General features: G+C 52.9%; 37 protein-coding genes and 3 pseudogenes (1 of these 40 only partly in view). 5 read left to right on the forward strand and 35 right to left on the reverse strand.

Annotated elements, in window-relative coordinates; translation table 11 throughout:
* From KP806_RS08620 to KP806_RS08670, 11 genes and pseudogenes are all read right to left on the reverse strand, one after another.
* Window positions 1-1,125: the beginning of an Ig-like domain-containing protein gene (locus tag KP806_RS08620; protein ID WP_224723181.1), read on the reverse strand. It extends 2,586 nt beyond the left edge of the window; the window shows 1,125 of its 3,711 coding nt (coding positions 1-1,125); it begins with the start codon at window positions 1,123-1,125; its stop codon lies beyond the left edge, outside the window.
* 347 nt (window positions 1,126-1,472) lie between these two features.
* Window positions 1,473-2,285: a carbohydrate ABC transporter permease gene (locus KP806_RS08625; RefSeq protein ID WP_224723182.1), complete on the reverse strand. Its 813-nt coding sequence runs from the start codon at window positions 2,283-2,285 to the stop codon at window positions 1,473-1,475.
* Between the two features lie 26 nt (window positions 2,286-2,311).
* Window positions 2,312-3,196: a carbohydrate ABC transporter permease gene (locus tag KP806_RS08630; protein WP_224723183.1), complete on the reverse strand. Its 885-nt coding sequence runs from the start codon at window positions 3,194-3,196 to the stop codon at window positions 2,312-2,314.
* A 74-nt stretch (window positions 3,197-3,270) separates the two neighbouring features.
* Window positions 3,271-4,638 (reverse strand): ABC transporter substrate-binding protein, encoded by a 1,368-nt coding sequence (locus KP806_RS08635; RefSeq protein ID WP_224723184.1) that lies wholly within the window; start codon window positions 4,636-4,638, stop codon window positions 3,271-3,273.
* A gap of 204 nt (window positions 4,639-4,842) precedes the next feature.
* Window positions 4,843-6,450 (reverse strand): response regulator, encoded by a 1,608-nt coding sequence (locus tag KP806_RS08640; protein WP_224723185.1) that lies wholly within the window; start codon window positions 6,448-6,450, stop codon window positions 4,843-4,845.
* A gap of 72 nt (window positions 6,451-6,522) precedes the next feature.
* Window positions 6,523-8,319 (reverse strand): cache domain-containing sensor histidine kinase, encoded by a 1,797-nt coding sequence (locus KP806_RS08645; protein ID WP_224723186.1) that lies wholly within the window; start codon window positions 8,317-8,319, stop codon window positions 6,523-6,525.
* A 158-nt stretch (window positions 8,320-8,477) separates the two neighbouring features.
* On the reverse strand, window positions 8,478-9,548 hold the full coding sequence (locus KP806_RS08650) for an alpha/beta hydrolase (protein WP_224723187.1): 1,071 nt from the start codon (window positions 9,546-9,548) through the stop codon (window positions 8,478-8,480).
* A 499-nt stretch (window positions 9,549-10,047) separates the two neighbouring features.
* Window positions 10,048-10,542: pseudogene (locus KP806_RS08655) on the reverse strand (excinuclease ABC subunit UvrA); the annotation flags it as partial.
* Window positions 10,543-10,642: 100 nt separating this feature from the next.
* Entirely contained in the window at window positions 10,643-11,200 is a 558-nt protein-coding gene (locus KP806_RS08660) for a dihydrofolate reductase family protein (protein ID WP_224723188.1), read from the reverse strand.
* A 565-nt stretch (window positions 11,201-11,765) separates the two neighbouring features.
* Window positions 11,766-12,313 (reverse strand): annotated as a pseudogene (gene sigK / locus KP806_RS08665) (RNA polymerase sporulation sigma factor SigK).
* Window positions 12,303-14,279 carry an alpha-amylase family glycosyl hydrolase gene (locus KP806_RS08670; protein ID WP_224723189.1) on the reverse strand — a complete coding sequence of 659 codons (1,977 nt, stop codon included), beginning with the start codon at window positions 14,277-14,279 and terminating at the stop codon, window positions 12,303-12,305. The pseudogene sigK (KP806_RS08665) and the gene KP806_RS08670 overlap by 11 nt, the downstream one beginning before the upstream one ends.
* Before the next feature lie 232 nt (window positions 14,280-14,511).
* Between KP806_RS08670 and KP806_RS08675 the strand changes: the two genes are divergently transcribed.
* Both KP806_RS08675 and KP806_RS08680 read left to right on the forward strand, forming a co-directional pair.
* Window positions 14,512-15,699 (forward strand): ATP-grasp domain-containing protein, encoded by a 1,188-nt coding sequence (locus KP806_RS08675; protein WP_224723190.1) that lies wholly within the window; start codon window positions 14,512-14,514, stop codon window positions 15,697-15,699.
* A gap of 134 nt (window positions 15,700-15,833) precedes the next feature.
* Complete coding sequence (locus KP806_RS08680) at window positions 15,834-16,448, forward strand: alpha/beta hydrolase-fold protein (protein ID WP_224723191.1); 615 nt, start codon at window positions 15,834-15,836, stop codon at window positions 16,446-16,448.
* A gap of 104 nt (window positions 16,449-16,552) precedes the next feature.
* Here the strand turns inward: KP806_RS08680 and sigK (KP806_RS08685) are convergent, their stop codons facing one another.
* Window positions 16,553-17,254: an RNA polymerase sporulation sigma factor SigK gene (gene sigK / locus KP806_RS08685; protein WP_224723192.1), complete on the reverse strand. Its 702-nt coding sequence runs from the start codon at window positions 17,252-17,254 to the stop codon at window positions 16,553-16,555.
* Between the two features lie 205 nt (window positions 17,255-17,459).
* Here sigK (KP806_RS08685) and KP806_RS08690 point away from each other — a divergent pair, with 205 nt between their 5' ends.
* Complete coding sequence (locus KP806_RS08690; protein WP_224723193.1) at window positions 17,460-17,975, forward strand: RNase H family protein; 516 nt, start codon at window positions 17,460-17,462, stop codon at window positions 17,973-17,975.
* Here the strand turns inward: KP806_RS08690 and KP806_RS08695 are convergent.
* The 21 genes and pseudogenes from KP806_RS08695 to KP806_RS08800 form a co-directional block, all read right to left on the reverse strand.
* The gene (locus KP806_RS08695) at window positions 17,972-19,783 is read right to left on the reverse strand and encodes a vWA domain-containing protein (RefSeq protein ID WP_224723194.1); all 1,812 of its coding nucleotides are present in this window, start codon (window positions 19,781-19,783) and stop codon (window positions 17,972-17,974) included. The two genes, KP806_RS08690 and KP806_RS08695, sit on opposite strands and share 4 nt — an antisense overlap.
* Entirely contained in the window at window positions 19,783-20,841 is a 1,059-nt protein-coding gene (locus KP806_RS08700) for an AAA family ATPase (protein WP_224723195.1), read from the reverse strand. Before KP806_RS08700 ends, KP806_RS08695 begins: the two co-directional genes overlap by 1 nt.
* Before the next feature lie 31 nt (window positions 20,842-20,872).
* Window positions 20,873-21,517 (reverse strand): vWA domain-containing protein, encoded by a 645-nt coding sequence (locus KP806_RS08705; RefSeq protein ID WP_397376379.1) that lies wholly within the window; start codon window positions 21,515-21,517, stop codon window positions 20,873-20,875.
* Window positions 21,518-21,613: 96 nt separating this feature from the next.
* Window positions 21,614-22,126: pseudogene (locus KP806_RS08710) on the reverse strand (TerD family protein); the annotation flags it as partial.
* 381 nt (window positions 22,127-22,507) lie between these two features.
* Window positions 22,508-22,858, reverse strand: coding sequence for a hypothetical protein (locus tag KP806_RS08715; protein WP_224723196.1), 351 nt, complete (start codon window positions 22,856-22,858; stop codon window positions 22,508-22,510).
* 436 nt (window positions 22,859-23,294) lie between these two features.
* Window positions 23,295-24,266: an ABC transporter permease gene (locus tag KP806_RS08720; protein ID WP_224723197.1), complete on the reverse strand. Its 972-nt coding sequence runs from the start codon at window positions 24,264-24,266 to the stop codon at window positions 23,295-23,297.
* Entirely contained in the window at window positions 24,259-25,170 is a 912-nt protein-coding gene (locus tag KP806_RS08725; RefSeq protein ID WP_224723198.1) for an ABC transporter ATP-binding protein, read from the reverse strand. Before KP806_RS08725 ends, KP806_RS08720 begins: the two co-directional genes overlap by 8 nt.
* On the reverse strand, window positions 25,167-25,964 hold the full coding sequence (locus tag KP806_RS08730; protein ID WP_224723199.1) for a GDSL-type esterase/lipase family protein: 798 nt from the start codon (window positions 25,962-25,964) through the stop codon (window positions 25,167-25,169). The genes KP806_RS08725 and KP806_RS08730 overlap by 4 nt, the downstream gene beginning before the upstream one ends.
* A 34-nt stretch (window positions 25,965-25,998) precedes the next feature.
* On the reverse strand, window positions 25,999-27,789 hold the full coding sequence (locus KP806_RS08735; RefSeq protein WP_224723200.1) for a glycerophosphoryl diester phosphodiesterase membrane domain-containing protein: 1,791 nt from the start codon (window positions 27,787-27,789) through the stop codon (window positions 25,999-26,001).
* 175 nt (window positions 27,790-27,964) lie between these two features.
* Window positions 27,965-31,345, reverse strand: coding sequence for a rhamnogalacturonan lyase family protein (locus KP806_RS27770; protein WP_318153528.1), 3,381 nt, complete (start codon window positions 31,343-31,345; stop codon window positions 27,965-27,967).
* 525 nt (window positions 31,346-31,870) lie between these two features.
* Window positions 31,871-34,027, reverse strand: coding sequence for a right-handed parallel beta-helix repeat-containing protein (locus KP806_RS08750; protein ID WP_224723522.1), 2,157 nt, complete (start codon window positions 34,025-34,027; stop codon window positions 31,871-31,873).
* Window positions 34,028-34,288: 261 nt separating this feature from the next.
* Window positions 34,289-35,626: a DUF445 domain-containing protein gene (locus tag KP806_RS08755; RefSeq protein ID WP_224723201.1), complete on the reverse strand. Its 1,338-nt coding sequence runs from the start codon at window positions 35,624-35,626 to the stop codon at window positions 34,289-34,291.
* Between the two features lie 6 nt (window positions 35,627-35,632).
* The gene (locus KP806_RS08760; RefSeq protein ID WP_224723202.1) at window positions 35,633-36,907 is read right to left on the reverse strand and encodes a DUF445 domain-containing protein; all 1,275 of its coding nucleotides are present in this window, start codon (window positions 36,905-36,907) and stop codon (window positions 35,633-35,635) included.
* 150 nt (window positions 36,908-37,057) lie between these two features.
* A complete protein-coding gene (locus KP806_RS08765) occupies window positions 37,058-39,115 on the reverse strand; it encodes a glycoside hydrolase family 31 protein (RefSeq protein WP_224723203.1) in 2,058 nt (685 codons plus the stop codon).
* A 657-nt stretch (window positions 39,116-39,772) separates the two neighbouring features.
* On the reverse strand, window positions 39,773-42,937 hold the full coding sequence (locus KP806_RS08770; RefSeq protein WP_224723204.1) for an alpha-mannosidase: 3,165 nt from the start codon (window positions 42,935-42,937) through the stop codon (window positions 39,773-39,775).
* A gap of 1 nt (window position 42,938) precedes the next feature.
* Complete coding sequence (locus KP806_RS08775) at window positions 42,939-45,239, reverse strand: glycoside hydrolase family 3 N-terminal domain-containing protein (RefSeq protein WP_224723205.1); 2,301 nt, start codon at window positions 45,237-45,239, stop codon at window positions 42,939-42,941.
* 30 nt (window positions 45,240-45,269) lie between these two features.
* Complete coding sequence (locus tag KP806_RS08780) at window positions 45,270-46,187, reverse strand: carbohydrate ABC transporter permease (protein WP_224723206.1); 918 nt, start codon at window positions 46,185-46,187, stop codon at window positions 45,270-45,272.
* 27 nt (window positions 46,188-46,214) lie between these two features.
* Window positions 46,215-47,123: an ABC transporter permease gene (locus tag KP806_RS08785; protein WP_397376380.1), complete on the reverse strand. Its 909-nt coding sequence runs from the start codon at window positions 47,121-47,123 to the stop codon at window positions 46,215-46,217.
* Window positions 47,124-47,226: 103 nt separating this feature from the next.
* On the reverse strand, window positions 47,227-48,726 hold the full coding sequence (locus KP806_RS08790; RefSeq protein WP_224723207.1) for an ABC transporter substrate-binding protein: 1,500 nt from the start codon (window positions 48,724-48,726) through the stop codon (window positions 47,227-47,229).
* Between the two features lie 225 nt (window positions 48,727-48,951).
* Complete coding sequence (locus tag KP806_RS08795; RefSeq protein WP_224723208.1) at window positions 48,952-51,318, reverse strand: glycoside hydrolase family 95 protein; 2,367 nt, start codon at window positions 51,316-51,318, stop codon at window positions 48,952-48,954.
* A 1-nt stretch (window position 51,319) separates the two neighbouring features.
* On the reverse strand, window positions 51,320-53,659 hold the full coding sequence (locus tag KP806_RS08800; RefSeq protein ID WP_224723209.1) for a glycoside hydrolase family 95 protein: 2,340 nt from the start codon (window positions 53,657-53,659) through the stop codon (window positions 51,320-51,322).
* 100 nt (window positions 53,660-53,759) lie between these two features.
* Between KP806_RS08800 and KP806_RS08805 the strand changes: the two genes are divergently transcribed.
* Together KP806_RS08805 and KP806_RS08810 are read left to right on the forward strand one after the other, a co-directional pair.
* Complete coding sequence (locus KP806_RS08805) at window positions 53,760-54,587, forward strand: AraC family transcriptional regulator (RefSeq protein ID WP_224723210.1); 828 nt, start codon at window positions 53,760-53,762, stop codon at window positions 54,585-54,587.
* Between the two features lie 269 nt (window positions 54,588-54,856).
* On the forward strand, window positions 54,857-56,290 hold the full coding sequence (locus KP806_RS08810) for a glycosyl hydrolase family 28 protein (protein ID WP_224723211.1): 1,434 nt from the start codon (window positions 54,857-54,859) through the stop codon (window positions 56,288-56,290).
* A 51-nt stretch (window positions 56,291-56,341) separates the two neighbouring features.
* On the opposite strand, the gene KP806_RS08815 is transcribed toward KP806_RS08810, so the two are convergent.
* Together KP806_RS08815 and KP806_RS27550 are read right to left on the reverse strand one after the other, a co-directional pair.
* Window positions 56,342-57,499, reverse strand: coding sequence for a benzoate/H(+) symporter BenE family transporter (locus tag KP806_RS08815; protein WP_224723212.1), 1,158 nt, complete (start codon window positions 57,497-57,499; stop codon window positions 56,342-56,344).
* Window positions 57,500-57,515: 16 nt separating this feature from the next.
* The gene (locus tag KP806_RS27550) at window positions 57,516-57,644 is read right to left on the reverse strand and encodes a hypothetical protein (RefSeq protein ID WP_263575638.1); all 129 of its coding nucleotides are present in this window, start codon (window positions 57,642-57,644) and stop codon (window positions 57,516-57,518) included.
* Window positions 57,645-57,671: the final 27 nt, after the last annotated feature.

The raw sequence follows: 57,671 nt of genomic DNA on the forward strand, positions 1-57,671 counted from the left end.
CTCGCCGTTCAGCACTTTGATGTTCCTCGCTGCGTTGATCATTACCGCTGCCGGCGGTATGTCATACCCTCGGTAGAACGTCTCATGCCAGTTTATGCTGCTGGGGAAATAAACGGTGTTCACGATAGAGCCCTGAACGGACGCGAAGCCGCGGGAACTGGTCGTTACCGGACCGGATCCGTCGCTAAGGGTATAGGTGCCCGTCAGTTCATACAGTTTGTAGTCGGTATGGGCAAACTTCAGCCCGTTGAAGGTGATGTTTTTGACACGTCCGTCATCCGAGCCCTGGGCGGGGTTCAACCGATCTCCTACAGGGATTCCTCTTATGTCGAGGACCGTCTCAAGCCTTGGAATGACCACATCGGCGGTATTGATATCCTCGCCTTCAAGCGGGATGTAATAAAGCGTGCTTTCCGCCTGGTCGAAATAAAAATCTCCGCGTTTATTGAAGAACTCGAAAGCGTTGCGGATGACTTGATTGTTACCTGGATTGTATTGCGTGTTATTACTCAAAGATTGTGAAATCGCCCCATACGGCATCTGGAAACGGAGCATGACACCGCCGGGCTTGTTGCTGGCTGCCGGCGCTTGTTCGATCGACGCGAAGGTGACGAAAGGCCTCGCCCATCTGGCGGTGGAGCCGCCCATGCTTTCGGCTTCGATGTTTTGGGGGTTTTTCGTTTCCGCCGTCAGACCCACGCTGGCATCGAATACGATACCCGCCCGGATATTGCTGCCGTTCTGCCACGCCCAAGGGTTACCGTCAGCGGTAAAGCTGACTGTGGGGGTACCGGTGACGGTTCTGCCCGCCGAAACGATTTGCGGGCTCAGCGTCATGTTGGCGCGCTTATCGTTTACATAGATCGCGCGCAGCTTTTCACTCCGGTTAAGGGTCGTTTTATACGCCGTTAAGCCGCCAGTCTGGGAAAGGCCAACAGCTTCTGTCCATACGCCCTTTTCCAGCATTTCACCGGCGCTGATTACCGGCTTCGCCCCCGGCGCCGCCTCATAGCGAATCGTGCTGCTTGCACTTCCGGAATCATCCTTGTTAAAAACTAGAGTTTCATTAAGCGAATAAAATCCATCCGCAACTTGAACGACGATATCACCGCCGGTCTTAGGCAAAGTCCTTACTACTGCTTTTGCCTTGGCAAGCGTTTTGTACGGCTTTTCTTGTGTTCCGTCACCTGTGTTATCATTGCCAGTTGTAGCAACATAGATAGTTGCACTTGGTGCGCTGTCAGCAGCGATTACCAACCCTGAAAATGGTAGCATGGAAAATACCATTACCAAAGTCATAATCCAAATTAATGCTCTTTTTCTCACTTCCATAAAACCTCCTTGGATATAAGTGAAATTTTATACACATTACCGCCTAAGCGGTATTAGTGCCGGTTTCTCTGCTGTATTTGTCAATCATAAATACAGCCCGTTTTATAAACTAAACCGTGTCCCCTCCACTTTCTCCGAATTCACTTCAAAATGGCCCCGGCTGTCAACGCGTTTTCTATCTTTTCATTGCCTATTAAATAAACGATGATCATAGGCAGGCTGGACAACAGCATGCTTGCGCCGATCAGCCCCCAATCCGTAACGCCCACATTAATAAAGAAACCAAGCAACCCGACGGTAAGCGGACGGAATTGATCCTTGGAAGCAATAATAAAGGCGAGAGGGAATTCGTTCCAGATTCGAATGAAGATAAGAACGCATTGCGTCACGAGCGCCGGCATCACGATCGGAAATATGATTTTAATATACGTCTGATAAACATTCGCTCCGTCTATGCATGCTGCTTCTTCCAGCTCCTTGGGCAAAGAACGGAGAAAGGCATAAAGCATCAGCACACAGGAAGCGATGGCGAAGCCGGAATAGGGCAAGATGAGTCCCAAATAACTATTTTTGATTTGCATCGCTTTAATCAGCTGGAATAGAGGAATAACGACGACCTCGATCGGCACAATTAAACCCATAGATACATAAAACAGCATCGCCGAATTGAATTTCCATTGCATGCGGCTGAGGCAATAGGCAAGCATGCTGCCAGTTGTCAACGTAATGGCTATGGTACCCAAGGTATAAATCAAGCTGTTCTCGAAATACGTATAAAAATGATACTTGGACAGCGCCTCTCCGAAGTTCTGCCAATCCCAGGAGGACGGTATGCCAAAGGGATTGTCGTAGGCTTCGCTTTTGGACTTCAACGACATCGTGACCATCCAGTACAAGGGGAACAGAAACGTGCACCCGACGGCTACCCAAAACAATCGGCTTAATACTTTCATAAAGTTCACTCCCACGGACCCCCAGCCTAAAACTCCAGTTTTTCCCTGGCAACGTATCTTTGAATGATAAAGGAGATAATAAGGCATTCCAGAATGAAGATAACGGCGATCGCGGTGCCTTTACCGAATTCGGAAGTATCGAATGCCGTATAGTACATCTGGTAGATGACCGTTCTGGATAAATCCCCCGGTCCTCCTGCCGTCATCACTCGTACATGCGAATAAAAAGCCATCGAACCTAAAGTAGACAGAATGAGAACGTACTTGATGACATTCTGCAGTAAGGGGATCGTAATTCGCAAGCAAACTTGAACAAAATTGGCGCCATCCATCAAAGCCGCCTCATAGTAGCTCTTGGGAATGGTCTTGATGCCTGTATAGAACAGCATTGCGTTGAGTCCAATATATTGCCAAAGGAAGGTCAGCCCGATGCTGGGCATTACCGTTTTCTTTTCCGTCAGCCATGAATGCGTCCAGGAGCTTAACCCGATCGAATGGAGAATGTCGTTAAACAATCCCCATTGCGGTTCGTAGAACGCCAGCCAGATCTGGGCAACAACCGTAACCGACAAGATCGCGGGAAACATCGCAGCCGTCTTGAAGAATCGGCGAAACCTCGGCGTTTGAGCATCCATGAATAGAGAAAGCATCATGGACAAGGGCAGCCCCAGCAATAACGAGACGGCAACAATGAGATACGTATTTTTATGAGCGGTCCAAAAGGATGAGGAAGCTATCACTTCCCTGTAATTATCGAAACCGACAAAACCCAAATTTCTAAATCCGTCATGCTTATGCAAGCTCATCCAGATTTCCGGCAGCAAAGGATATACGCAGAATACGGTAAACAACAGCAATGCCGGTGATGCAAACACAAATATGGACAATTTAGTGCTGAAGTACTTGTTCATCGCTCTCTCCACCATTTAAATTGTGTCTTACCCCCTCGGGTCCAACCGAGGGGATTTAGCTGATTTCGCATCTTCTAATTCTCAAACCAAGTATTTTCGCCCCAGATCTTGTTCATCGCCGCATTAAAGTCTTCAGATGCGTATTCGCCAGTCAACAAGTTCGCTCCTTGCGTAGACATCTCGGCAGATGTCCTTGCATCTAACGAATTAAGCGCCAAGGATGCGATTTTATTAGGAATCGGATTGTACCAGTCAACGAACTTCTGCATGAGCGGACCCCTGTCCGTTGCCTGGTTGCCGGTTTGCAAGGATATCGGCGCTCCTGTAGATTCGAAGTATAACGCATCCGCCATGGCCAGAAATTCGGCAAGCTTGACTGCCTCTTCCGGGTGCTCGGTTTTGCCGTTGACCGCATAGCCGTTAAGCGGAGAACCCCAGAATTGTACGGTCTCTGCTGGGTCATACTTATCACTGGCGCTTGGGAATGGGAAGAAATCAACCGTTTCGTCTTTTGCTAGATTTGGCAGCTCCCAAGTAAACATCCATAGCATTGCCGCCTTTTTGGACGTAAACATCTCCATTGCCGGACCGTAATCCAAGTTGGCAATGCCGTCTGGAAACACGCCTTCCTTGACCAGCGTTTCGATGCGGGCCGCTCCTTCCTTGACGGATGGATTGGCGAAGTCCGTTTTGTTGCTGACGAGGTCCGCCATCGCCTGCGGGTCACCGATTTGAATCATTTGCTGAAGCATGAAGAGCTTCGGCCCCCACCCGTCCTTGCCGGGAGTCACGGCTGGAACCATGCCCTTGCTCTTGAGCGTCTTCGAGATTTGAATCAGCTCATCGAACGTGGCCGGCACTTGCACCCCTGCTTGCTCAAACATGTCTTTATGATAGAAGATGACGGGGGTGAAATACGTGTCGGCTCCGGATGATAGGCTGTAAATCCCGTTATCAACATGCTTTAATGCATCCGGCACCGCGTATTTGTCCAAGAAACCGTCTTTGGAAATATAGGATGTCAGATCCAGAATACTTCCTGTGCTCTTCAACGGTGTAAAGTAGCCCGCATCATTCCAGAATACATCGGGCATATCCCCGGACGAATTCAACGTCTTCAATTTGTTGGCCATATCCTCGCCGCCGCCGCCGGGCTCAAACTCGACTTCAAGATTGGGAAGCGCAGCGGCGATGTTCGGTTTGATGAATTTCTCCATAATGTTGTTGCGATTCTCGTCCGTTGTAATCGTTATGACTCTCATCTTGATTTTTTTGCCGTCCGTCGCCGCAGTCTCCTTATTATCTTCCGTGCTTGCTGCCGAGGACGACGGATTGTCGGATGGTTGGTTGGACTTTGTTTCATTCCCGCTGCTGCATGCCGATGAAACCAGAAAAATACTTGCCATAAGGAACATAGCTGCTGCCTTTGACTTCGTTTCCATTGTTTACCTCCCCTATTTGTCGAAACGGATATCGGTTGACTCCAGCTGTTGAAAGCGGTATCAACCTTAGCCTTGAGCTAATTTTACGAATCTTCCCAAATTTAGTACAGAGATTATTCTCGGGCCAGCAGTAAAATTAACGGCAAAAAAATAGACGATAGAGGTAAAGTTTTCTTTCCACTAACGTCTGCACGGAAGTATAGTCTATTGGATTTGATTCACGTATTTGCTAGGCGTGATTCCCATATACTTTTTGAAGCATTTGCTGAAATAGTTGGCGTCCGCATACCCCACCCGGTTTGCTACGCTTTGGATAACCTTCTCTCCCTGATCAAACAGCTCTTTTGCTTTCATCATCCGTACTTCGGTCAGGTAGTCATTGATTGTAAAGGTCGTTTCCTTTTTGAACACGAAGCAAAGATGATTGTAATTTACATGAACGCTTCTTGCGATATCTTCAATTCGCAATTCTTCATTGCCGTAATGCCTCGAAATATACGATTTAACCTCCTCTATGACTTTGACGGCTCGATTGGGTTTGCTACTATGCACATGATCCATGGCCCTTAAAATCATAGAACGTATCCAATCCTCCAGCTCATCGGAGGTTTTCATCCGATGTACATGCTGTATCATATCGGGTTGCGTCGTATTTCGGAAGACATCTTCAAAGCTTTGCGACGCTTCGGCCAAAAATTCAAGGCATGTGGATACGATTTCGATCCCGGCGAGGAGCAGCATTTCCATAGAAGCCTTTTGAACGCGAGCATCATGGAAAAAACGGAAGAGCCACTCTTCCGTCTCGGACGTGTTTCCGATTCTCATGAACATCAGCAAGGCGCTTCTTTTCTCCACCGAGAACAACCCGACCTTCTTCCCGGTTTCCGCGAGCAAAGAATGAACAAACACCTTGTTGCCCCCCCAAACAAACCGTTGCTTCAAGGCGATTAACGCTTCTTTGTATGACACCGAAATGGACTTAAACGTTTCGCAGCCATTCCCTAAGCCGATTGTTACCGTACTGGCCAAGTCGTTCTGTATGTTTATTCGAATCCGTTCGCAAATCGTTTCCAGGCTGTTGAAGGAGCCGTCAGGCGATCCAATGATCAGAACTAGACGGGTATCTTGATCTTGACAGCCGACACACTGAAAGGCGCTTTGCATATGGTGTTGGGCAATTTCTTGCACCTTAGCTTTGCGGATCGGCATACCCTCCTCAAGATTCCTCTCCTCGCTTGCATCCAGATCGACGACAACCGCCCGATAATGCAATCCTTCCAGCTTTATTCCCAATTCCTGTAACCGATCCTGCTCAGATCCAGAGATATCATGGCCGTAGCCATGCAGCCAGCCGTTTAATACTTGCTCCTTCCTGACAGACAAGCCTTCGCTCGCCTGCTTTCTTAAATCGTCCAACTCAAGCTCGCCCCGGCGCTCCGTTCGTATCAGCTCCTTCATATCCAGCAAGGAGCCTTGGAGCTCTTCTTCGTTAATCGGTTTAAGCACGTAATTAAAAACGCCCAATTGCACGGCCTGTCTGGCATACGCGAATTCGCTGTGTCCCGACAACACCAGAAATTTTGTTTTCCGGTCGAGCTCCTTGGCTTTATGTATAAACTCCAAACCATCCATGATCGGCATATTCATATCGACCAATACGACATCCGGTTCAACCTCGGGCATCAGCTCCAGCGCTTCCGCCCCGTTTTTCGCTTCCCCCGCGATTTGAAAGCCCAGCTCACTCCATGGCAGCGAAATCTTCAAGGCTTGCCTGAAATAATATTCATCATCGACGATAAGCACTTTGTACATGTTCTTTCCTCCTGTTCTATTCCATCCTTAGCAAGCGAATCATAAAAATGAGCCTCATGGATGCGGCAGGAGCTAATGAGGATGAAGCGGCAGTACGATAATAATTTTCGTATAAACGCCGTATTCACTTTCAACTTTCAGTCCGTATCTGTCTCCGTACAGCATCCGGATCCGATTGGATACGCTTCTGATCCCAAAACCGCCGGCTTCATCGGGAACGCCGGAACCTGCCATTATCGCCTGGGTTCGATCCTTGCGCATGCCAGCCCCGTTATCGTAAATTTCGATTTCCACTTTTTTGCCGCAGCGCCTTCCGGTAATGCGAATGATTCCTTTTTCCTTTTTGAGCTTCAACCCGTGATAGATGGCATTCTCCACGATTGGCTGCAAGGTTAGCTTCGGAATCGAATAGGTCAAAATTTCATTGTCGATTTCCATCGTGTACGCCATGTATTCCACGTAACGCAGCTGCTGAATTTCCAAATAGCTTTCCGTTAAACGCATCTCCTCGCCTATCGAAATGATATCACAGCCTTTACTTAACGAAATCTTATAGAAATTCGCCATGTATTGGGCCGCCGTTATGGCTTGCTTCCCAAGGTCCAGCTTAATGAGGGAAATAATAGTTTCAACCGTATTGTACAAAAAATGAGGTTTCACTTGTGATTGCAGCAATTTAAATTCGATTTCGGCCTTTGTCCTTTGTTTCTCGACGTTCTCGGCCATTAGCGCCTCAATGCGATCCATTAAATTATTGAAGCCTTCGCTTAAATATCCGATCTCGTCCGTTGATTGGTACGAGCTTCTGACTTGCATCTTTCCCGTTCGGATTTCTCTCATGGTCTTGGCAAGGCGGAAGATGGGTCGCGTAATGGTTCGGGACAACAGGAAGGACACCATTAATGCCAGCAGCAAGCATGCCGCGCCGATCCCGATAATCAGTTGATTGATTTCCTTCCGCTCCGAAGTAATTTCATCCATGGGGATAGCGCTTACAATCGTCCATTGCAACGGTTCGAAGCGATGGGTGAGTATCAGCATTTCTTGTCTTCCGCTCCCTTGGGTGAAGCTTGCGTCTTTACCGTCGCCCGGAATGCTGATGGAGACGGCTTCCTTGAAATTCCGGTACAACATGGCTTTATTCTGTGCGGAAATAATTCGGCCGGCAGAGTCGACGATATAAAATTCCCCGCCCTTATTTTTCCCTTCCTCATAAATCGAGGCAATAGTCGTTTCTTTCACGTATAAAAAAATTCTGCCTATCGTTTTACCAGTATCCTTGTGAATGACCGTTTTGGAAACCGCAAATACGTTGTCTTCACCTTCATATAAAAATCTGAATTTGATCAGTCCTGTCCAAATGGGCAAATAGGTCCGATCATCCGCTCCATAACTGTTGCCAAATATGCGGGAAGCGTATGCGTTATCGGCAAACCCGATGTCCACCCAGTGATGATTCGAGGTGAGAATGCTTACCGCTTTGATTTTTGTGTTGGGCTCCACAATATTGCTGATCGCCCCTGAAAGGATTTTGTTCATCGAGAGGTTATTTAATCCTTCTACCGGTTTGCCTGCGTTAACCTCATTATTTAATAAATAATCGTTATAAAGCACGTTCTGCAATCGATAATCGCTAGCCAAAATTTTGGAATAATCTTCGATGGAGGATAACAAGGTTTGAAGGTTGTTTTTGATGAGCACAAGCTCCCGGGATGAATTGTTAATGGCTTTTTCTATAATGGCCTTCTGCGAAATGTTGTTGGCAAAGATCGACTGGGCGGAAATAAATACGACAATGATTAAAATATTCGCAACGAATATTTTATTTTTAATGGAAATCCCGCCTATATATTTCGAGAACCCTTTCATTTCCTGATTACTTCCTTTCTCTTCAATAGGAAAAGAATGAATGTGGAAAGGTCTAATGAGTGTCAACTCGAATGTTCTGAGGCAATTCTAGCGTTATCGATTGTTTATTGAATCCAATAAAGAAAGCCGTCGGCTTCCGCTCGAAACCTGATCAGTCTCTAAAGCGTCTTCTGAACAATATCGGACTCTGCATACTCATCGCTATTTCTAAATATCAAGCGACTAAAATTGTAGGCACCATTATTCCAAACGTTGAAATCATGTAAACCATCCTTAATCAGAACTTGATAATAAGGTCCAAGGTAATTCCCCGCTTGGTCTAAAAGCCCCTCTATCGATTTGGCATAGCTGCTAATTGCTACACCATCGGCGTCTCCACAGGTCATATAAAGCAGTTGGAGCTTATGATCGCATGATGCGAGACTTGCTCCAAGAACATTGCCGTCACTCGACGTGGGAGCATTCGAAAAAGCTCCGACATAAGCGAATAAATCTATCATGCCTGACGCGAGCACCGTTTTATCCAGCCCGTTGTTCCAGGAACTCTGAGTTCCCGTGAATCGCGTCGAGTCATATCTGTAACCACCGAGAATCAAGTTTAAAGCCTGCATTCCCCCCATTGAAAGCCCGGCGATCGCTCGATGCGTACGATTATATCGGATTCCCTCAGGAGTTGTGTCTGTTATATTCGCGTAAGTTTTGTAATTGGATTCGATAAAGGGGATCAAATCATATCTCAATTCATAATCGAAATAATAGAATCCCAGCATATTAGTCCCTTCGGAAGTAAAGGAAGTGTCGGTCCAGTCATGGGCGCTTCTTCCGTTGGGAAATACGATGATCAGCGGATCGATGTCTCCATTTGCTATGAGATTGTCAAATAAATGACAAATGATAAATCGCTCGTCAACCTTACCGTTGCTGCTTAGCCATTCGTATTGATCCCCGCCGACTCCGTGAAGCAAATACAATACATTGTATCTGACGGCCTTATCGTTCGAGTCATAACCCGCAGGCAGGTAGACATTGCATTTCTTCCCTATGGGATTACCTGCAAGGATTTCTCTTCCCGCTTCACTGATATCGATGTTCCGTTCTGTCACAAGCTGCCGAGACAAATCAATATAGTTGCTTACGTCATAGGGAACCTCTTGGATTGTACCTTGAAGTTTTTGATTAACTGACCTTAGATACTCGGCAGGTACGGACGTCACATTTATGTTTCTCATGGTTCATTATCGTCCCTTCGATCATGGTTACAGATCACAGATCAATACTACCATGTCAATAAAGAGAAACGTAACCTGACAAATTATATATCTAACGGTTTAGAAGCCATACAGCTTCACCATCACATCATCGGCCTCCGTGCTCGTTCGAATAATCAATATCTCTTCGGTCCTTTCCCATACCGGCTTCTCATCAAACCCTAATACAACGATATCGAGGATGATGCCGTGGTGAAGGTGTGCCCGTTCCCTTCAAGGATTTGATCTTCACGATCCATCGTCCGGAAATGACAGAACATGTGCTTCCAAAGCGCTCCCCTTCATTAGTGAACCTGATGTCTTCGCTGGTGAAGAGCTTCGCCTTGCCGTCCGTGAACTGCCCTTCCTCCACAGTCGTAGGCCCTTCGCCGAACGTTCGCCAGAATGTCGTGCCTTAAGATCGCCTCACCAATCGTCTTCAGTCAGCTGCCGATGGCGAGAAAAATGTGCCGGTGCCTTTGGTGTGGTATACGATCTTGCTCTCTTTACCCTGAAGTAGGACATCCCGCTCTTCCGGCGTATAGTCAGCGAGCCGCTTGTCGTTGTCGAACAAGCCGGACTAGGCATACGTATTCCATAACCAGCTCCCTACTTTAAATGCGGGGAACAGGATCGCGGCTTCATTCAGCGACTTGGATCTGTCAAGCAGTTTGTCCACATCGAACTGCACCACCTGTCCGCCTCCGGAGCATTCCGGGCACATACCGGCCGGGTCGTTAAACAGAATAAAGGTTTACCGATTCTGGAGAACAGCAGCCGGAGCATCGCATAAATATCCGTGATCGTCGAACGGGAGTTGCCGCCGAGCCTATTCGATTGATCACAACCGTCGTAAACTAGTTCTGGATGAGATCAGTATCCGGCTGACTAAACCGGGCAGCCGATTGCGGATGAATGCGGAAGACGTCTCGTTAAGCTGCCGCTGAGCTTCGGTGCTGATGGTGTCGAAGACCATGACTACAAGTCTCATGATGAAAAAGCGGCGGTCGAAGACCAAAAAATAAAGTCTTAGACTTGCCGCTAAACTAACGATTTTATTATTGGAATGTGCCATATTATTTGTTCGCATCAAAATGATATATTAGTTGTACAACACCTGAGGAGAACGTTCTGGTATTAATCATTTTTAAATTCAACCTCTGTTTTATATCCATAAACAGCGGTTTCCCTTCTCCTAAAACAACAGGGTGAACAGATAATCTAAATTCATCAACAAGACCTAAATTGATAAAAGTTGTAATCAGACTTGCTCCACCATACAGCCAGATGTCTTTACCAGGCTTATTCTTTATTTTATTTACTTCTTCGAGAATACTATCATTTATGATTACTGCTTTATTATCAATCCCCTTTTGCGTCCTGGAAAACACAAATTTCTCTTTACTATGAACCAATTCCCAAAATTCTTTTTCAGAATCCGTAGGTTCGATTTCCGGAGTAAATTGTCCCCATAGATCATAGCTTTTTCTTCCATAGAAAATGGCATCAATTTGATTTAAAAAATTATTAAATCCCAGCTCAGAGTCCATAATGCACCAATCAACTTCACCATTTTTCCCTTCAATAAAACCATCTAAAGTAACCGCTAAATCCAAAAGAATTCTTCGTTTCATGTTTTATTACTCCTTTCGTTAATCTACCACCCATTATAGACCTCAAATACGTCACCTTATGTCATATTAATAAAAGAGAGGATATCTTTTTAACAATGCTGTCCGTCAGATGACCAACTATCTTCTCTATTATCAATTAAATCACCCTATATCTTTTATTCCTAAATATATCCTAATTTAAATAAAAAATATTCGTTAATCAAATCTTTGTCCTACGATTTCCAATACAGAGAAGCACCATACCGGTATCTTGCTCATCAGTAAAGGTGCTTCGAATTTTAAATGGCAGTTTGTATGATTAATGATCCTCTAGATAAAGGAAGCTAATGTTTGTTGTTGAAATTCTCAACTACACAAAAATAAAAACCGGCATAAGCAAACGCCGATGCAGGTTTAACCCCCTAACGAAGGATGGTTTTCGTTTTACCGCTTAGTTTTGCAGATATAGTTACAGACAGCTAGAGCTCAAATCGTACATGTTGTTCTCGTCGATTTCAAATGCAAAGTAGCACCTTACCGTCAACCTACTCAGTAAGGTGCTTACTCAAGTGTAACTGCACATTATCTATCGTTTGGATTTATAAAACTCATGGTAAAGCTTCATGAGTGCTCTCTCTCAATCCGTGAAACATAACTTCTAGAGATGCCAAGTTCTTTTGCAATTTCTCTTTGTGTTCGTCCATCTCCACCATGTTCAAGTCCAAAACGTCCAATAACGACTTCCTTCTCACGTTCATCAAGAATATCTAGGTTTTTATAAATTTTACTTTTCTCAATCTTCAGCTGCACTTTATCCACAATATCGTCGGCCTCCGTGCCGAGGATATCGATGAGCGTAATCTCGTTGCCTTCTTTATCCGTGCCGATTGGATCATGAAGAGATACGTCTTTCCGGGTTTTCTTTAACGAACGCAAATGCATAAGTATTTCATTCTCGATGCAGCGGGCCGCAAACGTCGCCAGCTTCGTGCCTTTGCCGGTCTGGAAGCTTTCGATCGCTTTAATGAGTCCAATGGTTCCAATCGAGATCAGATCCTCGAGATCCTCCCCAGTATTGTCGAATTTTTTGACATTGTGAACACAACCCGATGTAATTTGAGTTTTACAACTGATATATCACCCTAAACACCATCGCCGTACGGCTAGCGAGCTGTAATTCGAGCTTACCAGCCGCCCATTTGAACTGCGAGCGCGGCCCAAAACCGCCAAAACGCGCGTCGTCCGTATCAAAAATCAGTTCAACAGGCGTTGAGTCAAAACTGACAAATTTCGTGTCTGTCGGATGGAAATTGAAAGCAAAAAGCAAATCGCCCTTCTGGTAGGCTAGCAATTTATCGTCGTTTTGAATCCACTTCTGTTGCAGGCTTGCGGTCTTCTGTAAAAATTTTGAATCGTGCTCCAGCGCAATCATCGCATTGTCAAAATCGAGCAAATACTGAAAGCGAAGCTCTGAATTGGTCGCAAGCGACCATTGCCGCCGCGCATGGTCAAACGAGTCGCCATTACCCTCGCGCGGAAAATCGAGCCATTCAGGATGGCCAAATTCATTGCCCATAAAGTTCAAATAGCCCTCGCCTGCAAGCGAAAAAGTGACAAGCCGCAAAACTTTATGCAGCGCGATCGCACGGTCAATAATCAGCGACTGCGAATGAACATCCATCGAATAGTAGAGCTCAGCATCCGCGAGCCACATCATGAGCGTCTTGTCGCCGACAAGCGCCTGATCGTGACTTTCCGCATAGCCGATATTTTTCTCTCCTGGCCGCCGCGTCGTCAGCTCCCACCAAAGCCCCATCAGGTTCAGCTGATCATCCGATTTCGTCTTGAGCTGCTTGATCCAGTAGTCAGGAATGCCCATGGACAGACGATAGTCAAATCCAATGCCACCATCAGCCAGCGGGAGCGCCATACCTGGCATCGCAGACATATCTTCAGCAATCGTCAGCGCTGATGGATTGACCTCGCGGATCAGCTCATTTGCGAGCATCAGATAGACGATTGCCTCGATGTCCTTATCCATTGAGAAATATTTCTCATAGCTGTCAAAGCCCGTCCCGAGCCCATGATGGTGGTAAAGCATACTCGTCACGCCGTCAAAGCGGAAGCCGTCAAAATGATAAACTTCGAGCCAAAATTTCAGATTCGATAGCAGAAAATGAATGACCTCGTCCTTGCCATAGTTAAAAAGCTTTGTGTTCCAAGCCTCGTGCTCTCCGCGATCGCCCTCGTGGAAATATTGCGACGTCGTGCCGTCAAATAAATTCAGTCCTTCGCCCACATTTTTCACCGCGTGCGAATGGACGACGTCTAATAGGACACGCAGCCCCAGCCCGTGCGCTGTGTCGATCAATTCCATCAGTTCGTCAGGCGTTCCAAAACGGGAGCTGATTGCATAAAAATTTGATACCTGATAGCCGAAGCTCGCGTAGAGCGGATGCTCCATAATCGCCATCAGCTGGATGGTGTTGTAGCCAGCCGCCTTGATCCGCGGCAGCACGTCGCGCGAAAATTCCTCGTAGCTATTGATCTTATGCTCCTCTGAAGAGATACCAATGTGCGCCTCATAAATCAGCGGCGCTTCAGTTGACAGGTCGGGCGCGGCATTTTTGAACTGATAGGCTGGCTGCATAATCACACCATCAAATTGATAATTATCATTTTGTATGGCGTAGCTGATGTAACTCGGCACGCGATAGAGCGGCTCACCATCCACGATCAGTTGAACCTTAACCTTCGAGCCGATTGGTAGGCTGCCCGGCATGCGCAGCTCCCAAACACCGCCATTCAGCCGCGTCATCTCATGCGAAAGCCCATTCCAGCCGTTGAAATCGCCGACCAGATACATCATCTCCGCATTCGGCGCCCATTCACGGAAAGTCCAGCTGTCGCCGTCCTGATGAAAACCGAAATATTTGTAGCCATTCGCAAAATCCGAAAGTGTCTGGTTTTCACCACTCAACAGCCGATTTTTCGTCCGCTCAAATTCCGACATCCGTAGCCGCAAGTCTCCCTCAAACGGTGCCAGCCACTGGTCAATCTCCAAAATTTTTAATGATTCGTTTATCGTCGCAACTTCCATAGTCACACCTCACTATTGTATCTATTGTATCTATGGTACATTTGCAGCATCTCTTGGTGCGTTCTCTCTTTCTCTATAAAGAATTATTCGCCCAGTAGTTAAACACTCCTGCCCTTAACATTAATTCAATAAAAACGGGAGCTCATCATATGATCTTTACAATATATTTTCTTGAAATCATGGAATCTTTAGGATAAAATTGCAAAACTGGAGTCTGAGGGGGACAAAAAGGATGAACTTTATTTTTTTCTCGCCGAATTTCCCAAAGTACTGCACCGAATTCTGCTTTCACTTGAAAAACTGCGGAGTGAATGTGCTTGGCATCGGCGATGCAGATTATAACGATCTCAACGAAAAACTGAAAAATTCCCTTACGGAGTACATCAAAATTAATCGTCTGGAAAATTACGACGAGGTTCTGCGCGCGGTCGGTTATTATACCCATAAATATGGTAAAATCGATCGTTTTGAATCACTTAACGAGCATTGGCTGGATCTTGACGCGCGCATTCGAACGGATTTCAACATTTTCGGTACGAAGCTCGATTTTATATCCAATTTAAAACAAAAATCGAAAATGGAAAAGTTTTTTAATAAAAGCGAGGTCGAGTCCATACGTTCCATAACGAAATTCCATCGGGTGAAGGCAAAAAAATTTATCGAGAAGATCGGCTATCCCGTCGTCGTAAAGCCAAATCAAGGCGTGGGAGCGAACATGACTTACAAACTCGCGAGCGAGTCGGAGCTGGAGCATTTCTTGCATACCAAACCATCGGAAGTCGAATTTATTATGCAAGAGTTTATAGACGGCGTCTTGCTAACCTACGACGGTCTTGTCAACAAAGATGGAGAAATCGTATTCGCAGCAAGCCACGAATTTCCGCATAGCATCATGGATACCGTAAACTCTGGAAATCATTTCAGCTATTATGGTTTAAAGGAAGTAAGTAAGGAAATCGAGGAATCCGGAAGAAGGATCATTCGAACCTATGGGATCAAAGAAAGCTTTTTTCATCTCGAGTTTTTTAAATCCAATGCGGATGGAAATATTATTGCGTTAGAAGTCAATATGAGGCCGCCGGGTACGTGGATGACGGATGCGATCAACTTCACTTACGATATCGATATTTACAAGCTATGGGCGAATATGATTGTTAACAATCAGGTGGAAGGACCTTTTGCCGGTAAGTATTATACCGGGTTTGCCAGTAAAAAAAACCACCTCACCTACGCTCATGAGCACGAAGAGATCATGCAGCGATATCATCATGAAATTGTCAAACACGACAGCATTACGGATGTGCAAAGCCAATCTAGAGGAAATTATGCGTATCAATTTCGTTCAACGGACTTTGATAAAGTGAAACAAATTACAGCTTATATTCATGCTGTGGAAAATAGAATCAAGGTGTTCTCATGAAAGTAACCTATCACAAAGTATATAGCGGCAACTTGCATCGGGACATGGAATACAAGATATACGGACATCAAGGGAAGCCCTTACTTGTTTTTCCGACCTCCTGCGGACGGTTTTATCAGTATGAGGAATCCGGCATGATCAGCACGTTGGAAAGTTATATTGAACAAGGAAAAATTCAAGTTTGGACATGCGACAGTATTGACGAAGAGACTTTTTATGCCAAGAACTCAACGACCGATGAGAAGATGAAACTCCATGACCAATATGATGCCTATGTGAAAGATGAACTCATTTCTTCCATTCTCCGTCAAAGCAAAGAGAACAACGGTGGAGGCACGCAGAAGATCTTGGCGACGGGATGTTCGCTCGGGGCTTATCACAGTACTAATATGTTTTTCCGGCACCCGCAATATTTTGACAGTTTAATTGCTTTAAGCGGTTTGTATTCGACCAATCGATTTTTTGGAGAAGAGGTCCCTCCTTCAGCTTATTTCCATTCACCGCTTCACTATTTAAGAAATTTGGAGGACACTTTTTATCTGAATCAATACAGGAACAGCAAAATCATCATTTGCACAGGCCAAGGCGCTCATGAAGATTTAATGCGATCGGAGACGCAGAAGCTCAAGGAAGTGCTGCAGGAGAAACACATCCCGGCAAGCGTTGAATTTTGGGGGTACGATGTCAATCATGACTGGTACTGGTGGAGGAAGCAAATCCTTTACTACATGGATCGCTGCTTAAGTTAAAAAACGCCAGTCCTTTCATTACTGCCTCATACCTTGTTCAGACGATGATTGTCGATACCAAAAAAGCTTGAGAATGCTCAAACATTAGCATTCTCAAGCTTTTCCTACTTCTTCGCCTTATAAAACTCATGATAAAGCTTCATCAGCGCCCGCTTCTCGATCCGCGATACATAGCTGCGGCTGATGCCAAGCTCCTTCGCAATCTCCCGCTGCGTCCGTTCATCCCCGCCATGCTCCAGCCCGAAGCGGCCTATGACAACTTCCTTCTCACGGTCATCGAGTATGTCCAGGTTCTTGTATATTTTACTTTTCTCAATCTTCAGCTGCACCTTATCGACAATATCATCGGCCTCCGTGCCGAGGATATCGATGAGCGTAATCTCGTTGCCTTCTTTATCCGTGCCGATTGGATCATGAAGAGATACGTCTTTCCGGGTTTTCTTTAACGAACGCAAATGCATAAGTATTTCATTCTCGATGCAGCGGGCCGCAAACGTCGCCAGCTTCGTGCCTTTGCCGGTCTGGAAGCTCTCGATCGCTTTAATGAGTCCAATGGTACCAATCGAGATCAGATCCTCGAGATCCTCCCCAGTATTGTCGAATTTTTTGACAATATGAGCCACCAAACGCAAGTTATGTTCAATTAACAAGTTACGGGAACGCTGATTCCCTTCGGCCATCAGCTGCAGATGCTTAGTTTCCTCTTCCTCATGGAGCGGCTGGGGAAACGCGTTGTTTTTGACATAGGAGACGAGCAAGGAAAGCTGTTTAATGAAAAGCGCTATCGCTGAGAATAATCCAGGCATGGAACGGTACACCCCCACGTTGTATTACCTGGACCAAGCCTCTTTCTCGCTCCAGGCGCACATTGAAGTCTGTTCTACAGTGTATGTGGGTAACCGCCTATACGTGCCTGTACGTTTCGTATGAATAGGTTTAAAAATTAGCCATACGGTTTATCCTTATCGCATATCCTTCGCCCTCATTCTGTCATCAAGGAGTTGATAAACAATGGATTCAACTAAGGAATTGCTGATCAAAAAAGCCTATGCGACCCCTGCTTTGAGACAAAACTTAGTGAACAAGGGGACTCTATTCATTTATTGCGATTATGCCGGGTTCGCCGAGCGCAATCTGTATAGCGCAGCCTGCTGCATGGTCCATAACCGCTCGATCAGTATTACCGCCAAGAAGCTGCCTTTTGAACAAGACCGAGGCTCCAATTACGGTGAATGCCAAGCGATCATCTACAGTCTTGAAATCCTTGCAAAAGCTCTAACCGAACAGCGGCCGAAAGCCGCCGTCATCTATACCGATTGCAGCTGGATATCTCGAATCCTTACCAACGACCGCTTCACGAATCCTTACCTTGAACAGGCAAATGCCGAGCTGCTCGATGCTCTTACCCGGCTTCGTGCCCAATTCTCCGGGGTCGAAGTTCATATCCGATACATTGGCAAACACAAGAAAAACAACTATTTTCACAGGCTCGCCCATCTTGCGGCCAGACAAGCTGCCGTTCGCTAATCCATCCGGAAGACGGGACCTTTCGGTATAAACGGCAAATGTCTGCCTTTCGGCAAAATGTATGCGTGATCGCGTTTCAATGTTACTTTGTCGCACAGTCCATCGGTAATGATCAGAATGGGCCCGTTTTTCGGAAAATCCTCCGCTCGCTGCAGCAAATCAATGCCCGGCTGAAGAACCGTTCCGCCACGGCCCTTCACTTTGACCGATTCGGCGATATCCTCCGGCTTTAAATAACCGGCATCATAGGCCGCCGCATCGCAGAATACGACTCTTGCCGCGTACACGTCGCGGGACAAGCTGTAGCTGGCGATCGCCCCGAGCGCCTTCGCCAGCAGCTTTCGGTCCATGGAACCCGACGTATCCAGAACGACACCAAAAGTTCGTCCCGCCTCTTCGGCGCCTTGCGCAACCCACTTAGGCCTTGGTATATCCGGCGTAGAAAATTGTCTCCGGCTCACTCTGGCATACGTCCTAACTTGCTCAAGCGGCGAAAAATAGCCGTCGAACCATTTCGCCAGCTCAATGTCCCATTTGATGGCGGGCTGGCCAAGTGCCTTAATTTCCTCGATTAAACCTGAGGGGAGGAACCCGCGGCCTCCCTCCTCATGATAAATAAGCCCCTGCTGCAGGGCGTTCCTGCAAAAATCGTCCATACTGGTTCCGTCCCTGGGGTCCCAAAAGCCGGCGCTGCCCTTATCCAGCATATCCGTGCCTCCGGCGCCGCGAAGCGTCGCCAGCTTCCGGTACATTCGGATATCCGTAACGATGCGGTCGTAAACCGACTCGGCGGACATCCCTTTCATCGTATCATCCAACAAAATGCCGACCTGAGGTAATTCGCCGATCCGCATCTCAACTAGCCATTGATTAATGACATAATCACATGCGACGTTCCACAATTGGTGATCGCGGCCCTGGCAGCGTTCGTGATGGCGAAGGCCCGCGTGAAGAAGCTCATGCGCCATGACGAATTTGCATTCCTCTTCATTTAAACCGGCCGCCGGGTTTATAAAAATTTCCTGATCGACGATGTCGATCGCCGCGATGGAAATATCGAGCCGCTGGCAGATAGCAGCATCTTCAATCAGCTTAAATCCGGAAGCCAGCGCTCCGAGCAGCGGATAGTGGTCGATGAACCATTTTTTGGCCTTTGCGCCCGGAGAAAGCCGCTCTTCTTGGCCGAAAATCGTCGTCTCATAACCCGCAGCCACCTTTACCGCCTTGGAAACCGCCATCGATAAACCCGCCGCAAAAGCGCCTTCCCAATCGATTTTCATGCTGCGGTAATAGAAAGGAGCATCTTCCTGAAAAAGCATGTCCGCCGATTTTGGGCCCACCGTCCCATGGTATTTCAACTCTTCGGGAACGCCTCTTTCGAGAAACTTCTCATATAGCCGCTGCTCACCGGTTACCGGCACGTCGATTCGAAAGCCAAAACCTTCGGGGCTTTTGCCAAGCTTCATATCCGCCAAAAATTTAGAAACGTATACATCGCAAGCGATATTCCAAATGGCCTGAAATTCTTTCTTTTGAAAATGACCGAAGCCGAGATGCAGAAGACAGTGAGCCAGCACATAAATCCATTCCGCTGCTTCGCCGCGGCGTTTCGGATGCGAGTGGATAACACCGTCCGCGGTGACGACAGCCCAGCCATCCTCCGGGCATCTGGAGTATTGGTCATCTTTCCTGTAAAAATGCGCATGGCTTGCAAGCGGAGCGAACATCGGGTGCTTTTGGATAAAATCCAGAGCCTCCAGGTAGCTTTTTGTCGCTGCATCGAGCTCGAGTTTTTGTTTTTTTCCCATCACTTGTCCTTACTCGCGAGCCGCGGCAAATCGCGGATGACCTCGACGGTAAACCAACCAGGCAGCACCTGTCCTTCGCCGTGATCGGCAACGACGAGCTGAGCCATTTCCAGGCTGATCTCGCTCAGCTCTTTAATGAGCGCTTTCGCCCGATGAGCGAACGCTTTATGGTCTTCCTTGAGCAGTTCCTTCTTATCAGGCAGCGTCTTCAAAATCTGGGCACGGAAAGATAAAGCAAGGAAATAGAGCAGGTCGCGATCGGCGGCCTCCGAAGGAAATCTGGCATCGCCGTTTAAAATGCGATTGAGCTGGAATTTTCCGTTCAGGTTTTTATGGAACGCCTTGAACTGTAAGGCATGATCGGGCGACAAACAGCCTCTGGCAAGTACTTCGATCGTTTCAATAGAAAGTTCCCTATTAAATTCGTTCAAGGCATCGCTCAGCATGTGCCATGAACGGGGAGTGGAGAAAGGCTCCTCCGTCTTCGGCGGCTGGGTCCATAAATGGTCGGGCCTTGCTTGCAGGTATTCAATCACATGAGGATGAATTCCGACATGGTATGCCCACTCGAACCATTCCTTCGGCGAAACTTTAAGCTGGACGTGAAACATCCGATTAATGAGAGCCGACGACATCGGCTTTACGATTGCACTGTCCTGGGCCCTGTTGCCGGCGCCAATAACAATGGATCCTTGCGGCAGGTGGTATTCACCAATCCGGCGCTCATGGATCAGGCTGTAAAACGCCTTCTGCACTTCCTGCGAGCATGCGTTCAGCTCATCCAAAAACAAACAGTAAGGCTCGTCCCGCGCGATCATTTTTGGCGGGCAAAACACGCTGACGCCGTCTCTGATCTGTGGAACCCCAATAATATCCTCGGGCGCCAGCTGACTCCCGAGCAGCGATACGCATGGCAGTCCGAGCTCCGCGGCAAAATGCTCCACTAACGAAGATTTCCCGATTCCGGGAGGACCCCATATGAATACTGGCCTAACGACGGCGACATTTAGAAGAACCTCCATCAATTCCCTTTGCGATATGGTAACACCTATATTCATTCTTTCTGCTTTTCTCCTTTGTTTGTATGCCCTAAGGCCTAATAATCCGCTTTTCCTTTGCCGCTTTCAGCCAATTCGGAAACTCGTTAAGCAGCTGGTCGTAAAGCGACTCGTCTGACACCGCGGCAATATCGTCCAAATGGATGAAATTTGCGTTGTCTACCAGGCGCCCTTCCATCGTATCCAGCTTCTTCAACACCTCGAAATCGGAATTTCCGATACCCACAAACTGCCAAAAAATCGGCAGCACCGAGGATGCCGTAATCACCTTCTTGATCGGCTTCACGACGCCGCCATCATTAATAAAAATGATGAATACGGGTGTGCCGTCATCCTCCTCGACCGTATATTTGCGGATGACATCCTCCATGACCGGCAGCTCGTTGTTCCGCCCGAATTTATGAATGGCATTATTGTTCAAAATATGCCTCTGAACATATTGATAAAAATCCTTTTCCGTCACGGAAGGCAAACGGCTGAAATGGGTGTCGTATACCCAAACGTCCAGCGTAGCATTATCATCGAACTTGCAGGCTACCGCCAGGATACGCTCAACGACCTCCTGAACGGTTCCGTTTTTGTACAAGCTCTGCATGGAGCCGGTTATATCCAGCACGATGCCCACTTTTGCGGTAACATTCGTCAGCTTTTTCTTCTCCAACGTCATTTGCACCATTTTTTTGCGCAGGTCGATGACCGGCAGGACAGCTTCTTCGACTGCAGCTGCTGCCTCGGCAGGCTCTTCCTCCACCTCAAGGCCGAAATTCGTGCACAATGCCGCAAGACCGCCGAAAAACCCGCTGCCGACCGCGTTAAATTTCCATTCTCCGTTATACCGGTACAGCTCCCCGACCACGACGGCCGTTTCGTTTGAAAATTCGGCGCCATACTCGTACCGGAACAATTCCACTCCAGATGGATCGACTAAACGCACGTAAAGCCCGGTTACATCCTTCATATAGTGTCCGAGCTGCTCTCCTTCGTGAATCGTTACCGTGAACGCGATTTTCTCAATGCTTTCCGGCATGCGGGAAAACGAGACTTGGATAACCTCCTGCTCCCCGTTGTCCGCCGCCGAGTGAGCAACGGATCCGTCGCGTGCCGCGGGATTTCCGTAAAAAATAAAATGCTCGTCCCGCTCGCATTTGCCGCCGGCGGATAACAGAAAAGCAGCCGCGTCTATACTCATAGACGTGACACCGGCTGTCCAGCCGAACCGCAGGCTTAGCGAAGAAAAAGTACGTCCTTTGGTTACGTCTGCTTTTTGTCCTTTCAATAGGTTCATACGGTCAACTCCGTTCCAGCAGGCTCACTGCTATTATTTTGAGCAGCTATCTCAAATCTTGTATGATGAAGGAAACATTTCTATTATTATATCTCAAATCAAAAAATAAGGAGAGACGTCTATGGACTTCGTTGCTCTCTATTTCGAAACCGCGAACGGGCTTAAAATGGACGCATGGACTGCGTGAAACGCCTGATGACCGAGCAGAAACGGACAGTCGTTCCGTTATCTGCGAGCGAACCTGTGGTCCACTTTCCTGACCAGCCAAGTGAGCGGTTCAGCTGAATGTCGCATTCTCTCGGCTATCGTTTTATTCTTTTCTACTACAAAAAAAACTCCCGGAATCAGCAAACGCCGCATCCGGGAGTCCTTCCACCATATTTACTTTTTATCCACCTGCAGCAGCTTCACCGTTTTGAGAGAGTATGTATCCTTGATGCTCTCCTCCGTAATGACGTTCAGCTTGATCAAGCCTGCGACTTTGGCCGGATCGGCCCGCGACAGCATCCGCCAGACGCCTTCGTCGGGCAGCGCCTCGAACAGCTTCTGGTCGTCGTACTCCTTACGTTCCTGCGTTACGATCCTAACCTTGTGGCTGCCCAGCTCCAGCTCGCTGGCGTCCTGTTCCGTGCAATAAGCCAATATTTCGTTCCGAAGATCGGCCAGCTCCTGCTCGATTTCCTTGATCTTCTGCTTCTGCTGGTAATACCGTTTAATTGCCTTGTCCAACATGCTCACTCTCCTTTTCTACTTCATGCTTATGCAGCGGTAGCGGAATTAGGACAGTGCGTTTCGAACAAGCAAATCGTTTGGCTCCTCCCTGAACCATAATCACTTAGGAGCGGACAATAGCTGTATAAGATACATTTATTTTCCCGGATCGATAACATCGGATGAAAATAACAGGATTTGATGTATATAAATTGACCGGTTAGCGAGAGATTGTGCCATTTTTCAAAATTTATATGTACTAAACCCATTTATTTCGCCGAAACAAGCTATAACCAGGAATTTATATACATAAAATCCATTTATCTAACCGGTTGCTGCCGTTCCCGAGAATTTAAAGGCATCGAATCCCCTTACTCCCTCGCAAGAGGCCAGCCGGCACATGGCACTGCAAGCGCACTGCCCCGCCGTTCGCCATGCGCCGCGCACCGCGGCGCTACTAATAAATATCCTTCCTTATAAACACGCCGAAGGACACCGCGAGCGCTCCGGCCATCCATGCTGCAAGCACAGTGAGCGAGAAGCCAAGCGTCATGCCTTCGATCGGAGGCGCCGAGCCGCTCAAATAGTCCATCAAGCCCAGGTTGACCATGAACAGATATTTCGCCGATTCCCATGAGGACACCATATTGCTAAGTATCGCCCCCGAGATCAGGCAGGCGAGCATCGTGCCCATGCCGGCCGCGCTGCTTCGCATCAGAATCGACAGCATGAAGGAAAGCGTTCCGACGACAAGAGAAATGAACCAGGCGAGCCCGAATTGCTGCAAAATAAACTGCCACTGCGACACGAGCCTCACACCCGACAGGTCCAGCTCCCCGCCCCGCACCGCGAAACCCGTAAGCACCGGGGCCGACCACCCTTTTCCGCCGAACATGACGGCCGCAATCACATACGAGAGCAAACCGAAGATGAACAGCACGAGCGAAACCGACAGAACCAGCGCGATATACTTGCTCAGCAAAATGCGGAACCGGCTTACCGGCCTCGTCAGCAGCAGCTTGATCGTACCTACGCTCCGCTCGGAGGAGACGATGTCGACCGCGATAATCATCACCATCAAGGGCAAAAAAAGCTCCGCCGAATTTTCAACGAATCCTCTTATGAAGCTTGGTGCGCCCGGCTCCGACGGATTAATGTCATGATCCAGATAATACTGGGACTGCTCGATCTGGATTTGCAGCTGCTCCCTCCATTGCCCCGCGCTGCTGAGCCTGTTCTGCCAGTCGACAATCCGCTGCTGCAGCCCTGTCCGCCAATCGTCCGTGCCCAGCCGCTCCCGGATCGACTCCGACTGACGCGCCTGCGCGTAGGTGAACAAGGACAGCAGCACGACGATGATCGCGGAAATAATGAGGAACCGCCGTTTGCCGACGAGCTTCATCATTTCGTTATGCACGAGATTAATCAATCGATTCGCCTCCTGTCAGCTCCAGGAACAGATCCTCGAGCGCCGGCAGCTTCCGGTTCATCTCCAGCACCGCGATTCCTTCCTCCACCAGCCTGCGGTTCCACTCCCCGGCTTCCCCCGCCGAATAAGCGGTAATAAGCCTTTCGTCCTCCTCGCCCAAAATCCGGGTCAACTGTCCGAGCGCTTCCTTTCCCGCATCCAAGGGCTGCAACTTCCACACGAGCCTTTCTTCGCTGGCCAGCAGAGCCTGGACGGTATCCACCCGGACGATTTCCCCTTTCGACATAATGGCAACCCGGTCGCACATTAATTGGATTTCGTGCAGCAGGTGGCTGGACACGAGCACGGTTAACCCCTCCTCCTCGGCGAGCGTCCGGATAAACGCTCGCATTTCCCGGATGCCGGACGGATCGAGGCCGTTGGTCGGCTCGTCCAGAATAAGGACATCCGGCCTGCCCAGCAGCGCCTGCGCGATGCCGAGCCGCTGGCGCATTCCGAGCGAGTAGGTGCTCACCTTGTCGCCGATCCGCTCCTGCATGCCGACCAGGCGGACGACCTCGTCGATTCTTTTCTGTCCGATGCCGCTCAGCATGACCGCGAAATGGCGTAAATTATCCATGCCGCTTAAGTAGGGGTACAGCTCCGGATTCTCGACGATACAGCCGAGATGCCGCATCGCCCGGGTAAAATGCTTCGTAATATCCAATCCGCAAATATGGATGGAACCCGAAGTCGGCTTAATCAGTCCGACCAGCATACGGATCGTCGTCGTTTTGCCCGCGCCGTTAGGGCCTAGGAAGCCGAACACCTCGCCGCGCTTCAGCTCGAAGCTCAAATCCTTGATGATCGTTCGACGCCCGATCGTCTTGCGCAGCCCCTTAACGGCTAAAGTGATGTCGCTCATGCCTGCGGCCCCCCTTCCGATTCGTCGATAAGCCCGGCTACCCGTTCCGCCATAAGCTTGTACCCTTTTTCGTTCGGATGGAACCGGTCCGTGAATAAATAGTCGCCGACCTTCCTTTGAAACAAATCGTATACCGGCACAAATACCGTCCCCGGATAGCCCGCCGCGGCTTCCATCGTCTTATGATTCCATTCCCTGACCACCCGTGAGGTTTCCGCACCCTGCTCCAGCTCCGCGAACGGATCGTATAAGCCGAGCACATACACGTCCGCCTCCGGATTCAGTTCCCGGACGGCTGCAAGAATGCCGTTCAGCCGCGTCAAAAACCCGTCCTCCAGCTTTCCGATGCTTTCCTCCGTGAAGCGGGATAGCGTTTCCCCGCCCATAAACAGGTCGTTGGCGCCGATCGTCATCATGACCGCATCGGCTTCGCCGAGCTGACGCCTGATTTCCTTTTGCTCCAGCTGCTTGAGCAGCTCGGCCGAGGTTAAACCTTTAATGCCGAGATTCACGACGGATAGATTCCAGCCCTCTTCCTTCAACCGGTCGGCGGCATAACCGACATAACCTTTGCCTTCGTTATCCCCCATGCCTCTCGTCAGCGAGTCTCCCAGTGCGACGATTCTGAACGTATCCGGCTCGGGCGGTGGCGCTTCATCCGTCTCCACTGTCGTAACCAAGCCTGAGGCATTTCCAAGCAAATAATCCTTCGCCGCCCAGCCAAGACCGGCGATCCAAAGCAAGCAGGTAATAGCGGCGAACAGCGTCAACCACCGGACCTTACGGCTATGCATAGCTCATTCACTCCCTTCAACCGACAAATACCGGTTACAAATCGAGCTCCAGCATCGATTGCGCCCTTGACGGGTAATCGGTAATAATGCCGTCGATTTCGAACTTCAACACTTCCTTCAAATTGCGGTCGCTGTTCACGGTCCATACCCACACCTCGCGGCCGTTCCGGTGAGCGCGCTCAACCAGGCTTTCGGTCAGCATGACCTGCTCGATCGTAAAGAAGTCGACATCCAAAGCCGACGTGTCCCCGAGCACAAAATATAAAATTTGCCCGATCTTGATGTCCGGATTCAGATGCCTGATCTGCATCAGCGACTGCTGGTCGAAGCTTTGGATATACACATCCCGCTCCATTCCGAACTGCTCGACAAGCCTGACGACCTGCAGGACAAGCTCCTCCCCCGAACCGTAAGGCTTCAAATCGATAAGCAGCTTGGCCTTTCCTTTCGCCGCTGCGAGCGCCTCGGCCAGCATCGGGATTCTCACGGTTTCTTCCTCTCCGTTCTCCCCGTTCTTGACGGTGCCGATGCTTAGCCTCGATAATTCCCGGTAAGACAGCTCACCCACGCTTTTCTCGACGCCGGCCATCCGCCGCAGGCTGTAATCGTGATGCAGCACAACGACGCCATCCTTCGTCAGCTGCGCATCGACTTCTACCGAATCGACCCCTTTGTCGATTGCATGCTGCACCGCTTGCAGCGAATTTTCAGGCGCCTCCTCCTTGTCACCACGGTGTGCGGATACGAGCACGCTCCATTTGACATAAACCAGTCTGTCGCCTGCAGCATAGCTGACGAATAAGGCGAGCGCCAGGTAAGCCATTAAAGCGGATATGTAAATCGTGCGTTTTCTTCGTCTCGCTTTCAGAAAAGCGTACAGATTCGCTTCGAGCGGTCCGAGCAGCGGGCTGCGGCTGATTTGCAGGCGGTCAACCGGTCTGATTCCCTGCTTGAACCCGAAGGCGTAATAGAGCCGGGTCAACAGGATGATATTAACCGGAACAAGCAGCAGCGTAAACATATAGGTGAGCACGGTGGACAGAGTAAGCGAATAATGATCGGTTACCGCTTTGAGCACATTGATGTTCAGCCACGAGGGCAAATAAGAGAGCGAAGAAATGACGCCGAAGCCCAGCGCGAACACGGCCGCATTGAGCAGAAACAAATAAACGAACAGCTTCAGCCGCTTTCCCTTCGTCAGCGCGAGGCTGCTTTTCACCGCATGGCGCACCGACTTTCCCTCCAGCAGGATGAAATGCAGGACAAAGATCGAGCGCAATATCAAATACACCGCAATTAAGAATATAACCGCATAAACAGCAAGTTTAATGTAGGACGCATCCAAAATCCGGCTGTTCACAAATATCGGCACGTTAAAAAACGCAAAAAACCACGAGGACAGCGGCGAGTCGATAAACGGCACGAGAAACAGCAGAAAAAACAGCAGCTCGAGCACCCCGAAGCCAAACAGCTTTGGCGTCCGGCGCAGCGTCGTCCATACCGCGTCCGCGATCAGCACCTCCTTGCGGAAGTAATGCTGCTGGGCGATCGTAATGACGACGCCGAATTCGACAAACAGCACGAAAACCGCGACCAGGCCGATAGCTATTATCCCCAGAACGCCCGTGTAGCTCAGCCCGATCTGATACACCTCACCGTTCAGAATCGAGCCCGTTCCGACGACCCGGATAATCCGGTTCAGAATAAAGCTGAGAATCGGAATAATCGCAAAGCTCGTCAGCAGCATAAACAAGTATTCGAATAACAGATGTTTTTTGTAAGTCGCGCGAAAGTCCTGGATGCTCTTCCAAAACAACTGAATCATATCCGTCCATCCTGTTCGTAAAAAATTAAAATGCCAACTGCTTACGTTTTCCATCTTTATAGTTATTATACGCATCCCGAAGGGCTCAAGTCGAATCGGGCGGGGGACATAAAAAAAAGACCAAGCCGGCAATGAACCGGCCTGATCCTTTTCCTATACTTTCATCCATTAAAAGCTACTGCTCTATTCCCGGGACTGCCGGCAGAATCTTAACATCCGCTTCAGCCTTCAGCTCCGGATTTAGTACCGAAGTTACGACGACCTTCACTTTCCCGATTGCCTTCGCCGTCAGCACCCCAAACTCGTCGATTTCTGCAAGCTTCGTTTCCCTGCCTTGTTTGTCATAGACAGCCCAAGTCAGCTGATCCGTCGCCGCGGCAGGAGTAACCACTCCGAGCAGGGACAGCTTCTTGCCGACGGTGACGATACGCTCGCCTTCGCCGAATAAGCTCAAGCCGGTGGCAGCAATCGCGTTCGTGCGGATATTCGGCCGATCAGGCGTCTCCATCCCCGTTCCAAGGTAATAGCTTGTGTGCGGCGGCTGGTTGTAGCCCGTGTTTTGCCATGCGATGCCCAGCCTGTACACCGGATCGTGCATAAGCGTCGGAAGGCGGTGCTCCGTTACGTCGGTTGTCGTATAGATACGCAGCGCGCTGTTATCCTCCGTACGGACTATAACCTCCTCCCTCCAGTCGCCGAAAAGGTCGACCTGCAGCGCAGGATTTCCTTTTGTGTCGTTGCTCGAATACGTGCCTTCGAACAGCTCCAAATTAACAAGCTGATTGGTAGTGTAATCCCACTTGTCGATTTTCGGAATGCCCACCCGGGAAGGATCTCCCTGCCACTCGTGGTCAAGCAGCTCGCGGCTGAGATCGCCGTCCCACCAAATCGCGAAGTTGGAGGATGGAATCTGGCTCGAGATCTTCTGTCCGTCTGCCGTGAACAAGCCGCCGTTCGGACTGTTCCATGCGCCGTTGATCGCCCAGGCTTCGGCTCCCTCGTATCTCGGATCGACGTCGGCCGATACGCCTCTGCCCGTGTCGACGCCCGTTTGCATCATGCCCCACAGCACCCTGCCGGTTTTGGCGTCCTTCATATCCGCGGAATATTTCACAGACGTATCCTCTTGTACGGCGAACAGCTCAAGCCCCAGGCGGTTCGGATTCAAGTCGCTCAGATGCATAGCATCGCCATGTCCAAGCCTGGAGTTCCACAGGCCTTTTCCGTTGTCGTCGATCGCCGCCGCGCCGGTGAAAATTTCGTCGCGTCCGTCGCCGTCCACATCCGCCACGCTCAGCTGATGATTGCCTTGGCCCGCGTAGCCTTCGTTGCCCGGCGTATTCGAATCAAAGGTCCACCGTTTAACCAGCTGGCCATCCCGGAAATCATAGGCAACAAGCACCATCCGGGTGTAGTAGCCGCGCTGCATCACGACGCTTGGCCTTTCGCCGTCCAAGTACGCGATAGCTGCCAGGAAGCGGTCGACGCGGTTGCCGTACGTATCGCCCCAGTCGCCTACATTGCCCCGCTCCGGCTCGTAATTTTCCGTATCGAGCGCTTTGCCGGTTGCTCCCTCGAATACCGTATGGTATTCCGGACCGGTAAGTACATAGCCCCCGGAATTGCGGTAATCGGCATCGGCGTCTCCAATGACATTACCTTGACCGTCAATCGTGCCGTCGGCCGTACGGAACGTCACTTCAGCTTTGCCGTCTCCGTCGAGGTCATACACCATCATGTCCAAATAGTGGGCGCCTGCCCGGATGTTTTTGCCCAAATCGATGCGCCAGAGCTGCGTCCCGTCAAGCTCGTACGCGTCCACATAAGTATTGCCGGTATAGCCGCTTTGCGAGTTGTCCTTGGAATTGGCAGGATCCCATTTCAATACGATTTCGTATTGCCCGTCTCCGTCCAAATCGGCGACCGTTGCATCATTGGCGCGGTAGCTGTAAGCTCCGCCGGCGTTTACCCCGTCCGCCGGCTTCTGGATCGGTACGTCCAGATGGTTCGTATCCCATACCTTGGCCGACTCCGACTGCTTCTGCTCGATGCCGCCGATAACAGCGCGGACAAAATAAACTGAATCCGCTTTGCCGCCCGTATCGGTAAGGTTCGTGCTGCCCGTCACCGGGCTTGCATTCACTTTTACACCGTCACGGTAGACGTTAAACGCGATATCCTGCGGGTCCGTGCCCAGCAGCCTCCACCCGACATACACATGGCCGGCTTCCTTCACGGCAACCAGGCCGCGGTCCAAAGCCTCCATTTGTCTGGCTGACAGAACGTTTGGCGTTACGGTGAGCGGAACTCCTGCAGCTTCCGACTTCCCTTCGCCAGCATATTCGTAAACTCCCTTGATAAGGAAGTCGTAGGCCTTTCCGTTCGTTAATCCTTTAACCGTTGAAATATACGTTCCTTCCGGCACGGAATCCGCCAGTTCGAACGTTCCCTGTTCGTTCTTCATGTAAATGTTGGCCCCCGTGTAATCGGGATCCTTCGGCTCCTCCCAGCCGAGCAGCACTTTGCCGTCACGCGCTTCGGATGCCGCATAAGTGACATTCGGCTGCTTCTCAAGCCGGTTAACCGTGACCGTGTACGTACGGCTAATATCCGTGTACTCGCCCGAGGCGACGGATACCGCGACCTTCGTTTCGTTTCCGGTTAGCGGCACCGATGCCGCAGCTCCGCTTTCGACGTCGCTGCCGCCTGCCTTCAGCTTCACTCCGCCCGGATTGCTCGCCAGCGGCAGAACGGATAGCTCCTCAACCGAGTAAGGAACATCCATCGAATACTGGTTCACATTCGGATCGAAGGCCGGCGTCAGCTCCGGCGTGTAATTCCCAGCCTTAAGCGTCAGGCTCGACAAAGCCAGGTCCAGCGCCTTCACGCTGACATTCGTCAGGTTAAACGATCCTCCCCCGGCATTGACAAAAAATCCGAGGCTGCTGATTTTTTCCCGTGCGCTGTAGAAGGCATCCGGCCAAACCTCTTGCTGCCCCGTCGTCAAATCCGTCACGGTTGTCGTGTACGTTTTTTGCGGCGCGTTAAATACCATTTTGAACCGGTACCAGTGGGCCGTGTCATAGTTTATCTGCTTGGCAGAGTTATGGCGCTTGATTACGCCACCGTCCAGCTGATAGCGAAGAACAGCGGCGCTGGTTGCGTTGATGTTCCCGTCCATGACCCAAAGCGTGCCGCCTTTATTCGTCGGAATATTAAGATCGAATTCGATAATGACGCCGCCGTTTTGAGCGGCAAACCGCTGGCCGAGATAAGAGGAGCCTGTCCCGTTATGCACGATGTTTGCATAAGCCGGATGAGAATCCGATGCGGCTTTCACTTGAATCTCGGGGGCCGCGCCCTGCGTCGACCAGGTATTGCCTGCGCCCGGCGTAAGCTTGCCTTCGGCATAAGTACTGAAATTATCCGATACGAGCGTCAAATCCGCCGCCTTGGCGGGCTGAATTTGAAGCGGCACGGCAACCGCAAGCACCATCAGACAGCATAGCAGCTTTGATAACCATTGCTTCCCATTCTGCATCCTTCGCGTTTGCATTCCTTTAGTAAACCTCCCAAATCAATCTGATTATGAAATCCCTTCTTATATCCGGTTGGTTGTTCCCGCGCCGGCCCCCTTTCCATCCAATGAAAGCGATACCAACTTCATTATAGGTAATGCTTCCAATGGCACCATACAAAAAACAGAGCAATCTGTTTAAAAAACAGTCTTTTTCGGGCGGGCAAAAAAGTCCAAATAGCGAAAAAAAGTCCGTGCGCCGGCGATTTTGCCTTCTATCAAGAGGAGGAGCTAATGGACATAGATGCAGCTTGGAGTGTTTAATAAGCAAGCGTGGTCGGCTAACGGTCAGGGGAGTCGCTCAGGTCGGTTTGAAGCAAAATTACTTTCAATCATGAGCTATGGCGTTCTATGTTGGCCGTTAGAAATCAAAACTAGCTTAACTTGCGGTATAAGGGGCATTTTTGTCCGTTAAAAATATCGGGGGCCCTAAGCGGCCGACTAGGGGCTCATACAAAAAGGCCCCGACGCACAGGTCGGAGCCTTCACACCCTTCTTCCATCCTTAGTTGGACGTATTATTTTTGGACGCATCGTTGCTCTTTAACGTCAGCTTCGCCTTATAGAGCGTATTGTTCTCTACCGTGTATGCCGGCGCGCCCGTCCCCGCGTTCACGGTCGTAATGCCCACGGCAGCGATATTAGCCGTTATCGTGTTACCTCGTATGACCGCTTTGAAAATATCATGTTTCTCGTTCCGCTTCCAGTAATCGTTCAGACGGATGAGCTCAACCCCCGTGTTTGTCAGCTTGCCGGCCGTAACGGTGTTGTTCTCCAGCACGACGCTTTGCGCCGACTGAATGCTGATCGCCTGCGTATTGCCGAGCAGCTCGAACTTCGAGTTTTTGATCGTAAGATCCAGCTTCGGATGCTCGCCGAGGAAAAACGCGTTCAGCGACGAAGGAGCCTTAAACGTGCAGCCGTCAAACACGTACTTGCCTGCAGATGCGGCGGAGACAAGTCCGTGCTTTCCGCCTTCCGCCCCTTCGAAGACGCATTTGTTATAGGTGCCGGGAGGCAGAGACAGCCCGAAGGTCGTGTTGTAGCCGATAATTTTCAAATTGTCGAAAATGCTTCCTTGGGCCGAAGTCCCCGAGAAGGAGCGCAAGGTGGCTTCCCCGGTAATCGTCAAGTTTTTAATATGGATAGGCTGTCCGGCCAAGGACAAACCCGAATCGCCTTTTTTGTTGTTCTTGATCGTAACGTTCGAAACCGCAACCCCGAAAGGAACCTTGGAGCTTACGGCGAACAGGGAATCGGTAAATTCCATGCCGTCGATGCTGATATTCGGGCCGGTCAGCGTCGTGAAGGAATTGTTCATTTTGTTATTGATGAATTTTACGTCGTGATAAGCGATAATCCTCGTCCCGTCAAAATGGTTGTTTCGCACGGTTGCGCCCTTAAACGGCTCGGAAACCGCCAGCCCGATCGCGCCCTTCGAAGCCAAATGATTGTCCTCGACGATGGCATCGCCGCCGTCGTACAAAATGAGATCGTAGGAAGCGTTGTTGTAAAACTTGTTCCCTCTAATCGTAATGTTGCTGTTCTTGTGCCCGTTCTCCCCGTAGCCGCCCTCCAAATCAATGCCGGACTGCGGCATCGTTCCCTTCATATCATGCAGCGAATTGTTCACGATCAGGACGTTGTCCGCCCCGCCGACCGTGATGCCCTGCCTGCGGTTAAAGGCGAACTCGGAATTTTTGACGGTAACGTTCCGGCTGACCGCCCGGTTCCAAAATTCCACGTAAGCGCCTTTTTTGGAAGCCTGGTTAAATACCAGATGGAATTTCACCGCGCCCTCGGGAATGGTCATAATGTCGCGCGTCCGTTTATTGGTCAGCTTTTGGAGAAACGTTCCGTTTTCTTTGTAAAAATAAATATCGAACGTATTCGGCAACTTAATTGCATTCGACAGCTCGAAAACCCGTTCCTTCTTGAAAATGGCATGCGAGAACGTCAGCGGCTCCTTCGTCCGGATTTTGCCCGCGTTCGCGACCGGAGCGCCCTTATCGTTAAATGCTCCCTGCACAAAATGGCTCTCGTACAAATCCTTGACCAGCGTACCGTGGCCGCCTAGCACGAGACCGTCTCCCGTGAAATTGACGGCTTTGACGCCATCGATCGTCAGATCGACCACCCCTTCAGCCGCAATGCCGTAGCCGCTTTCATGGGTGCCGGCGGTAAAAGCGCTGTCCCTCTTCGTAAAATCGTGCTTGTCCTTATCGCCCCTGTATACGCCGCCTTTCAAGGTGACGTTCCGGACGCCAGGTCCGATGTACATGAGCTTGTAATGCTCCTTGCCGTTTGGTTCCTTCTGCAGCACAGCGTTGGACGGAAGCTCAAAGGTTAGGTTGCCGACCATGCTGATGTGGCTGCTTTTGTCAATCAGATAGGTGCCTGCCGGCAGCGAAACGGTCTTTTTCCCGTTTTTGCTTGCCCAAGCCAGCGCATTGTTGATTCCCTTCGTCGTTTCGACCGGCCGGGTGCCGTCATTGCGAATGCCAAAGCGGGTTAATTCAATTTGATATTTTTCCTGTACGGTCGCGGCGGCTGCGACAGCAGGAGCGCCGACGGCTCCTGTCTGAACGGAAGCGGCGGAGCCGAGCCAATGGCCCGGCACCGAAAGCTGGACCGCGAGCAATAATGCCAGCAATGCTTTCATAAGATTCACGTTTACCTCCGTTTTCTTCTAAATGCTTCTAATTATGGTCGATCGAGCCACAATGACCTTTTTACTATATCACTAAAAAAATTCTTTATAAAGAACGACACCTTGCAAATCGACATATTTTTGAAAAATGATTCCTTTATCCTGAGGCTTTGGTCCGAGAGATAGTGCCAAGCAGGCTGTTAATGGAAGCTGATGGACAAAGCCGCCGCCCCAACCCTTAAAGGCTGAAGCGGCGGCTGCCGCAAGCTTGGCTTAAAACATTTGAAGAAGCGGTTCGTACACGCCGTACAGGAGAAGGTAAAACGCAGCCCCGAGCGCGGCCCCGATATAAGCCCCGTTCAAACGGATCCGCTGCAGATCGGTCTCGACCTTGCTTTCAATAAACTCCACGAGCCGCTGCTCCGTAAAGCCTTCGAGCGTTTTGCGCACAATCAGGCCGATAACCGCATGCTCCGTTTCGATGATCTTATGAACGAAGCGCTGCGCATACTGCTCGAGCCAGCCCTTCGTCTCCTCGTTGCCCTTGAACCACTCCCAATAGCTTTCGATGAACCGGTTGATCAGCAGCTTGATATCCGACTGGTTGACCGAGCGCGGCGCATCGGCAGGCACTGGCTGCAAACCCGTGTCCTCCGTCAGCAGCTTGCGGAAATGCTCCAAAACGGCCTCGATCGAAGGCAGCAGGGAAATCTGCTCTACCGCTTCATCCCTCCACTCGTTAATCGCAGCGGCCACGTCCTCCCTGTGCTGCAGACTGTCGGCGAGCTGATACACCATCTTCTCAAGCAGCACCCGCAGCTCATGCTGCGGATCCTTCAATTCGCGGATGAGCTTCTGCAAATCTTCGTACAAGGCGTTCGTCGCGTCATCCAAATTAAGCGCGTTTGTCGATTCCGCGATTTCCACGGCCATTTTCTTGAGCCATTTCGAGAACACGCTTCCCTGGTTGACGAATTTGTCCTTCTCCTTTGCCAGCAGATCGCGGATCGCCGCTTTTACGTCTTCACCCTGTGCCCGTTCGGCCGCAAACTCGACGAGCTGGGTCAGCCAGCCCTGAAAATCCCCTTTGTCCAGCACCCATTTGAGCGCTTTCCCTGCATACGGGGACAAATTCATGCGGCCGATGCTCTTTCTAAGCTCCCGATCGGCGGCGACCGACAGTCCCTTTAGATCAAGCTTGGCCAGCGTGGCGGACAGCAGCGTCCAGCCCTGCTCTGCCAAGGCTCCCGACGGGCGCCGGTCGATCCAGGCGATCGCAATTTCGACGAGGGAAATCTGCTGCACCTTTTCCTTCAGCAATTGCTTGCTCAGCAGCTGCTGCTCCACCATATTCGCAACACCCTCGATCAGCTTGTCGCGGTTTTTCGGGATGATCGCCGTATGGGGAATCCATCTTATTCCGAACGGATGGCGGAACAGGACGGTCACCGCAAACAAATCGGCCAAAGCGCCGACCAGGCCGGCTTCGGCGGTATAAAGCAGCATGCGCGACCACCAGCTGTCCGGAAAAACAAACAGGCAGCATGCGGCCGTCACGAACAGGATGGCGAGAAGGATCAGGCTCCGGTTCGCTTTTTGTCTCATCGTCATCTCCTTCTAGCCCCCTATCCAGAACGTGGCCATGTACAGCAGCACGCCGATGAGCGCGCCAACTCCTATGCCGTTGATTCGAATATACTGCAGGTCGCGGCCCGCCTTTTCCTTCACCAGCGCAATGAGCTCTTCCTCGGAGAAGGTGTTCAGCTTGCCGGCTACCGCTTTGCCGATATAGGAATGCTTCTGCTCCATCCATTTCAGCAGCGTCGCCTTTACGTAGCCGTCCAGGCGCGAGCGAAGCTCTGCGTTGTCCGCCAAATGCCGGACGCCCTGCTCTACGCGGTCCGCGATCCAGGGATAGCGCACCCGCATCCCTTCCGCATTGGCGGCGGCTGCCTGTTTGAGCTTCTCGAGCCCCAGCTCGATGTATTCGTTCAGCTTAAACTCGGCTTTGAGCGATTGGAGCACCGTCATCTTGACGGCTTCGATCCTGCCGCGAAGCTCATGATCCGTCCTGAGGCGCGTGACGAAATGTCCGATATACGCCTTGAGCCGGATCCGCTGCGGATGCTCTCCGGATGCGAATTTCATCAGGAACTGAACGAGCCATTCCTGTATTTTGACGCTGATGCCCGCACGGTCCAAGCCGGCCGTGTAATCGATCAGCTTTCTCCGGAACTGGTCACCTTCATAGGAGCGGATCGCGGAATCGACGATTTGTCCGATAATCGAGCGGAACGGGGCCGATTTGACGATTTTAATCAGCTCGGGTAGCAGGAAGTCGATGACCCGGTCATCGTAGCCGTTGCGGATCGTCCAATCCCCGATGTCGGCAACCGTGTCCGCCACCTCCACCGTATCGGCGTGCTCGAGCAGGAAGGCCTGGACGGTCTCCGCCAGCTCCCGCAAATCGATCGTCGTAAGGACATCGTCCGCCACCTGCTGCAAAATGTCGTTCACGCCCTCCTTCCCGCCGTGCTTCTCCAAATAAGTGACGATGACATCCGCAATATCGTATTCGTCAAGCCGCTCCTTAATATTAGGCAGCGTCAGCAGCTCGTTCTGTACCATCGCCACCAGCTCGCGAATGAGCCGCTCCCGGTTGCGCGAAATGATATTCGTGCCCATCCAGGAAGGCCATCTGACGCGCAGCGGATTGCCAAACAGGGCGCTGACCGCAAACGAATCCGCAAGCCCCCCGATCGTCGCCGCGCTGAACAGCGAGAAGAGCAGTCCGCCGGTAAAGGTCTCATGAAAAGGAAATGCCGCTAAAATGCCTATACCCGAAAAGATCAGCATCAGATCCGCTTTTTTCTTTATGCTCAGTTTGTTCATGGCCGTTCTCCGTTTCTATTCATCGTTGCATACGTAATTATCCCATATGTGCGGGGTTTGAAACAATGGGAGCGGATGATGCTTCGCAGATGGACAAAAAAAGCACGGTTCACGCCTGAACGGGCATGGAACCGTGCCGATTTATTGCCGTTATCCGATAATGTTATACCGATGTCCGGTGAAGCCGCCGCTGCGCGTAACCTTCAATCCGCCGCCGTCCAGCTCGATCCGCACCCAGCCGAACCCGCCGTCGCGGTATGAAAAGCTAGTCCCGTCATCCTCATACAAGCTGCATGCAGCAGGGGAATCCCCGAATGCCTTTACCGTGATGTCAAACACGGCGTCATCGGCCACATGCTGAAGAGGAGCGGCGAGCGGCAGCAGCGTCCCGTCCTTGACGAACACCGGGATACGCTCCAGCCCCGGGGACATCAGGTAAGACTGTCCGCCCTCGTAAGCTTCGCCGGTCCAGAAGCAGTGCCAGCGGCCTTTCGGCAAATAAACGGAGCGTTCCGTCTCTCCGGCTGTAAGCGGGGCGATGAGTAGCGATTCCCCCATCATGTAGGCGTCTTCGATGCCGAACGTATTCGGATCGTCCGGATAATCCATCACAATAGCCCGGAAAGGCGGCAGTCCTTCGATGCGGTATTTGGCGTAGCTCGTATACAAATAAGGAATGAAGGCCATACGCGTTTCAAACAAGGAGCGGCATATCGACTGGATCTCCTCGTAGTTGTCCAGAAATTCGCCTTTCACGTTTTTCTCGCGGTCGACCTGCTTCCAGGGCGGGTTCGGAATGCGCCAGCAGTTCAGCAGCGCCATCGGCGAGAACACCGCCGTCTGGATCCGGCGGATCAGATCCTCCGGCGATTCCGCCTGGCGCACCTCCGGCGACCAGAGCAAGCCGGAGAACCCGCCGTTCACGACACCGCGGATGAACACCTTATGGTCGTACAGATCGCTGTAAAGCACGAACGGGAACGGCGCGGCGAGCGCACCCGAGGCGCGGACCTGCGAGAGAGTGCGGCGGCCGGCCGCTTCGAACGGAGCTTCGATCGCCTCCTGGTATAAGGTGCCGATCTGGTTGTGCATCTGCTCGCCGTCCATGCCGGAAGGAAACCTCGCCACATCCGGGAACGACCAGTTCGAATGGACATAGTCGGAGCTGTCGCATTCATCCAGCTTGAAGCCGGCAATGCCCTTCTCCACAAATTCGGTCAGATGATGCTTTGCAAAAACCTCCTTCGCTTCCGCGACCGCCAGGTCGGGAACGAGCCCCTCCCACACCTCGTAATCGCCCGAATGCGGCAGCAGCTTCTCATACATCGGCGATGTCGGATGGACGAATAGATGCTCCCACAGATTGACGCGGTAGTTTTTGCCGTACAGCTCGCGCAGCATTTCCTCATGGCCCGGGAACCGGCCCTCGTCCCATACGAAGGAGCAGGAGTACGCCTTCGTCTGCCAGCCCGGCTCGAAGCCGAACACGTCAACCGGCATGCGGTCGGTCCGGAAGCCGTCCGCCAGACGCATAACGTCTTCTTTGGTGGCGGCGCTGTAGGCGCGGTACCACATGCCGAGTCCCCACATCGGCGGCAGAGCGCCGCCTCCCGAGAACAGATTGTACCGCTGCACGGCATGGCGCAGCTCCGGTCCCCCGAACAAATAAACATCGATGCCTTGTGCCGCCGGTATGTCGACGACGACCGTCCGGTCGCCCTCCGTCGCTTGATATCCGTACAGCTCGATTTCGGAGGTGCCGATTTCCTTTTGCTCGCTTCGTTTGCCGGCGGATGCGCCTTTGCGCTGATTGGTGCCGCAATAAAAGGTCGCGTAGCGGGCGGTGTCCACGAACACCCCGTAGCCGGCCGTCGATACGTAGAACGGAACCGGCGCATGGCTGTCCCCCGTATCGGCAACCGGATCGCTGTTCACGCGGATCACTTTTTTCCTGCCGGTATGGTCGACCCGGTGAAGCTGCAGACCGAACCCGTAAATATGCTCGTCCGCTTCAAGCGGCAGCTCGATATGGAGGCCTCTCGGGGTCGATTTGATTTCAATCTGATCCTCCGTAAAAGGAGGCGTTGCGGCGCCCTCCAGCTTGTCCAGCTGCTCCTGCAGCACGCTGCTCTTCCTCAGGCTAACCGGTGTGTGCGCCTCGGGCGCTCCGTACCGCAGCCTCCATACTCCATTCGCAATTTTTTCCATTAAATTCCCTCGCTTTTCTTCAAATATCCCTGTACGTACTGCGGAATGTGCATGTCCAGAAACTGATGCTTGCGCCATTATAACCTCCGGTTGCCGCGTAAAGTTTCGATTGGATGTGAGAAAATGTAGGAATATTGTCATGTTTGCGCCAAGCGTGCGGTTGGTTCAAATGAGGGGGAATGGCTGCTCGAGAAGACTGACAAGCCGGAGCATCGATCATCCTTGCCTTAAGCATACCGCAAAAAAAGAACTCCGGAAACATCCAGAGTTCTTTGATTTTAATTCCTGCCTATGACGAAATTTGCTGCGCATCCGTAAAATGGATAACAGTTGCCGATGACATATCCAGCTTTAAGGCCCGGACAATTTTGCCCGGCGTCCAATGTATAAAATGCAGCTAAAACCTGACATCGGGTTCGCGTAATGGGCTTCCGCTGCAGCTTTATACAGCAGATCGTGCGCTTAACAAGCTCTACAACGCCTATACGCCGATTCTGTTGCACAACCTGCATCAGAGCCTGTTGAAGCTTGTAAGCCCTCACCTTCCGATGTATAAAGTGCATGCCGGATGATCCGGTGCGTCCTGTAAAAATGAAAGAAGCTTCCCTGCGCTACTAAACATCGTACTGCAAGCGCGCAGAGAAGCAATGTAACCAATTACCATTTCGGGTGAAGCTTGATCGTTTTCACCTCGTAAGGGGTGACAGGACAAGTCACGGCACCGCCGCTTAGGGACAGCTCCGCCGCTTCTTCCTCGAGCAAATTCGTTTCGTGCACGGCAGCGACCGGAGCGGCGAACGTCACCTGTGCGCGTTCCCTTCCGCCCGAAGCTTCGTACAAGCGGACGACGACACCGTCGCCGGACTCCGCCGGCTTGACCGTGTCCACCACCGTATGGCGCGATACGGTTTCGATCAGCGCAGCCGAAGGCGGCAGCGTACCTTCATGCGATTCCGCCGCGATGAGCAGCACCGGATGGTTCAGCTCATACCCTCTTTTGACGACCTCGCCGTCTCTCCAATCCCCCTCATGCGGATACAGGGAATAAACGAACTGATGCTCTCCCAGATCGGCTCCCGGATCGGGCCATTTCGGCGCACGCAGCAGCGACAAGCGCAGCCGGCCCCCCTTGACGTCGTAGCCGTATTTGCAATCGTTCAGCAGCGCCACGCCATAACCGCCTTCCGACAGATCGGCCCAGCGATGGCCGCACACTTCGAACTGGGCGCCTTCCCAGCTCGTGTTCGTATGCGTCATGCGCTCGATCGCTCCAAAAGGAATTTCGTAGGTCGCTCGTGATGACAGCACTTCGACGGGGAACGAAACCTTGAGCAGCTTATGGGCTTCTCTCCAATCGACCCTCGTCGCAAAATCGATTCTGGCCTGGCCGCGATAAAAAATAATATCCTGTTCGACGACGGATTCGGACAGCTTCCACTTCATGCGAATGACGTCCTGTACCGCGCCTGTGTGCGCCACCTCCGCCGACAGCAGCTCCGCTGCTGCGGCCGGCTGCTGCTCGAAACGGGGATCGATGTCCCAGGCGTCCCATACGAGCGGCCTGTCGTGAAACAGCTGAAGCTGATTGGCGCATTCGCCTGCGGGGATAAGCTCGCGGTCGTTCCGCTTGTCGTACAGCGATACGAGCTCCCCGCGTCCGTTCCAGACGGCTTTATAATAGTCCGTCTCCCATTTGCCTTCGAACGGGGCAGGCTCAGCCGCAGCTTCCCTTTCCTTATCCCGCAGCCATAGGGTGCGATAGCCCATTTGGGGAATTTCTTTCACTTGCACGGCCAGCCCGCAGGCTTCGCCATCTTCCCTCAGCACGTGGGAGCAAAGCTCCCTGCCTTCTTCATCATAGACGGCAAGCCGGCTCCACTCTCTTGCTCCTCTTAATGTCACAGCTTCGGAGCGGTTCCACGACAAGCTGTTGAACACGATAAGAGGAACGCCTTCGCCGCGCGTATCGATACGCTGCTCCAGCTCGTTCAGCGCGAGTGCAACGGCATCTTCGCCGATCGTCCGGATCTCCTCGTAATCCTCGCGCGACTTCACGTACACATCGGGAATGGACGTACCCGGAATAATGTCGTGGAATTGATTGAAAAGCAGCTTTTTCCACCCTTGCTCAAGCGAGCCGGCCGCCTTCGCCAGCCTGCCTGCTCCGGCGCCCGCCCCATGAAGCGCGGCAAGCGTGCCCCATACCTCCGCTTCGCGGAACAGCACCTCAGCCTTGCGGTTCCAGCGCTTGTTCCTTGCATGCGTCGTATACGTTCCGCGGTGCAGCTCTAAATACATGTCCCCCTGCCAGGTCGGCAGGGACGGCTGCGCTTCGGCGATCCGGTCGAAAAAGTCGTGCGCAGTGCTGAATGCGGTGGCCGGCAAGCCCGGAAGCGTCTCCGAGCGCGATGCATATAGCAGCATTTCGCGGGTCACGCCGCCGCCGCCGTCCCCATGGCCGTACAGCAGCATTTGCTCCGGATGCTCGGCCTTCTGCTTATAGCTGTCCCAATGGACGCGCAGCTCCTTCGGATGTGTATATTCATTAATGCCGTGGCAGACATACGCCAGAATGTCCGTCCCGTCGATGCCTTTCCAGTGAAACAGATCGTACGGAAACGCGTTCGTATCGTTCCAGTTCATCTTGGTGGTCATAAAATATTCGATGCCCGCCTTGCGCAGCAGCTGCGGCAGCGAGGCGCAATAGCCGAACGTGTCCGGCAGCCACTCGATGCGCGGACGGCGCCCGAACTCCTCGCTGTAAAAGGTCATGCCGTACAGCAGCTGTCGCACAAGCGATTCGCCCGACGGGATGTTCAGATCGGGCTCGACCCACATGCCGCCGACGAGCTCCCATCTTCCGGCTTCGATATGGCGTTTCACCCGCTCGTACAGCTCGGGGTAATACTGCTTGACGTAGGCGTATGCCTGCGGCTGGCTTTGGGCGTACGTGAAGGACGGGAATTCGTCCAGCAGCGTGCTCATCGTCGAGAAGGTTCGGCTGCATTTGCGCACCGCCTCCTTCGCCGGCCATAGCCACGCCAGGTCGATATGCGATTGTCCGACCAGATGAAGCTTGCCCTGCGTAAAGGCGGCCGCGGGCTGAACCCGCTCCATCACCCTGGCCTCCGCATCGGCCAGCCGCTGCTCGTCCTGCCAATCCGACTCCGTATAACCCAGCGCGGCATCTGCCGCTTCCAGCAGCGCCTGCCCGATCAGCGATTTGTTCATGTCGCCGTCCGGGAGCAATACCGCCGCTTCATAATAAACCTTTATCGTGAACAGCAAGCTGTCGGCCGCGCGGTTCAGCAACACAAGCTCGCTTTGAAGCAGCCTGAGCGGCGCGGGATCGTATTCGGCCGGTTCGTTCTGCCGGTTGAGCGTATCCAGCGCCTGGGCGGCGGGATTAAACAGCTCAACGTCTACCTTGTAAGTCCGCTCGCCGTCCTCTTTCGCCGGAAGCGGCACGTAGCTGCGGTTCCGGTCAATCCCGTGGTAAGGGATGCCGTCAAAGCGCACCAGCGCTTCATGCATCGTCGGGATGCCCGCGGCGCCGGGCCTGATTACCAGTCCCGCCTCGCGTCCCGTCCATTCGGCAGGCAACTGGACGGTATTCTCCATGAAGATCGTCATGCCGCTGTCGACAAGCCAGTCTCCTACTTCGATGGACGCAGCATTCTGATCGATAAAACGGTAAGACTCCGGGCCCTCATAGACAGCCCGGCGGGCCGACCAGGCCGGCAGCGGCAGCGACGCGAGCAGCCGCTTGCTTTCCAATTGATCGATAAACCGTTTAATTCTTGCAAGCATTCCGTTCGCCATTCTAATTGTCCTCCTCGATCGTCAATCCGGCGGCCGCAAACGTCTCGCCGCCAGTGCCGATGATGATGTCGAAGCGCCCCGGTTCGACGACCGGCTGGCCGTCCGCTCCCGTAAATTGCAGATGCTCGGCGCTCACCGTAAACGCTACCTCGCGGGACTCGCCGGGCTTAAGCCCGATCTTCTCGAAGCCCTTCAGCTCCTTAAACGGCCGAGTCACCGAGCTCGTCCGGTCGGAGATGTACAGCTGCACCACCTCGTCGCCGGCCACAGGACCGGTGTTCGACACCGTCACGCGGACGACGGCCTCGCCGTCCGCTTTCATCCGCTCAGGCTCGACGACCAGACCTTCATATTTAAATGTCGTGTAGCTGAGGCCGTAGCCAAACGGATAACGCGGCTTGGAGTCCATCTCGAGATACCGCTTGCCGCGCGATCGCTTGCCGTTATAGTACACCGGAAGCTGGCCGACATCCTTCGGGATCGACACCGTCAGCTTGCCGGACGGATTGAGGTCCCCGAACAGCAGATCGGCGATGGCATGGCCGCCTTCCTGTCCCGGATACCAAGCTTCCATAATGGCGGGAATATGCTCGTCGATCCACGGCTCCGCCACAGGCCGGCCGTTAATATAGACGAGCACAATCGGCTTGCCCAGCTTGTGGAGCTCCTTCAACAGCTCAAGCTGGACGCCCGACAGCGCCAGGCCGGACCGGTCGATCCCTTCTCCGCAATCCATGTCGCTCCAGGAGTGGCCGGTTACGACGGAAGCGCCGGTCGTCAAATTAATCGTGCCTTCGCCGAAATCGCGCGCGCTGGAGCCGCCCAGCACGGCAACGATCGTATCCGCACGCTCCGCGCAGGCGATCGCCGCCGCGAAGCCCTCCCGGGAGTCGCCGTTGATGCGGCAGCCCGGAGCGTACAGCAGCCGGCCGGATTCCGTCCCCAGCTTGGCTTCGATGCCGTCCTTTACCGTGGCGATATTCGCGCGCGGCTGCGGCGACGTATAGTCGCCAAGCTGATTATACAATTGATCGGCATTCGGTCCGATCAACGCAATGACGCCGCTATCCTTGCGAAGCGGCAGCAAACCTCCTTCGTTCTTCAGCAAAACCGTTCCTTCCGCGGCGATCTGCCTGGCAAGCGCGGCATGCTCCTCGCAGCCGATCGAGCGTTCCGCCAGATCCGGGTCGGCATAAGGATTGTCGAACAGGCCGAGCTCGAACTTCAGCGTCAATATGCGCCTTACCGCCCGGTCTACATCCGCTTCCTCGAGCAAACCGGAAGACAGCGCCTCAAGCAAGGCTTTCTCCAAAATGTGACCGGACATTTCCATATCGACGCCGGCCTTGACGCTCATCGCCGCCGCCTGCGGCTTGCCGTCCGCCACGTCATGCCCTTCGATCAGCATGTCGATAGCGCCGCAATCCGTAATGACGAGGCCTTCAAAGCCCCATTCCCGGCGCAGCAGCCCATCCAGCAGCTCTTCGCTCGACGTGCACGGAACGCCGTCGACTTCATTGTACGCCGTCATGACGGACCTTGCTCCCGCTTCGACCGCTTTGCGGAACGGCAGCAGATCGACATCGCGAAGCTCGCGCATGCCCATTCTGACGGGACCGGCATTCCGTCCCCCTTCGGAGCTGCCATAGCCGGCAAAATGCTTGAGTGTCGCGGCGACGCTGTCCTGGGAGGCAAGCGATTCTCCCTGCAGCCCTTCCACCGAGGCGACGGCAAACTGCGCGATCAAATACGGATCCTCGGCAAAACATTCCTCGGTCCGGCCCCAGCGCGGATCCCTGACGACATCGAGCACCGGCGAATACGTTACGGCTCCGCCCTGGCTTCTCGTCTCCAGCGCAATAGCCCGGCAGACGCGGCGGTACAGCTCCACGTTCCAGGAGCTGCCCATGGACAGCGGAACGGGAAACACCGTCGCGCCGATCGCCATATGCCCGTGCGAGCATTCCTCCCCGAACAGGATCGGAATGCCGAGACGGGACTGCTCGATTGCCGCCCGTTGGACCCGGTTCAGCAGCTCGGCGCCCTCCCTTGGCGACAAGCCGTCCGCAAGCGTCACGCCGGTCCACGGGTCGGCCCGCAGCGTACCGTACAGCGAGCCTACGCCCTGCTTCGCCAGCCGCTCGGCAAACTCGGCGGTCACCGCCGCTTCGCCGTCTTTCTTCTCGAATACCTTCCAGCCGAACGGCTGAAGCATTTGACCGATCTTCTCCTCCAGCGTCATTTGGCCAAGCAGCAGCTCCGCACGCTCCGCGGCCGGCTTCGTATTGTCTTTGTATGTCATGTATAGATCTCTCCTTTGTTATCTATGCCGTTATTCTTTAACTGCGCCAACCGTCAAGCCCTGTACAAAATAACGCTGGAAAAACGGATAAGCCAGCACGATCGGACCCGTGGCCAGCACGACCATGGCCATGCGGGACGTATCCTGCGGAAGCGACTGCAGCAGTCCCGAGTTGACGGACGGATTGTTCGAATTTTGCAGCAAAAACTGCATGCTTGTTTCGATCCGCATCAGCATCGATTGCAGAGGAACCAGGTTCGGGCTGTCGATATAAAGCAGCGCGTTGAACCAGTCGTTCCAGTAAGCAAGCGTGCTGAACAGTCCGATCGTCGCGAGTCCGGGCAGCGACAGCGGCAGAACGAGCCGGATAAATACGCCGAACTCGCTTGCGCCGTCGATTTTGCCCGCTTCGATAATGGACTCCGGTACCGACAGAATAAAAAACGTGCGCATAATCATAATGTAAAAGGCGTTCACCGCCATCGGCATAATAAGCGCCCACAAGCTGTCGTTCATCCCGAGCAGCTGCGTTACCACGATGTAGGTCGGTACGAGGCCTCCGTTAAACAGCATTGTAAAAAAAGCGAAAAACGCAAAAAAATTGCGGTATTTAAAGCTTCTGCGCGAAACGGCGTAAGAAAACAGCGAGATCATAACGAGGCTGATGAGCGTGCCAAGCACCGTAACCAGAATCGTGACGCCGTAGGAGCGCAGCAATTGATCTCCGGTCAGGAAGATGTAGCGGTATGCCTCCAGGCTCCATTTTTCCGGAAAGATGCTGTACCCGTTGCGGGCCAGCGCCGCTTCATCCGTAAAGGAAATAAGGATGACAAACAAAAACGGGAACACGCACAGAAAGGCAAAGCCTCCTGCGAGCAGAACGGCCAGCGCGTTGCCGAGCGGCGACAGCTGCGAAAAATCGCGTCTTTTTTTGCGGACTCCAATCATGACTCCCCCACCCTTCCACTCTTGAAGTTAAAACAGCGCATTGTCCTTATCGATTCTGCGGACGATTGTGTTGGACACAACGACGAGCACGAATCCGACTACGGACTGATACAAGCCTGCCGCGGCGCTCATGCCGATCTCGCCGGTCACCTTGAGCCCGCGATAAACGTAGGTGTCGATGACGTTGGTAACGGAGTACAGCGTCCCCGAATCGCGCGGAATCTGGTAGAACAGGCCGAAATCGGCATAAAAGATTTTTCCGACCGCCAGCAGCGTCATAATGACCATGAGCGGGGTCAGCATCGGTATCGTAATTCTGAAGATTTGCTGCCGCTTGCTGGCTCCGTCGATCATCGCCGCTTCGTAGAGCGAACGGTCGATGCCCATGATGCCCGCCAAGTAGATCACGCTGTTGTAGCCGATGCTTTTCCATAGAAAAACAAACACGAGAATGACCGGCCAATACGTTTTGTCGTTATACCAATGCATCGGATCAATGCCGAACAAACCCAATGCCTGATTGACAATGCCTCTGTCGACGCTCAGAAAGCTGAACACGAAATAACCGACGATCACCCACGACAAGAAGTGCGGCAAAAACATGCCCGTCTGGAACCATTTCGCCAGCCGCTTGTTGACCAGCTCCGACAGCATGACCGCAAGCGCCACTGCCAGCACGAGCCCGAGCACGATAAACGCCGCGTTGTACAGAATGGTGTTCCGGGTAATGACGTAGGCGTCCGAGGTGCTGAACAAAAATTTGAAGTTGTCGAAGCCGACCCACTTGCTGTTCATAATGCTGGCGAGAAAGCCTTCCCTCGAATAACGGTACTCCTTGAACGCGATAATCATCCCCGCCATCGGCAGGTAGGAGAAGCATACGAACCAGACCGCAGCCGGCAGCACCATCATCAGCAATGCCTTGTTTTTGTTCATATCTCTTAATACGGAGATCAGAGATTTCACATGATCCCTCCATTCCGCCCTTATAAAAAGAGCGGGCGAAGGCGTCGCCGCCATTCGCCCCTCAAGCAAACCGTTATTTTTGCTCCGCAACCCAAGCGTCAAGCTGCTTTTGGGCTTCCGCAATCACTTTGTCGAGCCCGGCCGTTTTAAACTTTTCGATCGCTTTAGGCAAATATTCCTTCGGATCGACCGTGCCGGTCATCAGCGTGGACCAGAATTCCTCTTTGACGTTTTGCAAAGTAGCCAGCTCCGTGGCGACATTGGACCCGTTGAAGTTAAAGCCGAGAATCGGCGACGGCTTGCCGGACGCGTTGAACGTTTTGAACTCTTCCCATTTCGTTGCCGGATCGTCCTTGGTCAAATACGTCAGCATAACGTTCCCGAGCGAGAAGGTCGGCATGTCGTAGTTTTGCGCTTCAGGCAGATTTTCCATGACATTGTCGCCGGTTTTTTTGTAATGCACGTCCTCGATGCCGGAATCGATCAAATTGCGCAAATAAGGATCGGTATTCAGCAGATTCAGAAACTCCATCGCTTTTTCCGGATGCTCCGAATTCGCCGAAATCGCCTGCATGGAGCCCATGACGGACCAGTTGTAAATCGTCGGCTCGCCGGCCGGCGTGGATACGACCGGATAACCGTAGCTCGCGGACCATAGATTGTCGGCAAACGGCTGTGTAGCGGCCCGGTCCGTAAACCAGTTGCCCGCCAGAATGGCATCGTTCATCGTGTCAAGCGTAGCCGCTTCCGTTGCAATATATCCTGCTTGATAATACTTTCTCATCGTATCCAGCTCTTTTTGCATCTCCGGCGTTTCGAGGATGTTGACGACTTTGAAGTCTTTTGTATCCAGCTTGACCGCCATCGGCATTTTTTCAATCAGGTAGTCGTACCCGGCCAGCGGCATAAAGTCTTTGGCGATCGCCAGCGGCGTCACGTTCGGCTCGTTTGCCTTGATGGTTGCCAGCAGCGGCTCAAGGCTTTCCAGCGTACGGACCCCATCCAGCTTTAAGTTATACTTATCAAGCAATTTTTTGTTGAAGCGCCATACTTCCTGGGCAGGCAGCTCTTTGTTCGCCGGAATGCCGTAGTTGACGCCGTCAACCTTGGAGCCCTCGAGAAATGCCGGGTCCAGCACGTCAAGAATGCCCTGTCCGTGAGATTTGAGCAGCTCGTCGATCGACATGAACGCGCCTTTTCTTGCGTTTTGCACGTAATCGAATGCCCAGGACGCCGTAAACATAATGTCGACCGGCGTGCCCGAAGCGGTCATGACGCCCATCTTCTGCGAATAGTCGCCCCAGTCCAGCATGTTCATTTGGACGGTTGCGTTGATTTTTTCCAGCGTATATTTGTTTACCTCTTCGTTAACGCGGTCCAAATCCTTCTGCGGAGTGCCGATCGTATACCAGATAAGTTCAACCGGTTTTTCATCTCCCCCCTGTGTGTTCGAACCGCTGCCAGGCGAAGCCGCCGGCCCGTTGCCGCCCGAATTGCCCGAGCACGCGCTCAAGGCCAGCAATCCCGCAAGCACCAATGACAGCAGGGCTGCGCTTTTTTTGCCGTGTTTCATGTTGTATCCTCCCTTTTTTGAATGCTTGAATCTATAAATGTAGTTGATATTCATAAGATACTTGATGAAAGGCCTTTCAAATAGGATACAAATTAAAGATATACTAGACAAAATAAAGATAAGAAGGCAGATTTCCAGCTCTCCCCTGATAACATGCAGCCATTTCCACACAAAAAAGCACACGGTCATCGCTGACCGCGTGCTTTCTCCTTACCCCGCCTGAACCTATTTGCCGGATACGGCCGCCAGAGCCGTGAACTTGTAACGTGTTCCCGCTTCTGTCTGCCATTGCAGCTCCGTGCCGCCCGCAGCTTCCGTGCCTTCGGGCTTAAGCGGCACCGCCGCAGCTAACCGGCATATCCCGCCGTTTACCGACAGCACCTCGACGCTTGCAAGCTTGCCGCCCTGCCAGCTCATGCCGATCTCGAAGCCGCCGCGGGCCCGCAGGCCCGATACTTCGCCCTCCGGCCATGCATCCGGCAGCGCAGGGAGCAGACGGATGACGCCTTCATGCGACTGCAGCAGTATTTCCGCCACGCCGGCCGTGTAGCCGAAGTTGCTGTCGATTTGAAACGGCGGATGGGCGCCGAACAGGTTCGGATAAACGCCGCCGCCCGAGAAGCCCGACCGGCCGTCTTCCACCAGCCTGAGCATATTGCCGATCAGACGGTGAGCCCTGTTGCCGTCGCCGAAGCGAGCCCATAATGCCAGCTTCCAGGCCAAGCTCCAGCCGGTCCCTTCGTCGCCGCGCCGCTCGAGCGAGCGCTGCGCCGCCGCGTAATGGACCGGGTCCAACCGCTCCGTCAGCTCGCTGCCCGGATATACGCCGTACAAATGCGAGACGTGGCGATGATGGACATCCTCGTCCTCGAAGTCGTTCGCCCATTCCTGCAGCTGTCCGTACTGCCCGATCCGGTAAGGCAGCAGCTTCGCCGCCGCCGCGGCCAGCTGCCGGCGGAATTCCTCATCCGCGTTCAGCGCTTCGGCCGCCGCGATGCAATTCGCGAACAGCTCCCGGATCAGCGCCATATCCATCGTCGCCCCTTTGCTGACGCCGGCCATGACGCCGTCCGGTGCGACAAATTTATGCTCGGGAGAAGTCGACGGAGACGTGACCAGATACCCGCCGGCATCCTCCGTTAACCAGTCCAGGCAAAACAGCGCCGCTTCCTTCATGACCGGATACGCTTTATCGCGCAAATACTCCGTGTCTCCGCCGAATGCATAATGCTCCCATAGATGGGCGCACAGCCATGGCGCCGCCATAAACCAGCTGGCCCAGACCGGATCCCCGTGACCGAAAGCGCCGACCGGCGCCGCATGGCACCAAATATCGCTGTTATGGTGGGCGACCCAGCCGCGAAGCCCGTAATTTTCGCGGGCGACGACCGCTCCGGTATGCGCCATATTCGCAATATAATCGAGAAGCGGTGCATGACATTCCGCCAAATGGCAGGTTTCCGCCAGCCAATAGTTCATTTCTGCATTAATATTCAGCGTATAATTGCTGCTCCATGGCGCTTGCAGCTCTTTGTTCCAGATGCCCTGCAGATTCGCCGCCTGCGTCCCCTGCCTGGAGCTGGCGATAAGCAAATACCGGCCGAACTGGAATAACAGTTCTGCGAGCTTCGGATCATCAGCGCCGTAAGCCGCTACCCGAGCGTCGGTCGGCAGGTGTTCATGCTGCTGAGCGGCCGATCCCAGCTTCAAGGAAACGCGGTTATACAAGGCCCGGTAATCGTCGTAATGCGCCTGCTGCAGCTCCGCGTACGGCTTCTCGAGAGCTTGGCGGACATACCGCTCCGCGGCGGAAACCGGATCGGCACCGTCCGTCCGCGGATGGCGGTTATAGCCGTTAAAGCTCGTCGCCGCGCTGAAAACGAGAGTTGCAGCGGAGGCTCCTTCAACATGAAGCCCGCTTTCGTCCAAGCGGATGCTTCCTCCCTCGAGCTTAACGCCCAGCCTGCCTTCGAAGAGCATGGCCGGCTCGCTGTAGTCGATCGGTGTGTCCGTATGGTAATAGTTCGGATTCACATTGGCGGGACATTCCCCCGACAGCGCCAGCTGCTCCCCGCTCGCGCCGGTCCGGTGCTTCAGCCGGCTGTCCAGCTTAGCCGTAAAAGCCAGCGAGCCCGGCAAATCCGTCTCCAGCCGCAGCGCCAGCACCTGATCGGGCTGCGAGACGAAGCACGTTCTCCGGTATTCCGCCTCGCCGATCCGGTACCGTACGGAGGCTTCTGCATTGTCCAGGGAAAGCGTGCGCTCATACTCCGCCGCCTTGCCGTCGTGAGTGAATTCGATCTTCAAGTCCCCCAGCGGCAAATACGATTGCGTGTAAGGCCCCATCATTTCCTTGCTCAGCATATCCGCTTCCGCGTAACGCTCCTCTTCGATCAGGCGGCGAAGCTGCGGCAGCTTGACCGCTGCGTCCGGGTTCGTACCCGTGCGCGGCACCCCTGACCAAAGCGTGTCCTCGTTCAATTGCAGCAGTTCGGTTTCAACGCCCCCGAACATCATAGCGCCTAGCCGGCCGTTGCCGAGAGGAAGCGCTTCTGTCCAGACGGATGCGGATTTGTTGTATAGAAGCCTCATTCTAATTCCCCCTGTCCGAGTCTCGTACGATCACCTGATATTCAGCGCCGGCGCGCGCGGTCCACGTGACGGCTCCCGTGCTGTCCGCCTCTGCTGCGATTTCGTTACCGTTTTCCGTTATGATGACCGGTTCGCCCGCCCGCAGACGGCATGCGCCTTCCACGCCCGCGCGGATGACAGCGCCCGTCAGCCTGCCGCCGGACCAGCGGATATCGGCTTCGAAGCCGCCTCTTGCCCGAAGGCCGCGCACCTCTCCATCGCTCCAGGCGCCAGGCAGCGCCGGCAGCAAATGAAGCTCGCCCGCGTGGCTTTGCAGCAGCATTTCGGTAATGCCCGCCGCCCCGCCGAAATTTCCGTCGATTTGAAACGGAGGATGATTATCGAACAAATTCGGCAGCGTGGAGTGGCTGAGCAGCGCCTGCACATTCTCATAGGCCTTCTCCGCGTCCTCGAGCCGCGCCCAAAAGTTAATGATCCAGGCTCTGCTCCACCCCGTATGCCCGCCTCCGTTTGCAAGCCTGCGCTCGAGCGTCACTCGCGAAGCGTCCGTCCATTCCGGCGTGCCGCGGACGGAAAACCGGGAGCCCGGATAAAGGGCGAACAAGTGGGAAATATGACGGTGGCCCGGCTCCGCCTCCTCGTAATCCTCCATCCACTCCAGCAGCTGCCCGTGCCTGCCGACTGCGGGCTGCGGCAAGCCCTCCCGCAGCTTCGTCCACAGCCGGCGCCGCTCCTCGTCCGCGCCCAGCGCTTCCGAAGCTTCTATGCAGGCCGAGAACAGCTCGTGCAAAATCTGGCTGTCCATCGCCGGTCCGATGCACAGCGTGCCGGATTCGCCGTTCGGCAAAATGTACGTGTTCTCCGGCGAAACGGACGGATTCGTCACGAAAAGGCCGTCTTCCGTTTCCGTTAGAAATTGCTCGAAGAACAGAGCCGCTTCCTTCATCGCCGGATACGCCCGCTTCAGGAAGGAGAGATCGAGTCCGAATGCGTAATGCTCCCACAAATGCAGGCAAAGCCATGCCGCTCCCATCGGCCAGTAGGTGGCCGGCAAATAAATGTCCTGCGGCGCCGTATCCGCCCAGATGTCGGTGTTATGATGGGCCACGAAGCCTTCGCAGCCGTACATCGTCCGCGCCGTCGCCCGGCCCGGCTCGCGCATCCGTTCGATCAGCTCGAACAGCGGCTCGTGGCATTCCGCCAGATTGCCGGACTCGGCCGGCCAATAATTCATTTGAGCGTTAATATTGATCGTATATTTGCTGTCCCAAGGCGGCAGCATATGCTCGTTCCAAATGCCCTGCAAATTGGCGGGCAGCGAGCCGGGCCGGCTGCTTGAAATAAGCAGATATCTGCCAAAATGATAATAAAGCGCCGTCAGTCCGGCATCCCGGCCGCCTTCCCGGACAAGCCTCAGCCGCTCGTCGGTCGGCAGGCTTGCGGCGTCATCGGCAGCCGCGGAACGCTCCTCCGCCCCGCCAAGCTTCAGAGACACGCGTCCCGAGAGCGCGGCAAAATCGCCAACGTGACGTTTTTTCAGCTCGCCGAAGCCGGCTGCTTCGGCGCGATCGACCGTACGGAGCGTATAAGGCTCCGGATCGGAGTGGCGGAACGACGTCGCGGCCGACAGCAGCAGCGTGACGCTGTCCGCCCCGTCCACGACAAGATGCTCGCCGACGATCCGTACGGTTCCGCCTTCGGCCAACGCCCGGAGCGCCGTCCGGAAATCCGATCCGCCGGCGCCGCCGCAGCATCCGCGCATAACGATCGTCCGGTCGTCCGCTTTCGCCAGCTCGTCGTAATAGCGGTTGCGTCCGCGCGTCAATCTCGCCGTAAAGCTGATGCTGCCCGGCTTGTCCGCCGTCAGTCTCGTCACAAGCACCTCATCCGGGAAGCTTGCGAACGTTTCGCGGCGGTAGAGAGTGTCACCGACCGAATAGCTGACAGACGCCATGCCGCTCATCATATCAAGCTCCCGCACATAATCCCGGGCCTCTCCCTGCATCCCGTACCGGAAGCTGATCTGCAGGTCGCCGAGCGGCATATAGTGCCGCTGCGTCTCCGGCACGCCGGACAATGCCATTGTCGCCAGCTCATGCGCTTCCCGCAGCCGCCCTTCCTTCAAAAGCCCCCGGATCTTCTCCAGATTCGGCAGCGCGTCCGGATTGTTGCGGTCCCGCGGACCGCCGTACCAGACGCTGTCTTCATTTAAGGCGATTCTTTCGCGGACCGTGCCGCCGAACACCATCCCGCCCAGCTTACCGTTGCCAACGGGCAACGCTTCCTCCCACACGCTTGCGGCCTGCTTGTACCAAATCCGGTCTTCCAGCCGTTGTTCCATCCCTTTTCCCCATCTCCTTAGAGCGCCTTTTATTTGCCTGCCTAATCCATTACTATTAACATAAACATGCACAAACTCTACCGGATGCAGGTGAACGTCTATGATGCCAGACAACGAACAACAAGCGTTATCCGAATTGCTGCAATCGCTGCAGCTCGAGCTGATCGTCGCGCAGCATACCCAGGTGACGAACAACTGGGGCGAAACGGATTCCGTTCCTTCCTACAATAAGCTTTACTTCATTCTCGAAGGCGAAGGATGGATCCGCATCGGCGGCAAAGATTACTATCCGAAGCCCGGACAGCTGTTCCTGATGCCGGTGAACAGCAAGCTGTCCTTCTCCGCGCTTAACGACCGTCCCTATTTGAAGTACTGGTGCCATTTTCAAATGACGGCCGGCCCTTTCGATCTTTTTCAATGGATCGGCGTACCGCTGTGCATTAACGTAACCGACCCGGACAAGCTGACCGCCTTGTTCAAGGATCTGGTCAGCTGCAGCCGGCAGCGTACCGTCATCGCGAGGCTTCGCGAAAAAGCGCTGCTGCTGGAAATTGTCAGCCTCTTTCTGGAGCATGTGCCGCTCCGCATCCTGCAGCACCGCAGCGGCGAATTGAGCCGTCTCAGCGTCATCCAGCAGCTGGTGGACGATAGGCTGCACGAGGGCATTACCGTCGATCAGATGGCGGAGGCGGTCCATTTGCATCCCAATTATTTTATTGCTTATTTCAAAAAGCATTTTGGCGTGCCTCCGTTGAAATACGTCAACCGCAAACGGACCGAGCGGGCGAAGCAGCTGCTTGTGACCACTCCGCTCAGCATCAAGGAGATCGCCGGCCGGACGGGGTTTAAGGAAACGAACCATTTTACCAAGTTTTTTCGAAAAGAGACGAATTTGTCACCTACCGAATACCGGGCGGCCTACTCCTAAGCTTCGTATACCTGCCGTCAACCCGATTATAAGAGCGCATTCAACCTATGGCGATGGAAGAAACTAAGGTATGAGTGCAAAAAACTAACTCGTCCTGCCGGCCGGCATCCGGTAACGGACATACGCTGGCATAGGCTTATGATAACTTTTTAAGCATTTATAGCAGTTTTTTAATGGATTGCCGAACAGGGATCGAGCGTCTCCGCAAAATAAGCTACATTAGTAGCAGCACAGCTTTTCGCTAATTTATTTGGATCCGGAGGCTCACCATGACGATTGTCGCTTATCCCGAAATAAAAGGAATTCCCCAACGCGCAGACTTTTCCGTCCGCGTCCGCAAGCCCGGCGGACAATGGATTGCCCTGCATACCTATGAAGTCAGCATCGACATGCATAACGTCCGCCAAGCCTCGCTTGCCACCTTCGATATGGAAGGGCCGGTCGAGGTCGAAGTGGCTTCGATGACAGAAGAAATCGAATCGGCGGTCATCAGGCCTTTATCCTATCGTATTCCGTTCGAGCTGACCGGCGGCACGATTCGCTTTACACTGGACCGGCCGCGCAAGCTGGCCGTCGAAACGAACGGCGACCGCTTCGGCTGCCTGCACCTGTTCGCCAATCCGCTGGAGGAAGACGCGCCGCTGCCCGGCTCTCCGAACGTCATTGCCGTTAAACCCGGCATCCACCGCACCGAGCACCTGCTCCGCCCGCTTACTACGCCGCACGCGGAAGGCGAAGCGGAGCCGGATGTTTTGTATTTTTTGCCGGGCCTGCACTATATCGAAGAGACGCTGCTGCGCATCCCATCGGGAAAAACCGTTTATATCGCAGGCGGGGCGGCCGTCGCAGGCTCCATGGTCTGCGACCGTGTGCGTGACGTTACGATCCGCGGACGGGGCTTCGTTTACCTGACCGATTTCCACCGGTTCTCCGCTTTCCGGGGCGTGCGCATCCTGTTCTCCAGCAACGTGGAGGTCGAAGGCGTCACGACGGTTAATCCGCCTCACTACAGCATTTATATCGGCCAGTCGGAGCATATCCGCATCGGCAATTTCAAGTCGTTCAGCTGCAAGGGATGGAGCGACGGCATCGACATCATGTCAAGCTCGTATATCGATATCGACGACGTCTTCCTGCGCACCTCCGACGATTGCGTCGCCATCTATGGAAGCCGCTGGGATTACCGGGGCGACTCCCGCCATATTACGGTCCGCAACTCCAGCTTCTGGGCCGATGTGGCTCATCCGCTCATGATCGGCACGCACGGCGATTATCACCATAACGGCGATACGATCGAGGACATCCGGTTCGAAAATATCGATATCCTGGAGCACCACGAGCCGCAGGAAAATTACCAGGGGGCGATGGCGATCAACTCTGGCGACCTGAATACGGTAAGGAACGTCACCTACGATAACATCCGGGTGGAGCATTTCGAGCTCGGCCGCCTGTTCGATATCCGCGTCGTCTGGAACAAGGATTACAACCCCGTGCCCGGCAACCGGATCGAAAACGTCGTTCTTCAAAACATCGTATACAACGGGCAGGGCGCCAACCCGTCGCGCATTTACGGCTACAGCGCGGAGCGTCCCGTGACCGGCGTGACCATCCGCAATTTGCGGGTGAACGGCGAAGCCGTGCTCGATGCATCCCATCCTTCGCTCGATATGAATGAGCATGCTTCGCAGGTCATTATTGAATAATGCATAAAACCAGCTTCCCGCCCCGCGGCACCGGGGTTTGGGAAGCTGTTTTCATTTGATGAAAATTTGTCTGATTGGCGGCAAACCCTTCATGAGAACAATTCCGGCGCCAAGCGCCCAGATAGGCGTAGAAATGCCGAACATACTCACATGCAGCGCAGCAACCGCAAAAGTGAGAATTGAGGGAAAAAATAACGGCTTATTTGAAAAAGCTCTTCCAAGCGCTTTAAGGAACAATCCGAGGAGAGAAAATCCTGTCATCAGCTGGATAAAAGAAGCAGGCATGACGTTAATGATGTCGACCGCTCTCCAGGCAAAGGCCCCGAATCCGATGACGATTAAACTCGAGAGAGCTGCCGCCAGGTATCTTTGCTGGTGCGGCCCCGATTCCGGACTGCTGCAAAGCGCACTCATCAAACCTCCGACGTTTGCGGCATTTCCTCCGAAAAATCCGGCTGCCATGCCGGCTGCCCCGGAAGCGATCAGCGATTTATCGACGGGCGGGTCAAACCGATTGCTTTTAAATGACGTCATGGCTACTGCTAGATCATTGCTCAAAATCAGCAAAGACATCGGAATGGCAAGCGATAATAGCCCCGTCATTGTGAATTGAGGCATTACCGGCATAGGAAGGATGAACTCGGGCGCCGGCAAAGCCGGGAACCGGTATTCGATGGCTAATCCAAACAAACCGAAAAGAAGCGCCCCGAGCGCAGGAGGAATCCGTTTTACCAGAAGCGGCAAAAGAAAGAAGCCTGCTCCGGCGAATAGTCCAGAGTACGGCAAGCTAAGGCCTGCCGGAACCAGCTGCAGCACATACGTAAGAACAAGACCCGCCAGCAGAGCATCGATCAGCTGCCCGGGGATAACTTTTACCGCCTTGGAGAAAACTCCTGTACAGCCGGCAAGCAAAATGAACAGCCCGGACATGACAAAAGCCCCCGCAAGCTGCGGATACGAATAGCCGGCCGCAGCCGTTCCAAGAAAGGCTGCAGCGGTTATAGAGTGTGCGCCGGCGAACGGAATTTTATATTTCAAGGTTAAGCACAGGTTGAGCAAACCTCCCGCGATATACGCCGAGGTAAGCCAGGAAATAAGCTCTGCCTTCGATAAACCTGCTGTTTCAGCTGCTTGTACGACCAGTATCGCGCCTCCGGTACAAGCCAGCAAGGCAGAAAGGAATCCGGCCGTGATCGTCCTCGCACCCATGTCCGTTCATCCCCTTTTACTTATCTCCCGCGTCGTGATCTTCCCATCTTCTTGAGTAAGCTTTATTCGTAATCCAGAATGTTATCCAAGCCAGCACAATGACGATAATGGCCGAAAATATCCATACTCCCACAGGCACGTCCATGATGATGATCCTCCCTTGTCAAATTAG

Source organism: Paenibacillus vietnamensis (genome assembly GCF_020169515.1).
GTDB classification, from domain to species: Bacteria; Bacillota; Bacilli; order Paenibacillales; family Paenibacillaceae; genus Pristimantibacillus; species Pristimantibacillus vietnamensis.

Excerpts from the sequence above, each read along its gene's own strand:
- KP806_RS08770 (WP_224723204.1), bottom strand. The coding sequence starts at position 42,937 with ATGGCGAACGGAATGCTTGCAAGAATTAAACGGTTTATCGATCAATTG.
- KP806_RS08750 (WP_224723522.1), bottom strand. The coding sequence starts at position 34,027 with ATGAAAGCATTGCTGGCATTATTGCTCGCGGTCCAGCTTTCGGTGCCG.
- KP806_RS08640 (WP_224723185.1), bottom strand. The coding sequence starts at position 6,450 with ATGTACAAAGTGCTTATCGTCGATGATGAATATTATTTCAGGCAAGCC.
- KP806_RS08705 (WP_397376379.1), bottom strand. The coding sequence starts at position 21,517 with ATGGTGCAAATGACGTTGGAGAAGAAAAAGCTGACGAATGTTACCGCA.
- KP806_RS08680 (WP_224723191.1), top strand. The coding sequence starts at position 15,834 with ATGATCAGCACGTTGGAAAGTTATATTGAACAAGGAAAAATTCAAGTT.
- KP806_RS08785 (WP_397376380.1), bottom strand. The coding sequence starts at position 47,123 with ATGAACAAAAACAAGGCATTGCTGATGATGGTGCTGCCGGCTGCGGTC.
- KP806_RS08815 (WP_224723212.1), bottom strand. The coding sequence starts at position 57,499 with ATGGGTGCGAGGACGATCACGGCCGGATTCCTTTCTGCCTTGCTGGCT.
- KP806_RS08650 (WP_224723187.1), bottom strand. The coding sequence starts at position 9,548 with ATGAGAAACATAAATGTGACGTCCGTACCTGCCGAGTATCTAAGGTCA.
- KP806_RS08690 (WP_224723193.1), top strand. The coding sequence starts at position 17,460 with ATGGATTCAACTAAGGAATTGCTGATCAAAAAAGCCTATGCGACCCCT.
- KP806_RS08800 (WP_224723209.1), bottom strand. The coding sequence starts at position 53,659 with ATGGAACAACGGCTGGAAGACCGGATTTGGTACAAGCAGGCCGCAAGC.
- KP806_RS08810 (WP_224723211.1), top strand. The coding sequence starts at position 54,857 with ATGACGATTGTCGCTTATCCCGAAATAAAAGGAATTCCCCAACGCGCA.
- KP806_RS08700 (WP_224723195.1), bottom strand. The coding sequence starts at position 20,841 with ATGAATATAGGTGTTACCATATCGCAAAGGGAATTGATGGAGGTTCTT.
- KP806_RS08695 (WP_224723194.1), bottom strand. The coding sequence starts at position 19,783 with ATGGGAAAAAAACAAAAACTCGAGCTCGATGCAGCGACAAAAAGCTAC.
- KP806_RS08725 (WP_224723198.1), bottom strand. The coding sequence starts at position 25,170 with ATGAGCGACATCACTTTAGCCGTTAAGGGGCTGCGCAAGACGATCGGG.
- KP806_RS08715 (WP_224723196.1), bottom strand. The coding sequence starts at position 22,858 with ATGTTGGACAAGGCAATTAAACGGTATTACCAGCAGAAGCAGAAGATC.
- KP806_RS08675 (WP_224723190.1), top strand. The coding sequence starts at position 14,512 with ATGAACTTTATTTTTTTCTCGCCGAATTTCCCAAAGTACTGCACCGAA.
- KP806_RS08635 (WP_224723184.1), bottom strand. The coding sequence starts at position 4,638 with ATGGAAACGAAGTCAAAGGCAGCAGCTATGTTCCTTATGGCAAGTATT.
- KP806_RS08660 (WP_224723188.1), bottom strand. The coding sequence starts at position 11,200 with ATGAAACGAAGAATTCTTTTGGATTTAGCGGTTACTTTAGATGGTTTT.
- KP806_RS08625 (WP_224723182.1), bottom strand. The coding sequence starts at position 2,285 with ATGAAAGTATTAAGCCGATTGTTTTGGGTAGCCGTCGGGTGCACGTTT.
- KP806_RS27770 (WP_318153528.1), bottom strand. The coding sequence starts at position 31,345 with ATGCAAACGCGAAGGATGCAGAATGGGAAGCAATGGTTATCAAAGCTG.
- KP806_RS08790 (WP_224723207.1), bottom strand. The coding sequence starts at position 48,726 with ATGAAACACGGCAAAAAAAGCGCAGCCCTGCTGTCATTGGTGCTTGCG.
- KP806_RS08805 (WP_224723210.1), top strand. The coding sequence starts at position 53,760 with ATGATGCCAGACAACGAACAACAAGCGTTATCCGAATTGCTGCAATCG.
- KP806_RS08765 (WP_224723203.1), bottom strand. The coding sequence starts at position 39,115 with ATGGAAAAAATTGCGAATGGAGTATGGAGGCTGCGGTACGGAGCGCCC.
- KP806_RS27550 (WP_263575638.1), bottom strand. The coding sequence starts at position 57,644 with ATGGACGTGCCTGTGGGAGTATGGATATTTTCGGCCATTATCGTCATT.
- KP806_RS08730 (WP_224723199.1), bottom strand. The coding sequence starts at position 25,964 with ATGCATAGCCGTAAGGTCCGGTGGTTGACGCTGTTCGCCGCTATTACC.
- KP806_RS08645 (WP_224723186.1), bottom strand. The coding sequence starts at position 8,319 with ATGAAAGGGTTCTCGAAATATATAGGCGGGATTTCCATTAAAAATAAA.
- sigK (WP_224723192.1), bottom strand. The coding sequence starts at position 17,254 with ATGCCTGGATTATTCTCAGCGATAGCGCTTTTCATTAAACAGCTTTCC.
- KP806_RS08755 (WP_224723201.1), bottom strand. The coding sequence starts at position 35,626 with ATGACGATGAGACAAAAAGCGAACCGGAGCCTGATCCTTCTCGCCATC.
- KP806_RS08670 (WP_224723189.1), bottom strand. The coding sequence starts at position 14,279 with ATGGAAGTTGCGACGATAAACGAATCATTAAAAATTTTGGAGATTGAC.
- KP806_RS08775 (WP_224723205.1), bottom strand. The coding sequence starts at position 45,239 with ATGACATACAAAGACAATACGAAGCCGGCCGCGGAGCGTGCGGAGCTG.
- KP806_RS08735 (WP_224723200.1), bottom strand. The coding sequence starts at position 27,789 with ATGATTCAGTTGTTTTGGAAGAGCATCCAGGACTTTCGCGCGACTTAC.
- KP806_RS08760 (WP_224723202.1), bottom strand. The coding sequence starts at position 36,907 with ATGAACAAACTGAGCATAAAGAAAAAAGCGGATCTGATGCTGATCTTT.
- KP806_RS08630 (WP_224723183.1), bottom strand. The coding sequence starts at position 3,196 with ATGAACAAGTACTTCAGCACTAAATTGTCCATATTTGTGTTTGCATCA.
- KP806_RS08780 (WP_224723206.1), bottom strand. The coding sequence starts at position 46,187 with ATGATTGGAGTCCGCAAAAAAAGACGCGATTTTTCGCAGCTGTCGCCG.
- KP806_RS08795 (WP_224723208.1), bottom strand. The coding sequence starts at position 51,318 with ATGAGGCTTCTATACAACAAATCCGCATCCGTCTGGACAGAAGCGCTT.